55 protein-coding genes (2 of these 55 only partly in view) are annotated in these 55,357 nt (G+C 73.5%); 28 read left to right on the plus strand and 27 right to left on the minus strand.

Annotated elements, in window-relative coordinates; translation table 11 throughout:
* Positions 1-355: the 3' portion of a hypothetical protein gene (locus tag ACIP5K_RS30525; protein WP_401414733.1), read on the plus strand. 1,319 nt of this gene lie to the left of the window's left edge; 355 of the gene's 1,674 nt are visible here — the last part of the coding sequence; its start codon lies off the left edge, out of view; it ends in the stop codon at positions 353-355.
* On the opposite strand, the gene ACIP5K_RS30530 is transcribed toward ACIP5K_RS30525, so the two are convergent.
* The gene (locus tag ACIP5K_RS30530; RefSeq protein WP_401414735.1) at positions 339-2,111 is read right to left on the minus strand and encodes an APC family permease; all 1,773 of its coding nucleotides are present in this window, start codon (positions 2,109-2,111) and stop codon (positions 339-341) included. The genes ACIP5K_RS30525 and ACIP5K_RS30530 overlap by 17 nt on opposite strands.
* A gap of 151 nt (positions 2,112-2,262) precedes the next feature.
* Between ACIP5K_RS30530 and ACIP5K_RS30535 the strand changes: the two genes are divergently transcribed.
* The 9 genes from ACIP5K_RS30535 to ACIP5K_RS30575 all read left to right on the plus strand — a co-directional run bounded on the left by ACIP5K_RS30535 (position 2,263) and on the right by ACIP5K_RS30575 (position 12,340).
* Positions 2,263-5,154 (plus strand): Na+/H+ antiporter subunit A, encoded by a 2,892-nt coding sequence (locus tag ACIP5K_RS30535; RefSeq protein ID WP_401414736.1) that lies wholly within the window; start codon positions 2,263-2,265, stop codon positions 5,152-5,154.
* Positions 5,151-5,696 carry a Na(+)/H(+) antiporter subunit C gene (locus ACIP5K_RS30540; RefSeq protein WP_401414738.1) on the plus strand — a complete coding sequence of 182 codons (546 nt, stop codon included), beginning with the start codon at positions 5,151-5,153 and terminating at the stop codon, positions 5,694-5,696. The genes ACIP5K_RS30535 and ACIP5K_RS30540 overlap by 4 nt, the downstream gene beginning before the upstream one ends.
* Positions 5,693-7,279 (plus strand): Na+/H+ antiporter subunit D, encoded by a 1,587-nt coding sequence (locus tag ACIP5K_RS30545; RefSeq protein ID WP_401414739.1) that lies wholly within the window; start codon positions 5,693-5,695, stop codon positions 7,277-7,279. Before ACIP5K_RS30540 ends, ACIP5K_RS30545 begins: the two co-directional genes overlap by 4 nt.
* Positions 7,276-7,857: a Na+/H+ antiporter subunit E gene (locus tag ACIP5K_RS30550; protein WP_401414741.1), complete on the plus strand. Its 582-nt coding sequence runs from the start codon at positions 7,276-7,278 to the stop codon at positions 7,855-7,857. Before ACIP5K_RS30545 ends, ACIP5K_RS30550 begins: the two co-directional genes overlap by 4 nt.
* Positions 7,854-8,147 carry a monovalent cation/H+ antiporter complex subunit F gene (locus ACIP5K_RS30555; RefSeq protein ID WP_401414743.1) on the plus strand — a complete coding sequence of 98 codons (294 nt, stop codon included), beginning with the start codon at positions 7,854-7,856 and terminating at the stop codon, positions 8,145-8,147. Before ACIP5K_RS30550 ends, ACIP5K_RS30555 begins: the two co-directional genes overlap by 4 nt.
* Positions 8,144-8,506: a monovalent cation/H(+) antiporter subunit G gene (gene mnhG, locus ACIP5K_RS30560; protein ID WP_401414744.1), complete on the plus strand. Its 363-nt coding sequence runs from the start codon at positions 8,144-8,146 to the stop codon at positions 8,504-8,506. Before ACIP5K_RS30555 ends, mnhG begins: the two co-directional genes overlap by 4 nt.
* Before the next feature lie 133 nt (positions 8,507-8,639).
* Positions 8,640-10,235, plus strand: a complete 1,596-nt coding sequence (locus tag ACIP5K_RS30565; RefSeq protein WP_401414746.1) for an AMP-binding protein — start codon at positions 8,640-8,642, stop codon at positions 10,233-10,235.
* A gap of 17 nt (positions 10,236-10,252) precedes the next feature.
* Positions 10,253-11,254, plus strand: coding sequence for a Gfo/Idh/MocA family protein (locus tag ACIP5K_RS30570; RefSeq protein WP_401414748.1), 1,002 nt, complete (start codon positions 10,253-10,255; stop codon positions 11,252-11,254).
* A gap of 111 nt (positions 11,255-11,365) precedes the next feature.
* Entirely contained in the window at positions 11,366-12,340 is a 975-nt protein-coding gene (locus ACIP5K_RS30575; RefSeq protein ID WP_401414749.1) for a hypothetical protein, read from the plus strand.
* Between the two features lie 10 nt (positions 12,341-12,350).
* On the opposite strand, the gene ACIP5K_RS30580 is transcribed toward ACIP5K_RS30575, so the two are convergent.
* The 5 genes from ACIP5K_RS30580 to ACIP5K_RS30600 form a co-directional block, all read right to left on the minus strand.
* Positions 12,351-13,730: an aminopeptidase C gene (locus ACIP5K_RS30580; RefSeq protein ID WP_401414750.1), complete on the minus strand. Its 1,380-nt coding sequence runs from the start codon at positions 13,728-13,730 to the stop codon at positions 12,351-12,353.
* Between the two features lie 197 nt (positions 13,731-13,927).
* On the minus strand, positions 13,928-14,815 hold the full coding sequence (locus tag ACIP5K_RS30585) for a geranyl diphosphate 2-C-methyltransferase (protein WP_401414751.1): 888 nt from the start codon (positions 14,813-14,815) through the stop codon (positions 13,928-13,930).
* Between the two features lie 16 nt (positions 14,816-14,831).
* Complete coding sequence (locus ACIP5K_RS30590) at positions 14,832-16,091, minus strand: family 2 encapsulin nanocompartment cargo protein terpene cyclase (protein ID WP_401414752.1); 1,260 nt, start codon at positions 16,089-16,091, stop codon at positions 14,832-14,834.
* A 59-nt stretch (positions 16,092-16,150) separates the two neighbouring features.
* Complete coding sequence (locus tag ACIP5K_RS30595; protein WP_401414754.1) at positions 16,151-17,563, minus strand: family 2B encapsulin nanocompartment shell protein; 1,413 nt, start codon at positions 17,561-17,563, stop codon at positions 16,151-16,153.
* A 238-nt stretch (positions 17,564-17,801) separates the two neighbouring features.
* Positions 17,802-18,911 carry an alkene reductase gene (locus ACIP5K_RS30600; RefSeq protein ID WP_401414756.1) on the minus strand — a complete coding sequence of 370 codons (1,110 nt, stop codon included), beginning with the start codon at positions 18,909-18,911 and terminating at the stop codon, positions 17,802-17,804.
* 61 nt (positions 18,912-18,972) lie between these two features.
* On the opposite strand from ACIP5K_RS30600, the gene ACIP5K_RS30605 reads away from it, so the two are divergent.
* A complete protein-coding gene (locus ACIP5K_RS30605) occupies positions 18,973-19,335 on the plus strand; it encodes a MerR family transcriptional regulator (protein WP_401414758.1) in 363 nt (120 codons plus the stop codon).
* A gap of 63 nt (positions 19,336-19,398) precedes the next feature.
* Here ACIP5K_RS30605 and ACIP5K_RS30610 read toward each other — a convergent pair whose 3' ends face one another.
* Positions 19,399-20,310: an arginase family protein gene (locus tag ACIP5K_RS30610; RefSeq protein WP_401414759.1), complete on the minus strand. Its 912-nt coding sequence runs from the start codon at positions 20,308-20,310 to the stop codon at positions 19,399-19,401.
* Positions 20,311-20,557: 247 nt separating this feature from the next.
* Between ACIP5K_RS30610 and ACIP5K_RS30615 the strand changes: the two genes are divergently transcribed.
* Together ACIP5K_RS30615 and ACIP5K_RS30620 are read left to right on the plus strand one after the other, a co-directional pair.
* Entirely contained in the window at positions 20,558-21,763 is a 1,206-nt protein-coding gene (locus tag ACIP5K_RS30615; RefSeq protein ID WP_401414761.1) for a CaiB/BaiF CoA transferase family protein, read from the plus strand.
* Between the two features lie 269 nt (positions 21,764-22,032).
* Complete coding sequence (locus ACIP5K_RS30620; protein ID WP_401414762.1) at positions 22,033-22,410, plus strand: signal peptidase I; 378 nt, start codon at positions 22,033-22,035, stop codon at positions 22,408-22,410.
* A 19-nt stretch (positions 22,411-22,429) separates the two neighbouring features.
* On the opposite strand, the gene ACIP5K_RS30625 is transcribed toward ACIP5K_RS30620, so the two are convergent.
* Positions 22,430-23,266, minus strand: a complete 837-nt coding sequence (locus tag ACIP5K_RS30625; protein WP_401414764.1) for an undecaprenyl-diphosphate phosphatase — start codon at positions 23,264-23,266, stop codon at positions 22,430-22,432.
* A 211-nt stretch (positions 23,267-23,477) separates the two neighbouring features.
* Between ACIP5K_RS30625 and ACIP5K_RS30630 the strand changes: the two genes are divergently transcribed.
* Entirely contained in the window at positions 23,478-24,332 is an 855-nt protein-coding gene (locus ACIP5K_RS30630; RefSeq protein WP_401414766.1) for an NmrA/HSCARG family protein, read from the plus strand.
* Positions 24,333-24,349: 17 nt separating this feature from the next.
* On the opposite strand, the gene ACIP5K_RS30635 is transcribed toward ACIP5K_RS30630, so the two are convergent.
* Entirely contained in the window at positions 24,350-24,970 is a 621-nt protein-coding gene (locus ACIP5K_RS30635) for a helix-turn-helix domain-containing protein (RefSeq protein ID WP_401414767.1), read from the minus strand.
* A 198-nt stretch (positions 24,971-25,168) separates the two neighbouring features.
* On the opposite strand from ACIP5K_RS30635, the gene ACIP5K_RS30640 reads away from it, so the two are divergent.
* The 3 genes from ACIP5K_RS30640 (at position 25,169) to ACIP5K_RS30650 (ending at position 27,143) form a co-directional block, all read left to right on the plus strand.
* The gene (locus tag ACIP5K_RS30640; RefSeq protein WP_401414769.1) at positions 25,169-26,167 is read left to right on the plus strand and encodes an alpha/beta fold hydrolase; all 999 of its coding nucleotides are present in this window, start codon (positions 25,169-25,171) and stop codon (positions 26,165-26,167) included.
* 81 nt (positions 26,168-26,248) lie between these two features.
* Positions 26,249-26,617 carry an STAS domain-containing protein gene (locus ACIP5K_RS30645; RefSeq protein ID WP_401414771.1) on the plus strand — a complete coding sequence of 123 codons (369 nt, stop codon included), beginning with the start codon at positions 26,249-26,251 and terminating at the stop codon, positions 26,615-26,617.
* 157 nt (positions 26,618-26,774) lie between these two features.
* Positions 26,775-27,143, plus strand: coding sequence for an ATP-binding protein (locus tag ACIP5K_RS30650; protein ID WP_401414773.1), 369 nt, complete (start codon positions 26,775-26,777; stop codon positions 27,141-27,143).
* A 2-nt stretch (positions 27,144-27,145) separates the two neighbouring features.
* On the opposite strand, the gene ACIP5K_RS30655 is transcribed toward ACIP5K_RS30650, so the two are convergent.
* The 8 genes from ACIP5K_RS30655 to ACIP5K_RS30690 form a co-directional block, all read right to left on the minus strand.
* Entirely contained in the window at positions 27,146-28,726 is a 1,581-nt protein-coding gene (locus tag ACIP5K_RS30655) for a SpoIIE family protein phosphatase (protein WP_401414775.1), read from the minus strand.
* Positions 28,723-30,522 (minus strand): ATP-binding protein, encoded by a 1,800-nt coding sequence (locus ACIP5K_RS30660; protein ID WP_401414777.1) that lies wholly within the window; start codon positions 30,520-30,522, stop codon positions 28,723-28,725. The genes ACIP5K_RS30655 and ACIP5K_RS30660 overlap by 4 nt, the downstream gene beginning before the upstream one ends.
* Positions 30,523-30,533: 11 nt before the next feature.
* Entirely contained in the window at positions 30,534-31,613 is a 1,080-nt protein-coding gene (locus ACIP5K_RS30665; protein WP_401414778.1) for an ATP-binding SpoIIE family protein phosphatase, read from the minus strand.
* On the minus strand, positions 31,601-32,020 hold the full coding sequence (locus tag ACIP5K_RS30670; protein ID WP_401414779.1) for an ATP-binding protein: 420 nt from the start codon (positions 32,018-32,020) through the stop codon (positions 31,601-31,603). The genes ACIP5K_RS30665 and ACIP5K_RS30670 overlap by 13 nt, the downstream gene beginning before the upstream one ends.
* Complete coding sequence (locus ACIP5K_RS30675) at positions 32,017-32,394, minus strand: STAS domain-containing protein (protein ID WP_401414780.1); 378 nt, start codon at positions 32,392-32,394, stop codon at positions 32,017-32,019. Before ACIP5K_RS30675 ends, ACIP5K_RS30670 begins: the two co-directional genes overlap by 4 nt.
* Positions 32,391-33,239 carry an STAS domain-containing protein gene (locus tag ACIP5K_RS30680; RefSeq protein WP_401414781.1) on the minus strand — a complete coding sequence of 283 codons (849 nt, stop codon included), beginning with the start codon at positions 33,237-33,239 and terminating at the stop codon, positions 32,391-32,393. Before ACIP5K_RS30680 ends, ACIP5K_RS30675 begins: the two co-directional genes overlap by 4 nt.
* A gap of 159 nt (positions 33,240-33,398) precedes the next feature.
* The gene (locus tag ACIP5K_RS30685) at positions 33,399-33,836 is read right to left on the minus strand and encodes an SRPBCC family protein (protein WP_401414783.1); all 438 of its coding nucleotides are present in this window, start codon (positions 33,834-33,836) and stop codon (positions 33,399-33,401) included.
* A gap of 189 nt (positions 33,837-34,025) precedes the next feature.
* On the minus strand, positions 34,026-36,575 hold the full coding sequence (locus ACIP5K_RS30690) for a discoidin domain-containing protein (RefSeq protein WP_401414785.1): 2,550 nt from the start codon (positions 36,573-36,575) through the stop codon (positions 34,026-34,028).
* A gap of 509 nt (positions 36,576-37,084) precedes the next feature.
* On the opposite strand from ACIP5K_RS30690, the gene gvpO reads away from it, so the two are divergent.
* The 10 genes from gvpO (at position 37,085) to ACIP5K_RS30740 (ending at position 42,743) form a co-directional block, all read left to right on the plus strand.
* Positions 37,085-37,465: a gas vesicle protein GvpO gene (gvpO, locus tag ACIP5K_RS30695; protein WP_401414786.1), complete on the plus strand. Its 381-nt coding sequence runs from the start codon at positions 37,085-37,087 to the stop codon at positions 37,463-37,465.
* Between the two features lie 109 nt (positions 37,466-37,574).
* Complete coding sequence (locus ACIP5K_RS30700; protein WP_401414787.1) at positions 37,575-38,006, plus strand: gas vesicle structural protein GvpA; 432 nt, start codon at positions 37,575-37,577, stop codon at positions 38,004-38,006.
* Positions 38,003-38,746, plus strand: coding sequence for a GvpL/GvpF family gas vesicle protein (locus tag ACIP5K_RS30705; protein WP_401414789.1), 744 nt, complete (start codon positions 38,003-38,005; stop codon positions 38,744-38,746). Before ACIP5K_RS30700 ends, ACIP5K_RS30705 begins: the two co-directional genes overlap by 4 nt.
* 10 nt (positions 38,747-38,756) lie before the next feature.
* Positions 38,757-39,002, plus strand: a complete 246-nt coding sequence (locus tag ACIP5K_RS30710; protein ID WP_401414791.1) for a gas vesicle protein GvpG — start codon at positions 38,757-38,759, stop codon at positions 39,000-39,002.
* A gap of 55 nt (positions 39,003-39,057) precedes the next feature.
* Positions 39,058-39,807: a DNA primase gene (locus ACIP5K_RS30715; RefSeq protein WP_401414792.1), complete on the plus strand. Its 750-nt coding sequence runs from the start codon at positions 39,058-39,060 to the stop codon at positions 39,805-39,807.
* Entirely contained in the window at positions 39,800-41,014 is a 1,215-nt protein-coding gene (locus tag ACIP5K_RS30720; RefSeq protein WP_401414794.1) for an SRPBCC family protein, read from the plus strand. Before ACIP5K_RS30715 ends, ACIP5K_RS30720 begins: the two co-directional genes overlap by 8 nt.
* A complete protein-coding gene (locus ACIP5K_RS30725) occupies positions 41,014-41,376 on the plus strand; it encodes a gas vesicle protein (protein ID WP_401414795.1) in 363 nt (120 codons plus the stop codon). The genes ACIP5K_RS30720 and ACIP5K_RS30725 overlap by 1 nt, the downstream gene beginning before the upstream one ends.
* On the plus strand, positions 41,369-42,220 hold the full coding sequence (locus ACIP5K_RS30730) for a GvpL/GvpF family gas vesicle protein (RefSeq protein ID WP_401414797.1): 852 nt from the start codon (positions 41,369-41,371) through the stop codon (positions 42,218-42,220). The genes ACIP5K_RS30725 and ACIP5K_RS30730 overlap by 8 nt, the downstream gene beginning before the upstream one ends.
* Positions 42,217-42,405, plus strand: a complete 189-nt coding sequence (locus tag ACIP5K_RS30735; RefSeq protein WP_401414798.1) for a gas vesicle protein — start codon at positions 42,217-42,219, stop codon at positions 42,403-42,405. The genes ACIP5K_RS30730 and ACIP5K_RS30735 overlap by 4 nt, the downstream gene beginning before the upstream one ends.
* A gap of 77 nt (positions 42,406-42,482) precedes the next feature.
* Positions 42,483-42,743: a gas vesicle protein K gene (locus tag ACIP5K_RS30740; protein WP_401414847.1), complete on the plus strand. Its 261-nt coding sequence runs from the start codon at positions 42,483-42,485 to the stop codon at positions 42,741-42,743.
* 71 nt (positions 42,744-42,814) lie between these two features.
* Here ACIP5K_RS30740 and ACIP5K_RS30745 read toward each other — a convergent pair whose 3' ends face one another.
* From ACIP5K_RS30745 to ACIP5K_RS30790, 10 genes are all read right to left on the minus strand, one after another.
* On the minus strand, positions 42,815-43,924 hold the full coding sequence (locus ACIP5K_RS30745) for an adenylate/guanylate cyclase domain-containing protein (RefSeq protein ID WP_401414799.1): 1,110 nt from the start codon (positions 43,922-43,924) through the stop codon (positions 42,815-42,817).
* Positions 43,921-44,370, minus strand: coding sequence for a universal stress protein (locus ACIP5K_RS30750; protein WP_401414801.1), 450 nt, complete (start codon positions 44,368-44,370; stop codon positions 43,921-43,923). Before ACIP5K_RS30750 ends, ACIP5K_RS30745 begins: the two co-directional genes overlap by 4 nt.
* Positions 44,371-44,508: 138 nt before the next feature.
* Positions 44,509-44,793 carry a DUF4190 domain-containing protein gene (locus ACIP5K_RS30755; RefSeq protein ID WP_401414802.1) on the minus strand — a complete coding sequence of 95 codons (285 nt, stop codon included), beginning with the start codon at positions 44,791-44,793 and terminating at the stop codon, positions 44,509-44,511.
* Between the two features lie 126 nt (positions 44,794-44,919).
* A complete protein-coding gene (locus ACIP5K_RS30760) occupies positions 44,920-45,573 on the minus strand; it encodes a DUF5825 family protein (protein ID WP_401414804.1) in 654 nt (217 codons plus the stop codon).
* Positions 45,574-45,604: 31 nt separating this feature from the next.
* Positions 45,605-47,557: a RiPP maturation radical SAM C-methyltransferase gene (locus tag ACIP5K_RS30765; protein WP_401414806.1), complete on the minus strand. Its 1,953-nt coding sequence runs from the start codon at positions 47,555-47,557 to the stop codon at positions 45,605-45,607.
* Positions 47,558-47,624: 67 nt separating this feature from the next.
* Positions 47,625-47,753 carry a hypothetical protein gene (locus tag ACIP5K_RS30770; protein WP_258395068.1) on the minus strand — a complete coding sequence of 43 codons (129 nt, stop codon included), beginning with the start codon at positions 47,751-47,753 and terminating at the stop codon, positions 47,625-47,627.
* Positions 47,754-47,769: 16 nt separating this feature from the next.
* Positions 47,770-49,575: an alpha/beta fold hydrolase gene (locus ACIP5K_RS30775; RefSeq protein WP_401414808.1), complete on the minus strand. Its 1,806-nt coding sequence runs from the start codon at positions 49,573-49,575 to the stop codon at positions 47,770-47,772.
* Positions 49,572-50,867 (minus strand): MFS transporter, encoded by a 1,296-nt coding sequence (locus ACIP5K_RS30780; protein WP_401414810.1) that lies wholly within the window; start codon positions 50,865-50,867, stop codon positions 49,572-49,574. Before ACIP5K_RS30780 ends, ACIP5K_RS30775 begins: the two co-directional genes overlap by 4 nt.
* A gap of 514 nt (positions 50,868-51,381) precedes the next feature.
* On the minus strand, positions 51,382-53,253 hold the full coding sequence (locus ACIP5K_RS30785; protein WP_401414848.1) for a glycoside hydrolase family 5 protein: 1,872 nt from the start codon (positions 53,251-53,253) through the stop codon (positions 51,382-51,384).
* Positions 53,254-53,375: 122 nt separating this feature from the next.
* Positions 53,376-54,956 carry an esterase gene (locus ACIP5K_RS30790; protein ID WP_401414812.1) on the minus strand — a complete coding sequence of 527 codons (1,581 nt, stop codon included), beginning with the start codon at positions 54,954-54,956 and terminating at the stop codon, positions 53,376-53,378.
* A gap of 270 nt (positions 54,957-55,226) precedes the next feature.
* On the opposite strand from ACIP5K_RS30790, the gene ACIP5K_RS30795 reads away from it, so the two are divergent.
* Positions 55,227-55,357, plus strand: partial view of a CsbD family protein gene (locus tag ACIP5K_RS30795; protein ID WP_401414849.1) — the 5' portion only. Its footprint extends 55 nt past the window's final position; 131 of the gene's 186 nt are visible here — the first part of the coding sequence; it begins with the start codon at positions 55,227-55,229; its stop codon lies off the right edge, out of view.

Below are 55,357 nucleotides of genomic sequence, written 5' to 3' on the forward strand. Positions count from 1 at the left end.
GCACGCCGGGGCGGTGGCGAGGGCGTGCCGGGAGCTGTCCGACCCGTCGACGTCCCGGCGGGCGGACGCGCTGCTGGTCGCGGACGTCGCGCGGCGGCTGCACGCGGTGGAGCTGGAGAACGTCGCCTGGACCCTGCTCGAACGGTTCCTGGAGAACGAGCAGCGGGTGCAGGCGTCCGACGTGCTCTGCGTGGTGCGGGGCGTGCTGGCGATCCCGCTGCCCGAGGCGGAGCTGCTGCTGCGTGCGACGGTGGGCCGCTGGTCGGACGTGCGGCACCGGGACGAGGCGGTCGACACGCTGCGGGCGGCCGGGCTGGGCGAGCAGGCCGACTGGATCGTCAAATCCCTGCGTTGACCCGCGGGCGCGCCGCGTGTCCCTGGTGCGGCAGGGTGGGCCTGACCTGGGACATGTAGCGGCGGGCGGACCGGACGAGGAGCGGGAAGACCAGGACGGCGGCGAGCACGCAGACGGTGCGGGTCGCCGGCACCGCGCTCTCGCCGGCCAGTTCGCGCAGCCCCGTGCAGCCGACGAGGAGGCAGAGGTAGCCGACGAGCAGCAGCAGCGGCCGCACCGCCGGGTCGCCGCTCTCGGTGAACCGGGAGAGGTGGTCGCTGGCGTCGTAGTGCCGCAGCACCCGTCCGATGTACGGCAGGTCGCGCACCGCGAGCCAGGGCAGGGCGAGCAGCAGTGCCGCCCCGACGCCGACGCCCGCCATGCCGCGCCAGACGTCGGCCCAGCCCGCTTCGTGGATCACCAGTGCGATCGCCACGAACGCCGCGTAGGACAGGCACCAGCGGACGGCCTTGCGCAGCCAGGTGGCGTCGGTGCCGGGCAGGGCCACGAGGACGACGCCGGGCATGGCGTAGACCACCATGATGGGCACGCTGTTGAGGGCGACGAGCTGTTCCCAGTTGCCGCGGACGAGGGCGAGCGTGGTCAGGCCGATGACGAGGTTGACGACGAGGATCATCCAGTAGGCGTCGATCTCGGCGCCGCGGAACTTGAACGAGGCGCGGCGGGCCGTCTGGAGTCCGCGGTGGGTGAGGTGGGCGCGGCTGAGGGCGGCGACCTCGCGGGTCAGGGCGTGCGTGAAGACGATGCCGGAGCCCATCGGGGACAGGACGGCGTTGAGCCGGATCAGCCAGGCGAGCCAGGTCATCGACGCGGCGGTGGCGAACTGGGCGTACGGCGACTGGAGCATGTCGGCGGCGAGCGATCCGCAGTTCTGCGCGAACACGTACTGGAGGGCGGTGTACAGGGCGACGGCGCCGACGAGGGTGCCGTAGACGGCCCAGCGCAGCCGGGCGGCCTCCCCCATGCCCCGGCGCTTGATGTTGCCCGCGAAGTCCAGGGGCGCCTGGAAGCCTATGTAGGCGTAGATGATGCCGCCGCCGAGGACCACGTACAGGGCGGAGAAGTGGTCGGCCTGGCCGCGCAGCTGGGCGGCGCCGCCCGCCTGGCCGCTCAGGTACCAGGCGTCGCCCGGGGCGCAGGAGCCGGCGGCGTCGGTCGCGGCGAGGGTGAGGCAGACGACGATGAGCAGCGGGACGAGCACCTTGACGACGGTGATGAACAGGTTCAGCCGTATCAGCCGCCGGGCGGGCAGCAGGTTGAAGCCGACGACGACCATCATGAGCGCGACCGCGCACAGGGCGCCGGTGAACGACAGGTCGTAGGCCCGGTCCATGGCGGGGGGAAGGCCGGCGGCGCCGGTGTGGCCGCTGCGCAGCAGGGACGGGTACCAGTGGGCGAGTCCGCGGACCATGGCGGCGGCCTCGCTGGCCGGGTTGACCGCGTAGACGATCCACAGGGCGGCCGCGACGACGGTCGCGACGAGCGGTCCCGCGGCCTGGAGCGGGAGGAAGATCAGGCCGCCGGTCTTGGGCGCGGCGATGCCCAGCTCGACCATGACGGCGGCGATCAGCAGCATGACGGCGCCGCCGATCACCCATGCCCACACGGCGTCCCGGCCCGCCGCCCAGTGGGCCTGTCCGGCCGCGAGAAGCCATCCGGAGCCGACGACGCCGCCGGCGGCGAGGCCCACCAGGTCGAGGACGGAGAGGCGCCGTGCCTCGTCCACGTCCTCCGCCGAACCACCTCGGGCACGCATGTGACTCAACTCCCTCCCCCGTAACTGGAGTTGTAGCAGGCCAGGCTATCTCCGCCGGAGTGCCGGGGGCAGCCGAACGGAGCAACGATCCGAGCACGCCGCCCGGCGCGTCTCACCCGCTATGCGCCATAAGTACAGATATGCATGGTTCATGACCTTGTTGGTCCTCGCACACTTCGCCGTGGCGCTCTGCGCCGCACCGCTGGTCCGCCGGGCGGGCCCGCGCGCCTTCTTCGCGCTCGCCCTGCCCCCGCTCGCCGCGCTCTGCTGGGCGCTGTCCCGGTGGAGCGACGTGGCGGCGGGCCGCCCGAGCACCGAGACCTGGACCTGGATCGAGGCCTACGACGTCGAGGCCGCCTTCCGGCTCGACGCGCTGTCCCTGGTGATGGTGCTGCTCGCGGCCGGGATCGGCGCGCTGGTGCTGGTGTACTGCGCCGGGTACTTCCGCCCCGGCACCCCCCGGCTGGGCCGGTTCGGCGGCAATCTGCTCGCGTTCGCGGGCGCGATGCTGGGGCTGGTCCTGGCCGACGACCTGATGGTCCTCTACCTGTTCTGGGAGTTGACGACCGTCCTGTCGTTCCTGCTCATCGGGTACGACAGCGAGAGGCGCGGCAGCCGGCGCTCGGCGCTCCAGGCGCTGAGCGTCACCGCGGCGGGCGGACTCGCGATGTTCGTCGGGTTCCTGATGCTGGGTCAGCTCACCGGGACCTACCGCATCTCGCGGATCGTGGAGGACCCGCCCGCGCAGAGCACCACGCTCGCGGTGGCGGTGCTGCTGATCCTCAGCGGGGCGCTGGCCAAGTCGGCGGTGTGGCCGCTGAGCCTGTGGCTGCCGAACGCGATGGCCGCCCCCACGCCGGTGAGCGCCTATCTGCACGCGGCGGCGATGGTCAAGGCGGGCGTCTACCTGGTGGCCCGGCTCGCCCCGGGCCTCTCGGAGGTCCCGGAGTGGCGGCCGGTGCTGCTGACGCTCGGCACGGCGACGATGCTGCTGGGCGGCTGGCGGGCGCTGCGCCTGAACGACCTGAAGATCGTGCTCGCCTACGGCACCGTCAGCCAGCTGGGGTTCCTCATGGTGCTCGCGGGCGCCGGGTCCTACGACACGGCGCTGGCCGCCGTCGCGATGATCCTCGGGCACGCGCTGTTCAAGGCGCCGCTGTTCCTCGTGACGGGGATCGTCGACCACGCGGCGGGCACCCGCGACCTGCGGCGCCTGTCCGGCGTGGGGCGGTCGCTGCCGTGGGTGTGCGCCGTCGCCGTCGTGGCCGGGGCGTCGATGGCGGCGCTGCCGCCGCTGCTCGGGTTCGCCGCGAAGGAGGCCGCGTTCGACGCGCTGGCCCACGGCGGCGCCGGTGAACGCTGCTCGCTCGCCCTGATCGTCGTCGGCTCCGCGCTCACCACCGCGTACACGCTGCGCTTCCTGTGGGGCGCCTTCGCGCGCAAGCCCGGGGTGGCCGACGTCCCGGTGCACCGGGTCGGCGCCGGGCTGCTCGCGCCGCCCGCGGTGCTCGCGCTGGCCGGTCTCGCCCTCGGCCCCGGCATCGGCCTGCTGTCCGGCCTCCTGGAGGAGTACGCGCGCGCCTACCCGGTGCCCGAGCACCCCTACCACCTCGCGCTGTGGCACGGCTTCGGGCCCGCGCTCGGCCTGTCGGCGCTCGCCTGGGCGGGCGGCGCCGCGCTGTTCCTGGCGCGGGAGCCGGTCGTCCGGCTCGGGCGGCGGCTCGCCTGGCCCAAGGCCGACGAGGTGTTCGGCCGGATCGTGCTCGGCCTGGAGCGCGGCTCGCTCCAGGTGACCGGTTCGGTGCAGAAGGGATCGCTGCCCGCGTACGTGGCCACCGTCCTCGCCGTCGTGCTCGCCGGGCTCGTCGCGGTCCTCGCCACCGACCGGCCGTGGAGCGGCACCCCGGCGCCCCGCCTGTGGGACTCCCCGTGGCAGGCCGGTGTCGGCGCGCTGACCTGCGCCTGCGCCCTGATGTGCCTGCTGGTGCAGCGCCGGATGAAGGCCGCCGTCCTCGCGGGGCTGACCGGGTACGGCACGGCCGCGCTGTACATCGTGCAGGGCGCCCCCGACCTCGCGCTCACCCAGTTCGGCGTGGAGACCGTGTCGACCGTGGTGCTCGTGCTCGTGCTGCGCCGTCTCCCGGTCTTCTTCGGCGACACCCAGCGCGTGCGCCGCCGCCTCACGGGCGTGCCGCTCGCCCTGGGCAGCGGCGCCGTGGTGGCCTGCGCCGTGTGGCTCGCGGCGGGCGCGCGCACCGACGCGCCCGCCGGGGCCGCGATGACCGAGGAGACCGCGCACCACGGTCTGAAGGACGTCGTCGCGACGATCCTCGTGGACTACCGGGCCTGGGACACGATGGGCGAGTCCGCCGTCCTCGCGGTCGCCGTGCTCGGTGTGACCAGCCTGCTCTACGTGCACCGCAGGCAGGGCCGGTCCGCCGCGGCCCCGGCGCGGCTGCCGGGCGGGGTGACGGCGTGGTCGCTGGCCTCCTCCCGGCTGCGAGTGCCGGCCAAGTACCGCCAGGGGGCGCCGGAGCGCAGCTGGCTGGTGGCCGGGGACACGCTCGCGCCCGAGCACCGCTCGGTCGTCTTCGAGGTGGTCGCCCGGCTCGTCTTCCACCCGATCCTGACGCTGTCCGTGTACCTGCTGCTGTGCGCGGAGAACCTGCCGGGCGGCGGCTTCGTCGGCGGTCTGGTCGCCGGGGTCGCGCTGACCATCCGCTACCTCGCGGGCGGCCGGCACGAACTGGCCGCCGCCGCCCCGGTGCACCCGGGCTTCTTCACCGGCCTCGGCCTCGCCCTGTCGACGGCGGTCGCCCTGGTGGGCCTCGCCGACGGGACGGTGCTGCACGCCTGGACCTGGCACGGGCACCTGCCGCTGATCGGCGACTGGCACGCGGGCACCGCGGTCCTGTTCGACCTGGGCGTGTACCTGCTGGTGCTGGGTGTGGTGCTGGACGTGGTCCGCGCGCTCGGATCCAAGATCGACCAGCAGACCGAGTACCGGGCGGGCCTCGCGCTCGCCGGTGAGGAGCGCCGGTGAGCATCAGTGCGACCCTGCTGGTCTGCGGCATCGTGCTGACCGCCGCCGGCGGCATGCTGATCCTGACCCGCTCGCTGACGCGGGTGCTCATCGGCATCATCGTGTGCGGCAACGGCGTCAACCTGTTCGTCCTCGCCTCGGCCGGGCGGGCCGGGCTGCCCCCGCTGCTGTACCCGGGTGTCCCGCACGCCCGGGTCACCGACCCGCTGCCGCAGGCCATCGTGCTCACCGCCGTCGTGATCACGCTCGCCACCACGGCGTTCGTGCTCGCGATGGCGTACCGCAGCAGCCAGTTGACCGGTTCGGACTTCGTGCCGGACGACATCGCCGACCGGCGCGTGGTGCTGCGCGCCCAGATCGCCGCCGAACGCGACGAGCTGCGGGAGCAGCACCGCGACGAGGGCCCGCGGGCCTGGCGCGCGGAGCGCCGCGAGCAGCGCCGCCGGATCCGCGCGGACCGCGCCTTCCAGGCGCGGGCCCGGGATTCCTGCGGCGACCTGTGGGACGACGTGCTCGGCACCGATCCGGAGGAGACCCGGTGAACGCTCTCGTTCCGCTGCCCGTCGTCATGCCGCTCACGGTGTGCGGCCTGAGCCTGTTCATCGGGCCCCGGCTGCGCTGGCTGCACCGCGTGATCACCGTCGGGGTGCTCGCCGCCGTCGTCGGCGTCGACCTGGTGCTGCTCGTGGCGTCCGACCGCACGGGCCCGCTCGTGGTCCACCTCGGCGACTTCGGGCCGCCGCTGGGCGTCACCCTGGTCGCCGACCGGCTGGCCGCGCTGATGCTGACGGTGTCCGGCGCCGTCACCCTCATCGTGCTGGTGTACGCGATGGGCCAGGACATGGCCGACCGGGAGGACAACGCGCCGCTGGCCGTCTTCCACCCGGCCTACCTGGTGCTGGTCTCCGGGGTGTCCCTGACCTTCCTCGCGGGCGACCTCGTGAACCTCTACGTCGGCTTCGAGATCATGCTGATGGCGAGCTTCGTGCTGCTGACGCTGGGCGCCACCGAACCGCGGGTGCGGGCCGGTTCGACGTACGTCGTCGTCTCGCTGGTCTCCTCCCTGGTGTTCCTCGCGGGGGTCGCCGTGACGTACGCGGCGGCGGGCACGGTGAACTTCGCGCAGCTCGCCGTGCGGATGCCCGAACTCCCGCTCGGCGTGCGGACCATGGCGGAGGTGCTGCTGCTCACCGTGTTCGGCGTGAAGGCCGCCGCGTTCCCCGTCGCCGCCTGGCTGCCGGACTCGTACCCGACGGCGCCGGCACCGGTGACGGCGGTCTTCGCGGGCCTGCTCACCAAGGTCGGCGTGTACTCGATGATCCGCGCGGAGACGCTGCTGTTCCCGGGGAACCGGCTCTCGGCGGTCCTGATGGCGGTGGCGTTCGCGTCGATGGTCATCGGCATCCTCGGCGCGGTGGCCCAGACCGACCTCAAACGGCTGCTGTCCTTCACGCTGGTCAGCCACATCGGCTTCATGCTGTACGGGCTCGCGCTCGGCAGCCGGGGCGGCATCGGCGGCGCCATCGTGTACACGGCGCACCACATCACCGTGCAGACGACGCTGTTCCTGGCGGCCGGGCTGCTGGAGAAGCGGTACGGCACCACGGAGCTGACCCGGCTCGGCGGCACCGCCAGGACGGCGCCGCTGCTGGCCGCCCTGTGGTTCGTGCCCGCGATGAACCTCGCCGGGATCCCGCCGCTGTCCGGCTTCATCGGGAAGCTGGGCCTGATGCGGGCCGGTGCGCGGGACGGCGGCGACTGGGCGTACCTGCTGCTCGCCGGGGCGGCCGTGACGAGCCTGCTGACGCTGTACGTGATGGTGAAGGTCTGGAACCTGGCGTTCTGGCGCGCGCCCGCGGTGACCGAACTCCCCGCGGAGGGCGAGGTGCTGGAGGAGAGCGACGATCCGGACTCGGCGCCCGAGGAGGGCTCGGGGCCGGTGACGACGACGGTCGTGCGCGCCACCGCCCGCATCCCGCGCGTGATGACGGCGGCGACCGCCGCCGCCGTCGCGCTCGGTCTCAGCTACACCGTGCTGGCCACCCCGCTCACCGGCCTGGCCGACCGCTCGGCCGCCGAACTCCTCGCCCGTACCCCCTACGTCAAGGCGGTGCTCGAACCGTGAAATCCCCCGCCCTCGCCGCGCGCGGACGCCGACTCGACTGGCCGCTGATCGCCTGGCTGACCGTCATCTGGATGCTGCTGTGGTCGGGGCTGTCCTGGGGCAACCTGATCGGCGGTGTCGTCGTCGCGGTCGTGCTGTGCCTGGCGTTCCCGCTGCCGGCCGTCGATCTCGCGCTGCGGCTGCGCCCGCGCGGCATCCTGCGGCTCGCCGGATACCTGCTCTACGACATGGTGGCGTCCAGCGTCGTCGTGACCCGGCTCGCCCTGTCGGGGCGGCGCCGGCCAGCCGCCGTGCTGCGGGTGCCGCTGCGCTGCCGTACGGACCTGATGATCGCGGCGACCGCCGTCGCCGTCTCCAGCGTGCCCGGCGGCGCGCTCGTCGAGGTGAACGCCGCGACGGCCACCCTGTACCTGCACGTCAGCGACGCCGACGACCCGGCGACGGCGCCCCGCGCGCGCCGGGACGTCTGGCGTCTGGAGGCCCTCGTCGTCCGGGCCTTCGGCACCCGCGAGGAGATCGTGCGGATCGCGGCGGACCCGCACCCGTCCGCCCCCACCGGAGAGGAGAGCGGCTCGTGACCCTGGCCGACGACATCCTGCTCAACGCCGCCCTGACCCTGATCGTCGTCGCGGGCGTGCTGCTGCTCGTCCGCATCTGGCGCGGCCCTTCCATGCTGGACCGGGCGGTCGCCGTCGACGTGGCGGCGGTGCTGATCATCGCCGGCATCGGGGTGGACGCGGCGATGACCCGGACCCGCTACTACCTGTCGATCATGCTGGTGCTGGCCTTCCTCGGCTTCACCAGTTCCGTCGGCATCGCCCGGTTCATCGCCTCGCGCGACCGCGCGGGGACCAAGGAGCGCCCGTGAACGCCTGGCAGCAGACGGCCGATCTGGCCGGGTCCGCCCTGCTCTTCCTCGGTGCCGCGGTCTGCCTGGCCGGCGTCATCGGAATGCTCCGGCTGCCCGACGTCCTCACCCGCAGCGCCACCGCGACCAACCCGCAGACCTTCGGCATGCTGCTGCTCCTGGCCGGCCTGGCGCTGCGGCTGCGCTCCGGGGTCGACCTGGGCACCCTCGCGCTGGTCGCGTTCTTCCAGCTCCTGACGAGCGCGGTGGCCGCCCATCTGGTCGCCCGGGCGGCGTACCGCACGGGCCAGACCGGCGACTGCGCCCTCCTCTACGACGAGTTGAGCGCTCCGGAGGCGGACCGGCCGCCGCGCACCTGAGCGCCCGGCCGGCCGCACGGCGGTGTGCGGCCCCGGCCGGGATCCGTGCGTCCGCGCCCTTCTGCGCGCGGGGTGGCGACCGGCACAATGCGGCAGCGGCCGCCCGGTCGCCACGCCCCCGAGGAGGCGCCCCATGCCGACCGCCACGGCTCCCGCCTGGACCTTCCGGCACCACTGGATGTCCCAGGCGGCCACGCACGCGATGATGCGCCCCGACCGGCCCGCGCTGCGCCACCTCGGGCGGACCACGACCTGGGCCGAGCTGTCGGGACGGTCGCTGCGGCTGGCCGCCGCGCTCGCCGGCCGGGGCGTCGGCGAAGGCGACCGGGTCGTCCTGCTCACCCTGAACCACCCGTGGTTCGTGGAGAGCGTGTTCGCGGCGAACAGCCTCGGCGCCCCGGCCGTGCCCCTCAGCTTCCGGCTCGCCCCGCCGGAGCTCGACGAGATCCTCGCCGACTGCACGCCCACCGCGGTGATCGTCGACGCGCGCCTGCTGCCGCTGCTCGACGCCGCGCCGAACGCCGCCTCGGTCGGCACGGTCGTCGTCATCGGCGACCCTCCGGACGGCGCGCGGGCCCGGGGCCTGCTCGCGTACGAGGAGTTCCTCGCGGCCCACGAGCCGATGGAGCTGCCCGACATCAGCGAGGACGCGACAGCGCTGATCATGTACACCTCGGGCACCACCGGCCGGCCGAAGGGCGTGCTGCTGTCCCATCGCAACATGCAGGTCCAGGCGCTCACCTGCATCCGGGCGATGGAGATCTTCGACGACTCCGACATCGGCTTCCTGACGGCCCCCTTCTTCCACATCGCGGGCCTGGGCTCGATGGTGGCGAACTTCGTGGTGGGCAGCACCGTCGTCATCCACCCGCTGGGGGCCTTCGACCCGCGGGAGGTGCTGGACGCCTACGAACGCGAAGGCGCCACCGTCGTGTTCAACGTGCCGCAGCAGTGGGACCTGCTCTGCGCCCAGCCGGACATCGACAAGCGGGACCTGAAGCTGCGGATCATCAGCTGGGGCGCCGCGCCCGCGAGCGACGCGACGCTGCGCGCCATGGCCGAGACGTTCCCCGACGCGCTGAACGTGGCCGTGTTCGGACAGACCGAGACCTCGCCGATCACCTGTGTGCTGCGCGGCGAGGACGCGCTGCGCAAGCTCGGCTCGGTGGGCCGCCCGATCCCGAGCATCCAATACCGCATCGTCGACGCGGACATGAACGACGTACCGGCCGGGGAGATCGGCGAGATCGTCTACCGCGGCCCCTCCGTGAGCCGGGGCTACTGGAACAGGCCGCGGGAGACGGCGGAGGCCTTCGCCGGCGGCTGGTTCCACTCCGGCGACCTCGTCACCCAGGACGACGAGGGGTTCGTCCGGGTCGTTGACCGCAAGAAGGACATGATCATCAGCGGCGGGGAGAACATCTACTGCGCCGAGCTGGAGAACGCCGTCGCCGCGCACCCGGCCGTCCGCGAGGTCGCGGTCATCGGCCGGCCCGACGCGCGCTGGGGCCAGGTGCCGGTCGCCTACGTGACGCTCGTCCCCGGCGCCGGGCTGACGCCGGCCGCCCTGACGGACTTCCTCGGCACGCGACTCGCCTCCTTCAAACGGCCCAAGGACCTCGTCGTCGTCGGTGAACTGCCCCGCAACGCGGGCGGCAAGGTGGTCAAGCCGCTGCTGCGGGCGCAGGACGCGGCCCGCCGGGGAACAGCGGGTGCCGAGGCGCAGTGAGCGGAGGAGTGGGCGCCGTGCCCCTGGGAGTGGCGGTCATCGGGACCGGGAAGATGGGCGCCGACCACGTGCGCCGCATCGAGACGGCGGTCGGCGGCGCGCGCGTCGCGGCCGTCGCCGACCTGGACGTGGAGCGCGCCCGCCGGGTCGCGGCGGGCCTCGACGGCTGCACCGTGCACGCCGACGCGGCCGCCGCGCTGGCGGCGCCCGGCGTGGACGCCGTGCTCATCGCCTCCTCCGGCCCCGCGCACGAGGAGGCGCTGGTGCGGGCGCTCGCGCTCGACCTGCCGGTGCTGTGCGAGAAGCCGCTGACGCCGGACGCGGCGAGCGCGTACCGGATCGTCGAGGCGGAGCGGCGGCTCGGCCACCGCCGCATCCAGGTCGGCTTCATGCGCCGCTTCGATGCGGAGTACCAGCAGTTGAAGGCGGTGCTGGACGCCGGCGGGCTCGGCCGCCCGCTGATGCTGCACCAGCGGCACCGCAACACCGCCACCCCCGGGCACTTCACCGAGCAGATGATGATCACCGACTCGGCGGCGCACGAGATGGACGTCACCCGCTGGCTCACCGGGCACGAGATCGCCGCCGTCCAGGTGGTGAAGCCCGCTCCCCCGCCCTCGTCCCCGGGCGGCGTGCCCGACCCGCAGCTGATGATCCTGGAGACGACGGGCGGGGTGGTCTCCGACGTGGAGCTGTACCGCAACGCGGGCTTCGGCGACCAGGTCCGGTGCGAGGCGGTCTGCGAGCACGGCACGGCACGGATCGGCGACGGCCACGCCATGGTCGTGCAGGCGGCGGGCCGGTGGGGCGGCGCCCTCGACCAGGACTACCTCACGCGTTTCCGGGCCGCCTACGACCGTGAGGTGCGGGCCTGGGTGGCGGCGACGCGGGCGGGCCGGGTCGTCGGGCCGTCCTCCTGGGACGGGTACGCGGCGGCCGCCGCCTGTGAGGCGGGCGTGACGGCCCAGCGGACCGGGCTGCGCACGCCGGTGGACCTCGCCGCCGACCCGCCGTTCTGACCGGCCCGCCCGGACCGAGGGGCCCGGGCGCGCCGCGGGGCAGAACCGCGGCCGCCCGTCCCCGCGTCCTCACCTGCGACCACCAGCCGCAGGACGCAGGAGAAGATCGGCTTGACGACGCGCACCGCCCCGGACGACCTGCCCCCGCCCCCTCGCGCCGACCGGCCCCGGCCCGGCGTCGTCCGCACGGCGGCCGGTGTCCTGTGGCGGCACCGGGCGCCGCTGGCGGCCGCCACGGGCCGTGTCGTCGCGCTGGCCGGTCTGGTCTGGCTGTTTCTGACGGCGACGCTGTTCGCGCTCTCCTGGCCGGTGTTCACCCGCATGCACGACCAGGTCCTGTTCTACCGGCACAACGAGGACCCGTACCTGCACGACACCAGCGGCCTGCGGCTCGTCGTCGCCTGGACGCTCCCGCTCTTCCTGCTGCTGCTCGGCATCGGCAGCGCGGCCGTGCAGCAGGCGTGCTCCCGGGCCGTGGCGGCCGGGACGCGCGACCCCGCTCGCCCGCCCGCCCGGCTGCGACCGATGCTGACGGTGTACCTGCTGCGCGGGCTCCTCGTGTGGACGCCGCCGGTGCTCGCCCTGGTCGTGGCGTACCGGCTGACCGGCCACCAGCTCGACACCCCGCTGCCGCTGGCCCGCGACTCGTGGGCGTACGCCGTCGTCTCGGACCTGCCGGTGGCGGCCTTCGCGGTGGCCGCCGTGCTGCGGCTCGCGCTGGCCCTCGCCCCGGCGGGCGTCGCCGACGGACTCGGCGCGCGGGCGGCGCTGCGCCGGTCCTGGGCGCAGACGACGACCCTCGGCGGGGGCGTGCGGGTGCTCGCCCTCGCCGTGCCGCTGGCCGTCGTCACCGCCGTCGTACTCCGGCTCGCCACGCAGGTCGCCCTGCCGCTGCGGCCCGCCGTGCGGGGCCTGGTCGAAGGGGCCACGGGGAACTTCTTCGCCGGGTACTACGCGGGCATCCTCTCCCCCGTGATCGTCGGCATCCTGTGCGCGGCGGCCCTGACCCTGCCCGTCACCTGCACCTCCCTCGCGGTCCTGCGGCACCGGCTGCCCGCGCGCGGCGCGGCGGACGGGTCGCCGTAGGGGCCGCCCGTCACCGGGCGAGGGCGCCCATCGGGTCCCAGGCCGGGAGCACGATCGGCGGCCGGTCCAGGGCCTCGGCCAGTTCCGGCGGCAGCGCGGAACGGCGCACGGCGACCTCGAAGACGTGCTCGCCGAACCAGGAGTCGTTCATCGTCCAGAAGCCCTTGTCGGCGCGCTCGCCGCCCCAGCTGTTCTCGACCCGCCAGCGGCGCGGCGCGCCGTCGACCACGTCGACGCCGGTGAACAGCATCGCGTGCGTCATCTGCGTCTCGTGGTGGAGGAGCCGCTCCGCCTTGTCCATCGTCAACGGCGCGTCGTAGACCCCCTCGTAGTCGTACAGGGCCGCGTCCCACAGTCCGAGGTCCGCGCGCATCATGCGACCGACGTCGCAGCCGAACCAGACGGGCTCGCCGCCCACCACGGCGTCCATGGTGAGCCGCTTGAGGAGGTCCATCTCCACGTTGAGATAGACCACGGGCGGTGCCTCGACGATGTTGCCGAGGTGCTCCACGGTGAAGGTGCGGCCCGCGGGGCTCGACTCGCGCGGGTCGTGGACCAGGCACACGTACGCGTCGAGGGGTATGCGTACGTACGCGTCCGCGAACTCGGCCGGGGTCAGCCAGCCCGCGCGGTGGAACTCCCGGTCCTTGTCCCGCCACTGCCACAGGAACCGCCGCGGGGGCGTGCCGAGGTGGATGCTGAGCACGCGGTGCACGGCGGCGAGGATCTCGGCCTTGTGCTCGCGCTGCGCCGGGGCGCCGTCGGCGGCGAGCCGGCGCAGGTCCCGGGCGCCGCGCCGCAGGAGGGTCTTCAGGGCCCGGTTCATGGGGCCGGTGGCCGAGGAGCTCTGCGTCTCGGGCATGGCGCTCTTCGGTACGAGGCCGTGCTTGGCGACCAGCGCCACGAACATGTTCCACTGCCCGCCGTCGCTGATGGGGTCGGCCAGCAGGTGCGCCACCGTCCGGTCGTCGACGTCGGCGCCGGAGGTCTCGATCATGGACTCCAGGAAGTAGTTCGCCCGCTCGAACTTGTCCCACCAGAGGACGTAGTTCTGGGAGAACTCGAAGTCCTTGACGCCGAGTTCGCGGGCGGCGCCGACCCGCAGCAGGTTGAGCCCCGCGAACATCCAGCAGCGCCCGCTCTTCTTCTGGTTGGTGACCTTCCAGTCGTCCAGGTGGTGGGAGACCGAGTGGTCGGCGGCGGTCACGATCCGCCGGTCCAGGGCGATGTCGTCCACGGAGGTCTGGGTGACGGCGTTCTGCATCAGCCGGTTCGCCGGCCGGGCGGCGAACTCCTTCTCGAGCATTTCGGTCCGGGCCGGGGTGAGGCGGCGGTCATCGGTGGGGCCGCGGTCGTCGGCCGGAGAGGGGTGCGAGTTTCCGAGCGTCACGGGGATCCGCTTCCAGTTCTCTCGTCGGCCCGTGGTCGCGCGGGCCTGGGGCAGGCAGGACGGGAACGCGGTTTCACCGTTCCACGGCGTTTCCACCCCAGTCAACGGCGTCCGGGCACCCTGTCCCGCGGGCCGCCGGCCCCGGACGGGGAAGAGGGCCCGACCGGCTGGATCGGGCCCTCTTCGGTGGGGGTGGGTCAGACGCGGTCGGCGGCGATCAGCACATACTGGAAGGAGCCGTCCTCGTAGGACTTGATGAACGCCTCCTCGATGCCGGTCACCAGCGACGAGGTGGCGCGCAGCTTCCAGTAGGGCAGGGTGTCGGGGGTGAGGTCGATGACGGCCTGCGGCACCAGGCGGTTGTCGGCCATCGCGCGCAGGTACTCGCGGCGGGAGTGGATGTTGCACTCGAAGTGGGCGTTGATCTGGGAGACCCACTTGGAGGGCTGGCCGTAGCGCGGGTTCCAGCAGCCGGTGATGGTGACGTAGCGGCCGCCGACCTCCAGGACGCGGGAGTGCTCCGCGAAGAGGTCGTGCAGGTCGACGTACATGCTCGACTCGTTGTTCCAGGACGCCGCGATCCGTCCGGTCTCGAACGGGGTGGCGAGCATGTTGCACACGCGGGCCCGCACCCGGTCCTGGATGCCGAGTTCGGCGGCGCGGCCGTTGGCGAACTCGGCCTGCTTGGCGGAGAGGGTGACGCCCTCGACGGAGCAGCCGAAGCGCTGGTTCGCCATCACCATCGACCCGCCGCGTCCGCAGCCGGCGTCCATCAGGGTGTCGTCGGCGCCGATGTCGCCGAGGTGCTTCAGGAGGAGGTCCGCCTGCGCGGACTCCAGCCGGTGGAGTTCGGCGACGAGCTTCTGCTCGCTCGCCGCGTCGCCGTCGCCGCCGAGTGCGGACTCGTCGACGTCTCCGATGCCGTAGTGGTGGTGGTAGAGACCGTCGACGTCACCGAGCCGCAGGTTCACGGGACGGGCCTCGCCGTCCCAGTAGCGGGCGATGTCCCCCTGGTAGGGCGTGGCCGGGTGGGGGACCTTGAGGGTGCGGCCGGCGGAGGGGACGGTGAGTTCGGTGCTGAGCACTAAAGGGTCCTATCTCTTACCAGAAGTCGGGCAGGCTGTAGCGGTAGGTGTTGTTCTGGTGCCAGTGGTGGTTTCCGTCGACCCACGCGGCGACGCCGCGCAGGAAGCGCTGGACGGCCGGCAGGGGCAGTTCGGCGGCCAGGTCGGCGGCCGCGCTCTCGAAGTCGCGCATGAGGTCGTTGTGGACCTCGACCGACTTCAGGTAGGCGTCCCGGTCGGAGAGGCCCTCCCGTTCCGCGATGACCACCGGAAGGTTCAAGTGCGTTCCGGGGGCGTCGAGTTCCTTCGTGTACGAGTAGAGGTCGTTGACGATGGTCGTCGCGTTCCCGGCAAGCGCGATGACCTTCTGCATGTCGGGCCGTGCGTGCAGGTCCGCCGGCAGTTCGTAGCCGCCGACGGTGTCGGTGATGGTGGGGCAGGGCCGGAAGTTGTTGAACTGGCGCATCGCCAGGTACTCCCAGACCTCCGGCACCCGTTCCTCCTGGGCCCAGGCGGCCTCGGCGAGATAGCCCAGGTGCAGCCGGGCCATGTCGTGCCGGTAGCGGTCGGCCTGGGAGGCGCTGCCCTGCCGGACGAAGTACTCCATGGCGGAGCGGTACGCGCGTCGCGGGGCGTCCGCGTGCAGGGACGCGGCCCAGTCGGGCTGGTACTCCGCCGTCGTGTGGAGCGGGTCGAGCGCGGTGTGGGCGAGGAGCAGGCGCTCGCCGAGTCCGACGGGCGAGCCGCCGTGGTCCTCGCAGTAGCAGTCGTCCACCGCGTTCTCGGCCACCATCAGCCGGGTGGCGATCATCAGGTGGTCGACGGTGGGGGCGTCGGGATGGCAGCCGACCATGTAACTGCCCACGGAGAAGCCGTCGAACTCCTCGGCCCAGTCGTCGGGATAGAGGGAGACCTCGTCCAGCGCCCAGTCCTTGATCCTGCGGCTGACCTCCGCGACGCGCACGGGGTCGGGCTCGGGGATCGGGTGGTGGTAGAGGCCGGGGATCGGCGTGCCCGTCCCGGCGGGCGGCGCCGCCGGGGGCGCCGCCTCGGGGAGGGTGAGCCGCAGGCCCGTGGTGCCGATGCCGCTCGGGCCGCTCAGCAGGCGCGCCAGACCGGTGTCCGGCGGGACGGCCGGGGTAGCTGCCGCCGGGGCGGGGACGGCCGGGGGCGGCGCGGCGAAGGCGGCGCTGATGTCGCGCGCGCGGGCGGCGGCATCGGCCAGGACCTGCCCGCCGTAGCGGGAGGCCTCGGGCGGCACGCCCGCGCGCGGCGGGCTCGGCTCAGGCGGTGGCATCCATGACTCCTTGAGGGCTCCTTGTGTTGCGGGGCACCGGGCGGCGCGGCGCTGTGCCGCTACCTGGGCCAGCGGGAGATCTGCACGTTCTCCAGGACACCGACGGCGTCCGGCACGAGGATCGCGGCCGAGTAGTAGGTACTGACGAGGTACGACGTGATGGCCTTCTCGTCGACGCCCATGAACCGGACCGAGAGTCCCGGCTCGTACTCGTCGGGCAGGCCGGTCTGCCGCAGCCCGATGACGCCCTGCTCCTCCAGGCCGGTCCGCATGATGAGGATGGAGCTGGTGCGTTCCTTGGTGATGGGGATCTTGTCGCAGGGCAGGAGGGGGACCCCGCGCCAGGCCATGACGCGGTGCCCTTCGAGGTCCATGTCCTCCGGGTAGAGGCCGCGCGCGTTGAACTCGCGGCCGATCGCCGCGATGGTGCGGGGGTGGGCGAGGTAGAACTTCGATCCGCGGCGGCGGCAGAGCAGCGAGTCCAGGTCGTCGGGGGTCGGCGGGCCGGCGTGCGTCTGGATGCGCTGCTTGAAGTCGGCGTTGTGCAGCAGCCCGAACTCGGGGTTGTTGATGAGTTCGTGTTCCTGGCGTTCGCGCAGCGCCTCGATGGTGAGCCGGAGCTGCTCCTCCGTCTGGTTCATCGGCACGTTGTAGAGGTCGGCGACCCTGGTGTTGACGCGCAGGATGGTCTGGGCGACCGACAGTTCGTACTCGCGGGGCCGGGCCTCGTAGTCGACGAACGCGCCGGGCAGCTCGTGCTCCCCGTGGTGGCCCGCCGACATCGCGATCTCGGCCTCGCCGCGGTGGTTCTGGCGCTGCCGCGACCGGGACCGGAAGGCCTCGACGTGGTCCCGCAGGTCCGGCGCGCCGGCCAGGACGGAGGCGAAGTCGGCGCGGGAGAGGGTGAGCAGGGTGCCGGACGTCTCGGCGACGGCGGTCTGCTCCCACCGGGCGTCCTCGTCGAGCAGCGCCTCGTCCCCGAACCGGTCGCCGTCGGCGAGGACGTCGAGGGTGACGTCGTCGCCGAACTCGCCGGCGGCGAGCTGGCTCACGCGTCCGTGGGCGATGAGGTGGAGCCGGTCCGCGGGCGTTCCGCGCTCGACGAGGGTCTCGCCGTCCCGGAAGTCGCGCTGGACGCAGCGCTCGGCTAGGGCGGTCAGCACCTCCACGTCGTCGAAGCCGCGCAGCAGCGGCAGTTCGCCGAGTTCGCGCGGGATGACGCGGACGCGGGATCCGTCCTGGACGAAGTCGACGCTGCCGTCACCGACGGTGTAGGTCAGGCGGCGGTTCACCCGGTAGGCGCCGCCCGTGGTCTCCACCCAGGGCAGCATCCGCAGCAGCCAGCGGGAGCTGATCTCCTGCATCTGCGGGGCCGACTTGGTGGTGGTGGAGAGGTTGCGGGCGGCCGCCGTGCCCAGACTGGATTGCCGTGGCGGCTCCCGCCGGGCCTCGGGGATCGAGTCAACAGTCAACGGGTGTCTCTCCGGTTTCAGAGGTGGGGACTTCGGAGCTGGCAGGAAATGGTCGGGCAAATGCCCTTGTGGGCAACGGAGTTAGGACCGGTTGATCCGGATTGCAGGTGAACGTTAAGGGCCCGCGACGGCGGGGATCCAGGAGAACCGGGGGACATTAACTCGATCCGATGATCGCGGCCGCCGGATGTTTGCGCGCCGGACGGGGCGGTCTCGGGGTGCCGCCGACCCGGCGCGGTCAGCCGTACGGGAGCAGGCGCGGGTAGTCGGTGTAGCCGGTGGCGCCTCCGGTGTACATCGCGTACCGGTCGCGTACGGCGTTGACCGGCGCGCCCGTGCGCAGCCGGTGCACGAGGTCGGGGTTGGCGAGGAAGGGCCGGCCGAGCGCGATGAGGTCGGCGCCGGCCGCGAGGAGCCGTTCGCCGGCCGCGCGGCCGCCGTCGGCGGGGATCCGGTCGGCGGGCAGCACCGGGTTGGCGATCAGGGTGCCGGTCCAGCGTGCGCGCAGCCGGGCGAACAGCGGCTGTCCGGGGTCGGCGAACGCGAGGTGCAGATAGGCGAGGTCCTGGCCCGCGACGGCCTCCAGCAGGGCGGGGTACAGCTCGTCGGCGTCCGTGTCGGCGACGCCGTTGACGGCGCGTCCCGGCGAGATGCGCAGCCCGGTGCGGTGCGCGCCGATCGCGGTGGCGACGGCGTCGACGACCTCGGTGGTGAAGCGGATGCGGTGCGCGACCGGGCCGCCGTAGGCGTCGGTGCGCCGGTTGGTGCCGGTGGCGAGGAACTGGTGGAGCAGGTAGCCGTTGGCGCTGTGCACCTCCACCCCGGCGAAGCCCGCGTCGACGGCGCGGCGGGCGGCGGCCGCGAAGTCGGCGACGGTCCGCCGGATGTCGTCGGCCGTCATCTCGCGCGGGACGACGGCGTCCTGGCGGCCGGAGGGCGTGTGCAGGGGCTCGGGCAGCGGGATCGGCGAGGGGGCGATCGGGGTGTGGCCGCTGGTGTCGGGGTGGCCGACGCGTCCGCCGTGCTGAATCTGGAGGAACATCGGTCCGCCGCCCGCGGCCCGGACCGCCCGGGTGACCCGGCGCCAGCCCTCGGTGTGGGCGTCGGTGTGCAGGGCGGTGATGTGGGGGTAGGTCTGGCCGACCGCGTTCGGGGTGGACGCCTCGGCGATGATCGCCCCGGCGGTGGCGCGCTGGGCGTAGTACTCGGCCATCAGGGCGGTGGGGGTGCCGTCGGCGTCGGCGCGGTTGCGGGTCATGGGCGCGATGACCAGGCGGTTGGCGAGGTCGTGGCCGGCGAGCCGGGCGGGGGCCAGGAGCGGGGAGACGGGCGTCGTTTCGGAAGTCATGCCGGTACCGTAGAAGTTGACATCAATGTGAGAATCAAGCCGGCGGGGTGTGAGGTGCGTCATGCGGATCGGTGAGCTGGCCCGGCGGACGGGCGTCAGCGAGCGCTCGTTGCGCTACTACGAGCAGGAGGGCCTGCTGTCGGCCCGGCGCACCCCGGGCGGGCACCGGGAGTTCGACGACGGGGCGGTGGACCGGGTGCGGCGGGTCCAGGAGTTGTACGCCGCGGGGCTGTGCAGCGCGAAGATCGTGAAGCTGCTGCCGTGCATGCGGGACAGCGACGGCGGCCCGGCGGAGACCGCCGACACGTTCCTCGTGGCCGAGCTGACGGTGGAGCGGGACCGCATCGACCGGATGATCGCGGACCTTCAGCGCTCGCGCTCCCTGCTGGACACGGTCATCGACAACGCCGGCGCCTCCCGGTGAGCGGACGGCCCGGCGCGCCGGCCCGCGCCCGCTGACGCGCCGGCCGCCGACGGGCCCCCGGCGTCACGCCGGGCGGGAACCGAGGGCCCGCACCAGGGCGCCGACCAGCGCGTCGACCAGTGTCCCGTCGGGGTCCCGGTGGGGGTTGACCTCGGTGACCACCAGGGTCGCCAGCGGCGGCGCGGAGCCGAACTCGGCGAGGCAGTCGAAGGCGACGCCGACCGGCAGCCCTTCGTTGTAGTGCGGGAAGTCGGCGAGCGGGAAGTCCACGGAGTCGATCACGTCGACGTCGAAGTGCAGCACGAACCGCTCGTGGTGGGCGGCGAGTTCGCGCCAGAACGCGCGCGCCTCGGCGACCGGGTCGGTGCCCGGCGCGGTCAGCTCGGTGCAGGACCTGGCCCGCAGCCCGTACGCGGCGAGGCGCTCGCGCCCCGCCGGTCCCAGCTCCGCCGGCTCGTAGCCGAACGCCGCGACGGCGGAGACCGGCATCAGCGGGGTGCGCGGCCCCACGTCCCGCAGCTCCGGCGCGCCGTCGCCGAGCAGGTGGGACAGCACCATCGTGTCGAGGATCCCGGACCGGCTGGTCCCGGGCACCGACAGGTCCAGGTCGCCGTCGAAGTAGAGGAGCCCGGTGCCGGGCCGGCGGGCGACGTGGGCGGCGAGCACGCCGAGCGTGATCGTGCAGTCGCCGCCGATCACCAGCGGGACCGCGCCGGAGTCGAGGAGCGCGCCGACCCGGTCGGCCACGGCGCGGGCCACCTCGACGACCCGTGGGAGGTTCTGCCGGTCGCGGCGCAGGGGGTCGGTCCTGAACGGCACCACGGGCAGGTCCCCGTGGTCGGTGACCTTCACCCCGGCGGCCCGCAGCCGGTCCACGAGACCGGCGGAGCGCAGGGCCGCGGGGGCCTTCTCCTGTCCCGGGCCGTGCGTCCCCGCGCAGGACGGCACTCCCAGCAGCGCGAATTCCTCGGTCATGGTGCGGCCCTCCTCGACTCGTCCCGGGCGTGCCCGGCGGGCGGGTCCGCCTCGGCGCCGTCGCCCGCCCGGGCCGATGGTAGTGGCCGGGCCCCTCGTGCGCCGGGCCCAAGGGCCGTGCGCGGGCGGCGGGTTCGGCTCCGGCGGCGCCGGGCGCCGGGTGCCGCGGCCGGGGGCTCATGATGGCAGCTCCGGTACGGGGTGCTGCCCGGCCCGGCCGCCGCCCCGCCGACCTGGAGGTCCTCGCATGACCGAACCGACCGACCGCGCCGCCGCGCCGCCCCTCGCGGGCATCACCGTCGTCAGCCTCGAACAGGCGGTGGCGGCGCCGTTCGCCACGCGGCAACTGGCCGATCTCGGGGCGCGCGTGATCAAGATCGAGCGTCCGGACGGCGGGGACTTCGCCCGGCGCTACGACACGACGGTCGACGGTGAGTCCAGCTATTTCGTGTGGCTCAACCGGTCCAAGGAGTCCCTGACGCTGGACGTGAAGTCGGCCGCGGGCCGCGCCGTCCTGGACGAACTCCTCGCGGACGCCGACGTCTTCGTGCAGAACCTCGGCCCCGGCGCGGCCGCCCGGCTGGGCCTCGACCCGGGGAGCCTGGCCGAGCGGCACCCGTCGCTGATCGCCTGCACGATCTCGGGCTGGGGCACCACGGGCCCCTGGGCCGACCGCAAGGCGTACGACCTGCTGGTGCAGTGCCAGACCGGCCTGGTCTCGCTGACCGGCACCCCGGAGGGCACGGCCAGGACCGGGGTGTCGGTCGCCGACATCGCCGCGGGCATGTACGCCTACACCGGGATCCTGACCGCACTGTTAACCCGGGCGACGACGGGTGTGGCGCGCGCCGTGGAGGTGTCCCTCTTCGAGGCGCTCGCGGAGTGGATGAGCCAGCCCGCGTACTACACGCGGCACGGGGGGACACAGCCGCCGCGCATCGGTACGCGGCACGCCACCATCGCCCCGTACGGCGCCTACCCCGCGGCCGACGGCAAGGAGGTGCTCTTCTCCATCCAGAACGAGCGAGAGTGGGTCGCGCTGTGCGCACACTTCCTGGAGCGGCCGGAGTTGGCCGACGATCCCCGGTTCGCCACGGGCCCGGACCGGGTGGCCCACCGCGAGGAGCTCGACGCGATCGTCGCCGCGCGGTTCGGGCGCTGCGACAGCGCCGAGGTGGCGCGGGCCCTGGACGCGGCGGGCATCGCCAACGCGGGGGTGAACGACGTCGCCGCGTTCCTGGCCCATCCGGTGCTCGCGGAGCGGGGGCGCTGGGTGGACGTCGCCGCCCCGGGCGGCACCGTACGGGCCCTGCGGCCGCCCGCCGACCTGGCCGGCCTCGACGCCCGGATGGATCCGGTGCCCGCGCTGGGCGCGCACACCGGCGCCATCCTGGCCGCCCAGGGCCGCACCCCCGCCGAGATCGCCCGCCTCCGGGCCGACGGCGTCGTCTGACTCCCGGCGGCGGGTCCGGCGGGCGGGGGCCGGTCCGACCCGGGCCGCCCGGCCCCTCCCCCGCCGGGCGGTCGCGCCGCGCGCTGTCCGCGGAGCGAGTCCGTCGGCCGCTGAGCGCGGTCACGCCCGGCGCGGGCCCGGTGCCCGGCCCCGCGGCCGTCGAGAATCGGCCGTGGAGCCACTGTGCCGGGACCCCGCGCGGTGGCTCCGCCCCGCCCGCGCCGCGCCGGGGGCGGGCGCGCCCGGGCCGGCTGCTAGCGTCCGGGCTCGTGAGCGACAACGTATACGTGGGCAACGCGGGCACGGACGCGGCACTGGACCGGGGCTGGCTCCTGGGGCATTTCAAGGACGCCGGGGATCCGCGGCACAGCGAGGACGTGGAGATCAAGTGGGGCGTCCACCCGCGCGGTGACGAGCGGCAGCGCTGGGTGCGGGGCGAGGAGCGCACGGCTCTCCTCGTCCTCGTCAGCGGCCGCTTCCGGGTCGAACTGCCGGGCCGCAGCGTCCTGTTGGAGCGGCAGGGCGACTACGTCGTGTGGGGGCACGGCGTCGACCACTCCTGGTGCGCCGAGGAGGAGTCGGTGGTGCTGACCGTCCGCTGGCCGTCCGTGCCCGGGTACGCGGTGCCGGCCGCGGACCCGGCGTGACCGGCCGCCCTCCGCCCGCTCAGGCGTCGAGCACGCCCGCGCCGAGCAGCGCGAACACCAGCGCCCCGATGACGATCCGGTAGACGACGAACGCGTTGAAAGTGTGCCGGGCGACGAACCTGAGGAGCCAGGCGATGGAGGCGTAGGCGACGACGAACGACACCAGGGTGCCGATGACCAGCGGGGCGGCGCCGACGCCGCCGCCCACGGCGTCCTTGAGTTCGTACAGGCCGGCGCCGGTCAGGGCCGGGAGTCCGAGGAAGAAGGAGAGCCGGGTGGCGGCGACCCGGTCCAGGTCGAGGAGCAGCGCCGTCGACATGGTCGCCCCGGAGCGGGAGAAGCCGGGGAAGAGCAGGGCCAGGATCTGCGAGCAGCCGACGAGCATCGCGTCCTTGAAGGTGGTGTCGGCCTCGCCGCGCCGGTGCCGTCCGCGCCGGTCCGCGGCCCACATCACCCCGCTGCCGACGATCAGCGAGCCCGCCACGACCCACAGCGACGCCAGCGGCCCTTCGATGAGGGGCTTCGCGGCCAGTCCGACGACGACGATGGGGACGGTGGCGTAGATGACCCACCAGGTGAACCTGTAGTCGTGGCCGGTGCGCTGGTCGCGGTCGGCGAGGCCGCGTCCCCAGGCGGTGACGAAGCGCACGATGTCGCGGAAGAAGTAGACGAGGACGGCGGCGATGGCGCCGACCTGGATGACCGCGGTGAAGGCGACGACCGCCTTGTCGTCCACGGGGATGTCCATCAGCCCCTCGGCGATCTTCAGATGGCCGGTGGAGGACACGGGGAGGAACTCGGTCACCCCCTCGACCACGCCGAGCACCACGGCCTGCCCGATTCCGATGGTGCTCAAGGCTGACGTCCTTCGGGGGAGATGACCGGCGGGGTGTGCGGCGCTGACGACCGCTCCTGTAGATACTCGCGCACCGGGCGGGGCCGCCGGGTGTGAATCGGGCAAGAAACCCGGGCGTCGCCCGGCCCCGGTCGGGCGAGTTCCGGTGGCCGCCCGGGGGCGGGTGGCCGAGGGTGGGGCCGACGGGCGCCGCGACCACGGGAGGACCGGCATGACGATCGCCGTACTGGGAGCCACCGGCGGACAGGGCGGTGCCGTGCTGGCCGCGCTGCGGGAGGCGGGCCGGCCGGTGCGCGCGGTGGTCCGTGATCCGTCGTCGGCCCGGGCGCGGGGTCTCGCCGCCGCCGGGGCCGAGCTGGTGACGGCCGACCTCACCGACGTCGCCGCCCTCACGGCGGCCTTCACGGGGGTGGCCGGGGCGTTCGCGGTCACCACGCCCTTCGAGGACGGCCTGGACGCGGAGGTGCGGCAGGGCACCGCCGTCGTGGAGGCCGCCTCCCGCGCGGATCTGCCCCATCTGGTCCTGGCGTCGGTCGCCGCCGCGGACCGGAACACCGGCATCCCGCACTTCGAGTCGAAGGCCCGCATCGAGGAGGTGCTCGCCGACTCGGACGTGCCCGCGACGGTCGTCGCCCCCACCTACTTCTACGACAACGCGCTCGGGGAACTCCAGGAGGTGGCGCAGGGCGAGATGAAGCTGGCGCTGCCGCCCGACACGCCGTTGCAGCAGGTGGCCCGCCGTGACCTCGGCCGGGTCGTCGCCGCCGTGCTGGCCGACCCCACGCGCTGGCTGGGCGCCCGCGTGGAAGTCGCCGGGGACGATCCGACCCCGGCGCAGATGGCCCGGGCGATCGGCACCGCGGCCGGCGGGACGGTCGTCTACCGGCAGGTTCCGCTGGAGGCGGTGCGCCGGTCCAGCCCCGACATGGGGGCCATGTACGACTACCTCACGCGGGTGGGCTACGCCGTCGACCTCCCGGCGCTGCACGCCGCTTTTCCGCGCGTGCCCTGGACGTCGTTCGCCTCCTGGGCGGCGGAGCAGTCCTGGCCCACGCCGGGGGCCTGAGCGGCGCGCCCCGGCCGTCAGGGCGGCCGGTGGCTCTCGCGGGCGGGCGGCGCGGGCGTGCGGGGGCGGAGGCGCTCGCCCTGCGGGCCGAACATGATCAGGTACTCGACCGGTCCCCCGGGCCCGGCGTTCGCCACCGCGTGCGGGGTGCGGGTGTCGAACTCCGCGACGTCCCCGGCGGCGAGGACGAGGACCTGGTCGCCGAGCGCGAGCCGCAGCCGCCCGTACAGGACGCACAGCCACTCGTGGCCCTCGTGGGAGACCTGCCGGGGCGGCACGGCCGGCCGCTCGTCGACGGCGGGCAGCACGTGCTTGTGGGCGTGCAGCCCGCCGACGTAACGGGTGAGCGGCAGGACCGCCTTGTCACCCCTGTCTCCCTTGTCGTCGGCGGGGGCAGGCGGGCGCGGCGCGGGGGCGGTGCCCGCCAGTTCGTCCAGGGAGACGTCGTACGCCTTCGCCAGCCGCAGCAGCGTCTCCAGGGTGGGCGGGCGGCGGCCGGTCTCGATCCGCGACAGGGTGCTCGGCGCGAGGCCGGTCGCGCAGCCGACGGCGGCGAGCGTGGCGCCGTGCCGCTCGCGCGCGGCGCGCAGCCGGGGGCCCAGCGCCGCCAGTGTGCCGTGCACGTCGTCGACCGTCATTGTCTCCGCGTCCCCTCGCCGTGCCCCGCACGCTCTCGTACCGTCCTGCCTGCGAGTTTGCCAGATCGTCAACAGCGATCGCGTCGGGCGGGTGCGGCGGCGCATGATCGACGGGTGGCCGCGGCGCGCGGGAGCGAGGTGCGCGGACCGCGCGAGTGAACCGATGCCGTACGCCGTCCCGCACCCCGAGGAGACCCCATGCAGCCCGAGACGTCCGCCCGCCCGCGCCACCGCGTCGTCGAGGCCCCGGCCGGGCGCCTGCACCTGGTCGAGCAGGGCAGCGGTCCGCTCGTCCTGCTCCTGCACGGCTTCCCCGAGTCCTGGTACTCCTGGCGCCACCAGCTTCCGGCCCTCGCGGCGGCCGGTCACCGTGCGGTGGCCGTCGACGTGCGCGGGTACGGCCGGTCCTCCCGGCCCGCGGAGCCCGCCGCCTACCGCCTGCTCGACCTGGTGGCGGACAACGTGGCCGTCGTCCGCGCCCTGGGCGAGGAGAGCGCGGTGGTCGTCGGCCACGACTGGGGCGCCACCATCGCCGCGACCTCGGGCCTGCTGCACCCCGAGGTGTTCCGCGCGGTCGGCCTGCTGAGCGTGCCCTACGCGCCGCCCGGCGGCCCCCGCCCCAGCGAGGTGTTCGGCGGGATCGGCGGCCCGGAGGAGGAGTTCTACGTCTCCTACTTCCAGGAGCCCGGCCGCGCCGAGGCGGAGATCGAGCCCGACGTCCGGGGCTGGCTCGCCGGCTTCTACGCGGCCCTGTCCGCCGACACCATGCCCGCGCCGGGCGCGCCCGACCCGCACTTCGTGACCCGCGGCGGCGGCGCCACCCTGCGCGACCGCTTCCCCGCGGCCACGCTCCCGTCCTGGCTGGGCGAGGACGACCTCGACGTCTACGCCGGGGAGTTCGAGCGCACCGGGCTGACCGGCGCCCTCAACCGCTACCGCGCCATGGACCGCGACTGGGAGGACCTCGCCGCGTACCGCGGGGCCCCGCTCACCCAGCCCTCCCTGTTCGCGGGCGGTACCCTCGACGCGTCCACGACCTGGCTGTCGGACGCCGTCGACGCCTTCCCCCGCACCCTTCCCGGCCTGTCGGGCCCGCACCTGCTGGACGGCTGCGGCCACTGGATCCAGCAGGAGCGCCCCGCCGAGGTGAACCGGCTGCTGACCGACTGGCTCGCGACCCTGCGTCCCGGTGGCTGACCCCCGCGCGCACCGGCGGACCGCAAGATCCGTCACGGGTCCCGGTTGGTCACCGCAGCAGGGTGTGCAAAGGTACGGGCCATGACATCAGGCAGCAGCGACACCCGCGTTGAGCAGCACGGAAGCATCGTCACGGTGGTCATATCCGGCGAAGCCGATCTGGGCGACCTCAGACAGATCACGGAAGCCCTCGACCAGGCCCTGCACGATCCGGACACCCGGGGCACGGTGATCGACCTGTCGGGTCTCACCTTCGCCGACAGCGTGCTGCTCAACCAGCTCCTCAAGGCGCACGCCCGGCACGCCGCCGCGGACCGGCCGCTGCGCGTGGCCGGTCCCCTGCACTCCGGCGTCAGCCGGCTGCTGGAGATCACGGCGGCCGACGAGATCCTCGCCGTCGCGGCCGACGTCGAGACCGCCGTGCGCGAACTCGACGCGATCAGTCGGTGACGCGCACGGCGGGACCCCGCCGCGACTTCGTCCGTGTGCCGCTCCGGAAGGCGGGCACGCGAACCGGACGTGCCGCACACATCACAGGACGAGACCCGACAGGCACGGCAGAGGGGACGTTGGGATGGTGAGCCCGCCCGCCCACGGGGCCACGGGGATGACCTGTGCCGAAGCGCGCAGCCGTGTCAGAGCAGCACTCCAGCCGCTGTGCGAGACGCTTCCGCCCCGGCAGGCCACGCTGCTGGTGCAGGACGCCTGTCTGGTCACCAGCGAGCTGGTCACCAACGCGCTGCTCCACGGGGCCGGCGTCCGGGACTTCGACGTGGGGGTGCGCGGCACGGCCCTGACCATCCGGGTCGGCGACCACAGCACCGACCCGCCGACCCCGCGCGCCCCGGCCCCCGCGGTGCCCGGCGGCAACGGCTGGATCATCATTCGGCGGCTCGCCGCCGAGATCACGATCGAGCCGGACGCGGCCGGCAAGACCATCAGCGTCGTCCTGGACGCCGCCCGCATGGCGGCCTGAGGTCAGCCGGCCCGGTGCGGGCCCACGGCGACGACCATGAGCGCGATGTCGTCACGGCCGTCCGGAGGCAGTTCCTTGAGCAGATGTCCGCACATGTCCTCGGGTGCGCGGGGCCCCTTCGCGGCGACGGCGGCGAGCCGGGCCAGCGAGGTGTCGATGTCCTCGTCGCGCCGCTCCACGAGGCCGTCCGTGGCCATCACCAGGACGTCGCCCTCGGCGACGGTGACGCGCGCGGCGGGCGGCTGCGGCAGGCCGAGTCCGAGCAGCGGGCCGTGGTCCCTGACATAGCCCGCCTCGGCGTCCCGGCCCAGCAGCAGGGGCGGCAGATGCCCGGCGTTGGCGATGTGCAGGACGCCCGTCGTCTCCTCCAGGAGCATGATGCACAGCGTGAGGGTGACCCCGCGGGCCACCGTCCTCAGGAGCGTGTCCAGCCGTTCGAGGATCGCCTGCGGCGGGTGCCCTTCGAGGGCGTACGCGCGCAGCCCGTGCCGGATCTGCCCCATGACCATGGCCGCCTCCAGCGAGTGCCCCGCGACGTCGCCCACGGCGGTGATGACGCCCGCGGGGGTGGTCAGGGCCTCGTAGAAGTCGCCGCCGATCTCGGCGTGCTCGCTGGCGGGCAGGTAGCGGACGGCGAACCGGGCGCGCGGGGTGCGGGGCAGTTCCTCGGGCAGGAACGAGCGCTGGAGGGTCAGCGCGAGGTTGTGCTCCTCGCTGTAGGTGCGCAGGGTCTCCAGGGCCAGTGCGGCGGTGTGCGTGACCTGGGCGAGGATCTCCTCGTCCTGCTCCTCGGCGTCCGGCGTGGCGTGTCCCGCCGCGGCGGGGACGGCGATGCAGGTGGCGGGGCGCCCCTTCTTGGTGCGGGCGGCGGCCAGCAGGTAGCGCCGTCCGTCGTCGGCCGACGTGTACGGCATGACGTGCACGCCGCTGCCGTCCAGCGCGGCCGCGACCCGGTCGAAGGCGTGCACGTCCAGGGGCGCGACGTCCGGGTGCCCGCGGGTGTGCGGGGTGCCGTCGGGGGCGGTGAGCCGGACGGCGGCCGGGCGGGTGAGGACCGCGGCCGCCCCGGCGGCGGCCGCGTCGGCGAGGCGCTGCGCGTCGGGGGCGCTGTACAGGGAGAGCGTGGCCCGGTGCAGCTGGTGCAGGCGCTCGGCGAGGGTCTCGGCGCGGCGGCGGGCGCGGGTGTAGCGCAGGGTCGCGGAGAGCGTGGCGATCAGCTCGTCGGGGGCGATGGGTTCCGTCAGGTAGGCGTCGGCGCCCCGGTTCAGGCCCTGGGTGCGGTCGGTGACGGAGACGGCGGTGGCGGAGATGTGCAGCACCGGGACGCCCGCCGTGCGCGCGTCCGCCTTGACCCGCTCGCACACCTCGAACCCGGTCATGTCCGGCAGCTGGATGTCGATGATGGCCGCGTCCGGGACCCGGGGGCCGTGCTGGAGCAGGTCGAGCGCCTGGGTGCCGTCCTCCGCCTCCAGGACCTCGTGCCCGGCCCGGCGCAGGGTGGTGCCCAGCACGTAGCGGGTGATGGCGTTGTCGTCGACGACCAGGACGAGGGCGGGGCCCCCGTCGGATGCGGAGTGCGTCATGGCCGGCGGCCGTCCTTCTCGGCGGCGCGGGCGGCGTCGGGTCCGCCGTGGCCCGGGCCCTGCCCGGGGAACAGCGCGGCGGCCAGGGTCGCCGCGGTGGCGCGGGACTTGGGCAGCAGCCCGCGGCCGTGCAGCCGGGCGCCCTCCACGTCGTCCGGGGCGGCGGAGGTGAGCAGGGCGACGGGCAGCCCCCGGGTGTCGGGGTCGGCCTCCAGGGCGGCCAGCAGCGCGTAGCCGTCCGGGGACGGCATCATCAGGTCCAGGAGGACGGCGTCGGGGCGCACCCGCCGGATCGTCTCCAGGGCGTGCGCGCTGTCGGTCACCTCCGTGTGGTGCCGGGCCAGTTCGCGCAGGGCGGGGCGCAGCGTGGCCAGGAAGTCCGGGTCGTCGTCCACCACCACGAGCGTGTCGAGGGGCAGCGGCGGGTGCGGGGCGCCGGCCTCCCCGGCCTCCTCGGCGGGCGGCCGCGCGGGCAGTTCCACCGTGACGCACGTGCCGTGGCCGGGGCTGCTCGTCAGGGTGAGGCGGCCGCCGAGGATGCCGGTCAGCCGCCGGGCGTAGGGCAGGCCGAGGCCGGTGCCCGCCCGTCCGCGCTGGTGCACGCCGCGCACCTGGTAGAACTCCTCGAAGACGCGCTCCAGTTGGTCCTCGGGGATGCCCACGCCGGTGTCGCGGACGGTCCACAGGAACCAGTCCTCGCCCGCGCGCGTCTCGGTGCCGACCTCCAGGCTCACCTCGCCGTGCTCGGTGAACTTGAGGGCGTTGGACAGCACGTTGCGCAGGACGCGGGTCAGGATGACCTCGTCGGTGACGAGGACCGGCGCCAGCCGGGGGTCGGCGATGTGCAGCCGGACGCCCGCGCGGGCCATGCCCTGCATCGTGCCCCGCAGCAGGTGGAGCAGGGTGCGCAGGTCGACCGGGGCCCAGTGCGGGTCGAGCCGGCCCGACTCGGCCTTGGCGACGTCCAGCAGTTCCTCGACGAGTGCGAGCACGGTCGTGCCGGACGCCGAGATCATGGTGGCCTGCTGGCGCTGCTCGGGGGTCAGTTCCTGCGCGTCGTCGGCGAGCAGCAGCCGGGCCAGGGCGATCACCGAGTTGATGGGCGAGCGCAGTTCGTGGCTGACGTTGGCCCAGAAGCGGGTCTTGGTCTCCGAGGCGAGCCGCAGCTGGCGGGACTTGTCCTCCAGCTCGGCGTACAGGGCGACCACGCCGCTGTTGGTCTCCTCCAGTTCGCGGGCCAGCTCGGAGTACATGGCCACGACGCCGCTGTTGGTGTCCTCCAGTTCGGCGTTGAGCCGCGTCAGCTCCTCCTGCTGGGCGCGCGACTCCTCCAGGGCGGCCAGCAGGTTGCGGTTCTGCAGGCGCAGCACCTCGCCCAGGTCGACGCCGTCGAGGGTGCGCAGCGCGGCCCGGCAGGCGGCGGCCGTCCCGTCCGGGCCGAGGGCGGTCAGCGGGGCGCGCTGGGCGAGGAGCACGCCCCGGCCGTCCGGGGCGAGGGCCGCCGCGTCCAGCAGCCGCTCGGCGGCCTCGGCGATGTTCGGGGCGAGCGTCCTGGGCGCGGTCCAGGTGAGCCGGGCCTCGACCCGGGCCTCGCCGTCGGCGACCACCAGGTCGAGGCGGCCGCGCAGCCCGGGGGTGCGCAGCAGGTCCTGGCCGGCCTCGCTGAGCACGGTCACCATCCGCACCAGGGCCTGCCCGTGCACGCCGGCGGCCCGGCACACGGCTTGCAGGCACCGGCGCAGCATCAGTACGGCCTGCTGGCCGTCCAGGGCGGTGGCGTACAGCTCGTACGTCACCGGAGCCTCGTTCACCGGGGCGCCGCCGGGACCACGACGATGCCGGCGTCGTCGCGGCGCAGTCCGGCCTGGTTGAGGATCTGTCCCGCGATCACCGAGGGGTGCCGGGTGAGCAGTCCGGGAAAGTCGGCCGGCGACCAGCGCTGGCTGAGGCCGTCGGAGTGCATCACCAGGGCGCTGCCGGGCGGCATCTCGGCCGAGTAGGTGCGCGCCGTGGGCATCTGCACGCCGACGATCCCGGGGTGGGACAGCAGGGCCGAGCGCCGGGAGTGGTCCACGACGAAGGCGCTGATGTTGCCGATCCCGCACAGGCTCACCTGTCCGGCGCGCAGGTCGACCTGGGCGACGGCGAGCGCGGCGCCGCGGGTGCCGCGCAGGCCCTCGTGCAGGCGGGCGACCACGTCGCGCGGCAGGTCCGCGCGGGTCTCGCGGAAGATCTGCCGGGCGCGTTCGCCGACGAGGGCGGCCAGCGGGCCGTGGCCGAGCCCGTCGCACATCAGGACGGTGAGCGTGCCGGGGCCTTCGCCGTCGGCCGGGGTGACGGCGCGCACGGCCCAGGTGTCGCCGCAGACCGTCTCGCCGCTGATGGGGCGGGTCAGGCCGGAGGAGACGGGGCGGGCGTCGGTCCAGGCGCCGGCGGGCCGCATCCCCGGCCGGGGCCGCTCCGCGCGGAACCGGGCGAGCAGCGCCGTCCCGCGGCCGGGCAGGGAGTGGACGTCGAAGGTGTCGGCGAGCCGCTCGATCGCGCCCAGGCCGATCCCGAGGGTGCCGGCGCTGGAGTGCCCGTCGCGGACGGCACCGACCACGTCGGCGATGCCGGGCCCGGTGTCGAGGCAGAGGATCTCGACCTCGACGCCGCCGTCGATCCGGCTGGGGCGCAGCGCGATGGCACCGTCGTCGGCGTGCCGCACGAGGTTGGTCGCGATCTCGGTCACGGCCAGCGACACATCGGCGACGCGTCCCTCGGCGAACCCGACGCGGCGGGCCAGGGCCGTCGCCTCGTGGCGGGCCGAGGCGGCGAGTGCGTCACCCGCCCGCAGCCACGTCAGGTCCTCGGGCTCGGTCACCGAGACACCGCTCAGCGGTTCCACTTGATCACTCTCACGGTCGTGCCCTGTCGTCCGGTCTCCAGATCGAACTCGTCCACGAGCCGCCGGGCGCCGCTGAGTCCGAGTCCCATGCCGCCGCCGGAGGTCCAGCCGTCGGTCATGGCGAGGTCCACGTCGTCGATGCCGGGGCCCTCGTCCTGGAACTCGACCCAGACGCCCCTGCGGCCGTCCTGGGCGGTGATCCGGCCCCGGATGACTCCCCCGCGTCCGTAGAGGATCATGTTGCGCCCCAGCTCGCTCGCGGCGGTGACCAGCTTCGTCTGGTGCACGAGGGACAGTCCCGCCTGCTGGGCCATGGTGCGCACCATCTGCCGGGCGGTGACCACGTCCGCGTTGCGGACCACCGTGACCGACTCGACCGGGGCGCCGTCGGCCCCGTGCGCGTTCACTTCCTGTCGCCGAGCTCGGGACGTGCGCCGCGCAGCAGCGCGAGACCCTGTTCGAGGTTGAGGGCCGTACGGACACCGTCGAGCGACAGGCCGAGCTCCACCAGGGTGATGGCGACGGCCGGGCGCATCCCGCACACGATGGTCGTGGCGCCCAGGATCCGGGAGATCGAGGCGATGGTCGCCAGCATGCGGCCGACGAACGAGTCGACGATCTCCACGGCGGAGATGTCGATGATCACGCCGCGGGCGCTGGTGGCGACGATCCGCTCGGACAGGTCCTCCTGGAGGTCGAGGACGGTCTGGTCCTCCAGGTCCGTCTGGATCGAGACCAGCAGGACGTCGCCGATCTTCATGACGGGTACACGCTCGGTCACAGCGAGCCCTCCGCCCACATCCGGCGCTGGCGGTCGGCGTCGGCCAGGGCGAAGCGCAGCGCGTCGGCCAGCGTCGCCTTGGTCGGGATGTCGCCGAACTCGACGCCGAGCGCCACCAGGGTCTGCGCGATCTGCGGGCGGACCCCGGAGATGGTGCAGGTGGCGCCCATCATGCGGGCGGCGACGACCGTCTTCAGCAGGTGCTGTGCCACCTGGGTGTCCACGGTGGGCACCCCGGTGATGTCGATGATGGCCTGCGTGGAGTTCGAGTCCACGAGCGCCTGGAGCAGCTTCTCCATGACGACCTGGGTGCGCGCGGAGTCGAGCGTGCCGACCAGCGGTACGCCGACGACGCCCTCCCACAGCTTCACCACGGGGGTCGACAGCTCCAGGAGCTGCTCGGCCTGCGAGGAGATGATCTCCTCGCGGGTCCTGGCGTGCTCCTCGACCGTGAACAGGCCGAGGTCGTCGAGGAGCCGCGCGAGGCCGAGGTAGGACCCGACGGCGGCGTCGTCGCCGGTGAGCGCGGGTTCGAGCACCGCCTTCAGCGCGAAGACGCCGACGGCCGTCTCGGTGGGCGTGAAGCCCTGCCGGGCGCGGTTGCGCGACAGCTCGACGAGGAGGCTGCGCACCTCGCCGAAGGCGTCTCCCCGGCCGGCCAGCCCGCCGACGCCGATCGCCCGGGTGAGGGCGTCGTAGAGGTCGCCGAGCTCGCGCTGGAGCTCGGCGTCGCTCAGCCGCCCGCGCAGCGTTCCGACGACCGAGCGCACCCACTTCGCCTGGAATTCGTCGCGCTGCTGCGTCAGGAGGTCGTACAGGCGCTGCCCGCCGATGTCACTGGTCACGTCGGCCTTTCGGGGTGGACGATCATATGGTCAATGCCGGCTGAGGATACGCCATGTGGACAGAGGTCCACCCACTGCTCCTGATAAAGGGATATCGGCGAAGCGGCGCCGGCGGGCGGGGCGCCTGCGCGCGGGAGTGCGGTCCGGGCCGCGCCCGGCTCAGCCGGCGGTGCGCTCCCGGGCCACCGTCTCGGCCAGCTTCTGGAACTCGCCGAGGTCGTAGTTGGCGAGCGTGGAGTCGAGGTTGGTCAGCGCCCCGATGCGCTCCACGAAGCCCTGGGGGTCGTACTCGATCTGGAGGGTCACCCGGCTGCTGGTCTCGCCGAGCCGGTGGAAGGTGACGACGCCCGCGTGCTCCACGCCCTCGACGGTGCGCCACGCGATGCGGTCCTCGGGAATCACCTCGGTCAGTTCGGCGACGAAGTTCTTGTCGGCGCCCGGCAGCTCCAGCTGCCAGGCGAACCTGCGCTCGTCCAGCCGCTCGACGATCCGTACGTGGCTCAGGAAAGCGGGCCAGCGCGACACGTCGCTCCACAGCTCCCAGGCCACGGCGACGGGCGCCTCGAGGTCGACGGTCTCCAACAGCGACGCGGACATGTGCGCCTCCCTTTCCGGTTCCGCCGGCCGGCCCCGGTGGTCCGGGCCCGTGCGGCATGAGGCTTCGGTACCCCCTCGCGGCGAGGGCACGCGGACCGGTCCGCGGATCGCACGGTGCCCGTGGGGAGCGGCCCCGGGCGGGGCCGCTCCCCACGGGCACATCAGTGCGCCGTGATCACTGTCACAGGGTTACGGGAAGGAAGTGATCTTGGAGGGGACGGTGCTGGTGCCCGAGGTCGGGGCGCCGGTGTTGTTGACGACGTGGGCGTACTGGCCCTTGCCGCCGAGCGAGATGACCTGGATGTCGTGCAGCTTGATGCCGGGCTTCACCGGGACCTGGAAGCCGTGCTGCTGCACGATGCTCGGGTCCGAGGTGAAGTTGCAGTAGCTGCCGAGGCCCCAGGCCTCGTGGGTGTTGACGCTGTCGGCGACCTTGTACGCCGCGTAGCCGACGATGCCGTCGTGGGTGATGGCGGCGGCGTTCGGCGCGTCGTACGCCTTCTCGTTCTGGAAGAAGATCGTCCGGCCGCGCTCGCCGTTCCAGAGCACGTCGTACTTGTTGAAGTGCTCCACGAACAGGCCGGTGGCGAGGACGTCGTCGCCGTTCACGACGAGTCCGTAGTCGGCGCGGTTGGTCTCCCAGCCGACGCCGTCGCCGTGGTCGGCCCGCCAGATCCAGGTGTGGTCGACGATGACGTCGTCGCTGTTGACGACCACGGAGTTGGTGGCGAGGCCGGGGCCCGCGCCGCCGATCCGGATGAACACGTCCTGCATGGAGGTCGGGTTCGCGGCGTGGTCGGCGCTCGCGGTCGCGCCGCCGATCTGGAGCAGCGTGTCGGACTTCTTGGAACCGGCGTCGATCAGGAAGCCGGCGAGCTTCACGCCGTCCACGTCGGCGACGTGCATGGCGTCGACGCCGTTGTCGGGGACGATCGTGGCGAGGCCGAGACCGAGGACGACCGTGTTGGCGCGGTTGACGTTGATGGTCTGGTCGAGGTGGTAGACGCCCGGGGTGAACAGCAGGTTGAGGCCCTGGGAGAGCGCCTGGTTGATGGTGGCCGCGGTCGCGCCGGGCTTGACGACGTAGAACTGGCTCAGCGGGAGCGAGGTGCCCGCGTTGGCGGGCCAGGACACGCCGCGCGCGTTGGTGCGCTTGGCCGGCACGAACACCTTGTAGTCGTTGCCGTCCAGGTAGAGGAACGGCTTCTCGCGGGAGACCGGGGTGGTGTCGAGCGTGGTGTACGGGCCGGTGTCGAAGTCGGTCGCCGGGGCGCCCTGCACTCCGGAGAAGGTCATGTTCCACACGCCGTTGGTCCAGCCGCCGACCGAGCTGTCGCGGGTGTACCACTGCTGCTGCGAGTACGGGCCGACCGTGCCGTCGACCTTGGAGTCGGCGATGTAGCCGCCCGAGGCCCAGCCGTAGCCGTTCGGCGCGAGGTTGAGGCCGCCCGTGACGTGCATGCGGCGGAACGGCGCGGCCTGGGCGACGGCCCAGCGGTCGGTGCCGTTGACCGGGTTGAGGGAGAGGTTCTCGGCGGAGCGCCAGAAGTTCTGCGTGGCGTTGCCGTTGAACCAGCCGGCGTCGACCGTGACGTCACCGTTGATCTTCGTGTCGTCGGGGTTCAGGCCGAGTCCGGAGATCGAGGTGTAGAAGCCGAGTTGGGCGTTGATGTTGTTGTAGGTGCCCGGCTTCAGCAGGAACTGGTAGCGCTGCGAGCCGAACTGGTTCGACTCCTGCTGGGCGAAGACCTGGTCGAACTTGCCCTGGAGGTTGGCCGTGCTCGGGTCGACGACGATGACGTTCGGGCCGAGGTCGCCGCCGCCCTCGACGGGCGGGGTGGTGCCGCCGGAGCCGGTGTGCACCCCGACCTCCCACAGCGAGTAGCCGTAGCCGGTGGCGCGGGTGGTCCCGTAGACCCGCAGGTAGCGGCCGGTGCCGCTGACGTCGTAGGAGGTCGTGCCGCCGGTGGCGTTGGTCACGTCCTTCAGGGTCGTCCAGTTCTGGCCGTCGGCGGACGCCTGGATCTTGAAGGCCTTGGCGTACGCGGCCTCCCAGTTCAGGTCGACCTTGCAGATGCTCTGCGACGAGCCGAGGTCGACCTGGACCCACTGCGGGTCGGCCGCGGCGGACGACCAGCGGGTGGCGGTGTCGCCGTCGAAGGCGTTCGAGGCCGGGGTGCCGCCGTTCTCCGTGGAGGACGCGGTGGCGGGGCGGCCCTTGGCGGCGTTCGCGGTGGCGCAGTCGCCGGCGGGCGGGGTGGTGCCGGAGCTGCCGAACACCTGGAACTCCCAGAGGGAGTAGCCGTAGGGGGTGGCGCGGGAGACGCCGGTCATGCGGACGTAGCGGCCCTGGCCGGAGACGTCGAGGGTGTCGGTGCCGCCGTCGGAGCCGGTGACCGACTTCAGGTCGCTCCAGGTGGTCCCGTTGTCGGAGACCTGGATCTTGTAGTCCTTCGCGTAGGCCGCCTCCCAGTTCAGGACGACCTTGGTGAGCGTCGCCGACGCCCCGAGGTCGACCTGGAGCCACTGGGCGTCGCTGGCCGCGGACGACCAGCGGGTGGCGGTGTCCCCGTCGACGGCGTACGCCGCGGGCGTGCCGCCGTTCTCGGTGGAGGAGGCCGTGACGGTCCGGCCCTGGGAGAGCGGCGTGTCGGCGGCCGCCGCCGATGACGCCTGGGCGGGGAGGGTCAGCAGCGCCGCCGCCGTGGCGAGCGCGATCCCCAAGGATCTGTATCTCATGCGTGTCACTCCGTGCGGGGGTGAGGGTGAAACGGCCCGTAGCAGCCTTCACCAAGTGAGCGCACGTCTGGGTGGACGGGCGCGGTGGAGCGCACTCCTACCGTGTCCGGAAGAGTTCAACGGCCAGAGGAAACTACTTAGTTCGCGGTTTGATTTAAGGGTCGAGCCAAGCGTTCGGCAAGACCTCGGGAGCGTCTTCTTTTCATGAGTCGAACGGGCCGATCATCGAACGCCCGGTGAAGAGGGCGGCCGCGCTCCGCCCACCTGCCCCGACGGTCGGCGCGCGGGGTGCCCGGCGGCCGGATGCCGTCAGGGAATGTATGCGGATCGCTTCCGCGAACCGCGCGCCGTTCCGGAGCCGTCGCGGGCCCGTGGTGGCGGGGCCGAAGGCGGGTCCCGGGGCGTCCGCCGGGGCCGGTGACCGGGGCGGGTTCGCATTCGGGGCGGCTCACGCAGGTTTGCGGACGGATTCACGGGCACTGGAGCCGTGAGGCACATGGAAGGTTCACATGACCGACACAGATTCCGAGCGCCCTCGCAAAGCGCAGGGTGACAAGAGCTCAGGCACCACCCGCAAGAGCGACAGCAGCCAGGACCGCGCACCGGCCCGGCCCCGTCGCCCGAAGCGGCTCCGTCCCGCGGAAGCGATTCGCGAAGGCCGCGAACAGCTGGCGGAGCTCACCGGCAAGGAAGTGGACGGTGTGTCCTCCTTCACTGCCACGGACGACGGCGGCTGGCGGCTGGAGGCCGAGGTTCTGGAACTGTCCCGGATCCCCGACACCATGAGTCTGCTGGCCACCTACGAGGTCACGCTGGACAGCCAAGGAGTACTGACCGACTACCGCAGGGTCAGGCGTTACGAGCGCGGTCGCGCCGACGACCGCCGCTGACCCCCACCCCGCGGTGACCCGCCGGCCGCGGGCGCGGCGCGCCCCGACGCGCTCCCCGTGAGTCCGGCACGACCACCGCACGAACCTCGAACGAAGGGACGGAATCCCCATGACCGTAGCCACGACCCAAGGCGGCGGCGGAGGCGGCGGAGGCACCAGTGGCCTCTACGACGTCCTCGAACTTGTCCTGGACCGCGGGCTCGTCATCGACGCGTTCGTCCGCGTCTCGCTGGTCGGCATCGAGATCCTGAAGATCGACGTACGTGTCGTCGTCGCCAGCGTGGACACCTATCTGCGCTTCGCCGAGGCGTGCAACCGGCTCGACCTGGAGACCGGCAGCAAGAAGCCGTCGGGCCTCACGGACATCCTCGGCGACACCGTCGAGTCCGGCGCCCGGGGCAAGACCAAGGGCGCCCTCTCCGGAGCCGCGGAGACCATATCGGACGCCTTCAACCAGGCCCGTGACGAGGGCAGCGAGAGCAAGTCCACGTCCCGTTCGCGCACCCGCCGCTCCACGTCGAGCCGCAAGGAGGAAGAGTGAGCACCTACGTCTACGGAATCGCCGCCGCTGGCCACCCGAGCCTGCCCGCCGGCATGGAGGGCATCGGCAAGCCCGCGCTGCCCGTGCGCACGGTGACCGCGGGCGAGCTGGCCGCGATCGTCAGCGACGCCCCGGAGAACCTGCGCTCCAAGCGGCGTGATCTCCTCGCGCACCAGAACGTGCTGTCCGAGGCGGGCGCGGGCGGCACCGTGCTGCCCATGCGCTTCGGCAGTGTCGCCGACGACGACCAGGCGGTCGCGGCCGCGCTCGAACAGCGCGCCGAGCACTACCTGGAGCGGCTGGAGGCCCTGCACGACCGTGCGGAGTACAACGTCAAGGTCCAGCACGACGAGGAGGCCGTGCTGCACGTCGTGATGGCGGAGAACCCCGACGTGCGCGCCCTGGCCCAGAACAACCGGGCGGCGGGCGGCGGCAGCCACGAGGACAAGCTGCGGCTCGGCGAGGCCGTCGCGACCGCCGTGCAGCAGCGGGAGCGGCAGGACGCCGAGGAGGTGCGGGCCGTGCTGGAGCCGCACGCGCAGGACGTGAGCCCGGGCCCCGCGAGCGGCGGCTGGATCACCAACCTGTCCTTCCTGGTGGACCGCGGCACGTCGGAGAACCTGCTCCAGGCGGTCGAGGCGGCGCGCGCCGCGCAGCCGCACCTCGTCTTCAGCGTGCACGGGCCGCTTCCGCCCTACAGCTTCGTGGAGCCTGCGCCGACGGCCCCGGCAGTCGGCTGAGGAGGCCGTCATGGGGCTGCTGAGCGAAGTACTCCTGCTGCCGCTGGCACCGGTCCGGGGCTCCCTGTGGGTCCTGGACCAGGTGGTCGCGGACGCCGAGCGACAGTACTACGACCCGTCGGCCATCCAAGCCCAACTGTCGGCTCTGGAGAAGCAGTTGGAGTCGGGCGAGATCGACGAGGAGACGTTCGACCAGCGCGAGGACGAGCTCCTCGACCGGCTGGAGGCCAGCCGCTTCAGACAGACGGACACCTGACCTCGTGCGACGCGCGAGTCCCACGAGCACGAGAGACGAGAACGGACAGCACATCATGAATCGAGCAGCACTCGGCCTGGCGGTAGGGGCCGGATATTTCCTGGGCCGGACCAAGAAGATGAAGCTCGCCTTCGCGGTCGGCACCATGGTCGCCGGCAAGAAGCTTCAGGTGAGCCCTACCGCGGTGCTGGACCTGGTCCGCACGCAGCTGAACAACAATCCGCAGTTCAAGGAGATAGGCGGCCAGCTCCGCCAGGACTTCCGCGGGGTCGGCAAGGCCGCCACGGGTGCCATCCTCGAACGGCAGATGGAGAATCTGGCCGGGCGGCTCCAGAGCAGCACGGCCGGGGTGCGGGACCGTCTCGAAGGTGTCACCCCCGACACCGATGACGTCTCGGACGCGGCGGACAAGGCCACCGGTGGCCTGAGCGGAAAGGTCACCGGCCGCTCGTCGAAGAGCGCGTCGAAGGGCTCGAAGGGCTCGCAGGGTTCGTCGAAGAAGGCGTCGCAGGACGCCGAGGACGCCGACGACACTGAGGACGTCGAGGACGCTGCGGACGCCGAGGACGCCGAGGACGCCGAGGACACCGCGAACGCCGAGGACACCGAGGACACCGACGACGACGGCCAGGAGGCCGAGCGGCGGGCCCCGCGCAAGCGGGCGCCCGCGAAGAAGTCGGCCTCGGGGTCGGGCGAGCGCAAGTCCGCACCGCGGCAGCGCTCGCGGAGCACGGCGAAGAAGACGGCGAGCGGCGCGCGGCGGGCCCCGCGCGGCGGCGCGAAGGGAGAGCGCGGCAATGGCTGAGGCACCTGCGGGCAACCCGCTGAAGGAACTGGCCAGAAGCGAGGCCGCGGACCGGCTGAAGGCCGAGGCGCAGGACTTCCTCGCCGCCCAGGCGACCCGTCTGCTGACGGGTGCCGGGAAGAAGCTGGGCCAGACCACGTCGAAGCTGAACGACATCGCCGAGGGCAACAGCCCCGGCTTCGCCAAGCTGGCCCTGGACGGCGGCCGCAAGCTCGCCGAGGGCAAGGGGCCGATGCGCACGGCCGTCGAGGTCGGCGCCGGCCACCTGAAGGACAACGTGGTCGAGGGTGTCAAGGGCATCTTCGGCAAGGGCGGCAAGGGCAAGTCCAAGTCGGGCGGCGGCAAGAAGCCGACGGTGATCCTGGAGAGCATCGACGTCGGCGTCGATGTCCGTACCGCGTACGACCAGTGGACGCAGTACCAGGAGTTCTCGACGTTCACCCGGGGCGTGAAGAACGCGAACCGGGCGGACGACGTGACGTCCGACTGGCAGATGAAGATCTTCTGGTCGTCGCGCAGCTGGAAGGCGCACACGACCGAGCAGGTTCCCGACCAGCGCATCTGCTGGACGACGGAGGGCGCCAAGGGCACCACGAAGGGTGTCGTCACCTTCCACGAGCTGGGTGAGAACCTCACCCGGGTCCTGCTGATCATCGAGTACTACCCCAAGGGCCTGTTCGAGAAGACCGGCAACATCTGGCGTGCGCAGGGCCGCCGTGCCCGTCTCGACCTCAAGCACTTCGTCCGCTTCATCACGATCAAGGGCGAGGCGACGGACGGCTGGCGCGGGGAGATCCGCGACGGCGAGGTCGTGCGCACGCACGAGGACGCCGTGGCCGAGGAGGAGCGGGAGCAGGAGGAGCAGTCCGATTCCTCCGAGGACCCCGAGAACGTCGAGGATCCCGAGAACGCCGAGGACGCCGAGGACGCCGAGGACCTGGACGACGCGGAGGAGTCCGACGAGGACTACGCCGCCGAGGACGGGGCAGAGGACGAGTACCTCGACGAGGACGAACCGGTCGCCGAGGACGACGACGTCGAGTACGAGGACGAGTACGACGAGGATGCCGAGGACGCCGACGAAGACGGCGCGGAGCCCGTGTACGAGGACGAGTACGACGAGGAGGAGTCCGACGAGGACGCACCCGACGAGGACACCGCTGACGAGCGTCGGCAACGGGCCGGCGCGGGAGCACGGAGCCACTGATGGGACCCGCTAGAAGTTTTCCCGATTCCCCCCTCGGCGGGGGGAACTCGGGGGCCAACCTCGCCGACATCCTGGAACGTGTCCTGGACAAGGGCATCGTGATCGCCGGTGACATCAAGATCAACCTGCTGGACATCGAACTCCTCACGATCAAGCTCCGCCTGATCGTGGCCTCGGTCGACAAGGCGAGGGAGATGGGGATCGACTGGTGGGAGCACGACCCGGCCCTGTCGTCGGGTGCCCGCAGCAAGGAACTCGCCAGGGAGAACGCGGAGTTGAAGGAGCGGCTGGCCGCTCTGGAGGCCGGTCGTGCTCCCGAGGCCCTCGACGCGGTCGGCGAGAAGGAGACCCACCATGACTGAGCTGCGGTACGTGTACGCCGTCTGCGGCCCCCTCGACGCCCCGCTGCCCGCGCAGCTGACGGGTGTCGCGGGGGCCGTCCCCCGGCTGGTCGGGCACGCGGGGCTGACGGCGGTCGTGAGCCATGTGCCGGCCGACCAGTTCTCCGAGAAGGCGCTGCGCCGGAATCTGGAGAATCTGGACTGGCTCTCCGACACCGCCCGCGCCCACCAGACGGTGATCGCGGCGCTGGGGTCGGTGACCAGCCCGCTGCCGCTGCGTCTGGCCACGGTGTTCCACGACGACAGCGGTGTGCGCGCCATGCTGGAGGACGGGGCCGCGGGCTTCCGGGAGACCCTGGACCGGCTGCGCGACCGCGTCGAGTGGGGCGTGAAGGTGTACGTGGAGGAGCAGCGGGCGCAGGACGACGCGTCCGGCGAGCAGCGCGAGGCACGGCGCGAGCGGCCGTCCGCGCAGTCCCTGGCCTCCGGGTCCGGCCGCGACTACCTGCGGCGGCGGCGCTCCGAGCGGGCCGGGCGGGACGAGGCGTGGCGGCAGGCCGAGGGGTTCGCGCAGGACCTGCACGACCAGCTGTCGCGGCACGCCGAGGAGACCCGGATCCACCCTCCGCAGAACGCGGAGCTGTCCCGGGCCAGCGGCCGCAACGTCCTCAACGCCGCCTATCTGGTGGACCGTGCGACGTCGGAGGCGTTCGTGGAGCGGGTCGACTCGACGAAGGACGAGCGGCCGGGTCTGCGGGTCGAGCTGACCGGTCCCTGGGCCGCCTACTCGTTCTGCGCGCCGCCCGAGGAGCGGACCGACGCCTCCGGGCCGGCGGCCGGGACCGCGGGGGGTGGGGCGTCGTGACCGTCATAGAGCGGCGGGAGATCGCCCTCGTCGACCTGCTGGACCGGCTGCTCGCGGGCGGTGTCGTCCTCGCCGGGGACATCACGCTGCGCATCGCCGACGTGGACCTCGTCCGGATCGATCTGAACGCTCTGATCAGTTCGATCAACGAGAACGTCCCCTCGCCCTGGGAGGACATGCTGTGAGCACCCACGACGCCCCGGACCACACCGCCGACGCGGCGTGCGCGGCCTGTGGCGCGGCGCCTGCGAAGCGGGGCCGCATCCAGATCGAGCCCGACACGGTGGAACGCGATCTGATGAAGCTCGTCCTCACCATCATCGAGTTGCTGCGCCAGCTCATGGAGCGCCAGGCCATCCGCCGTTTCGACATCGGCGACCTCACCGAGGACCAGGAGGAGCGCGTCGGCCTCACCCTGATGCTCCTGGAGGACCGCATGGCCGAGCTCCGCGAGCGCTACGACCTCTCCCCCGAGGACCTCAACATCGACCTCGGCCCGCTGGGTCCGCTCCTGCCGCGCTGAAGCGGCGCGGGCGGGGCCCGGCGCGGTCCTGCGTCCGCCCGCGCCCCGCGCGCTCCGGAGCGGCGGCCGGGTCAGCGCCCGCGGCCGGGTGCGGCGGCGCGGAGCAGGACCGGGCGGAGCCGGCTGTAGCCGCGTACCGACACCGGGCGGAGCACCTTCAGCTCGTACCCGTCCCGTCCGGCCAGCTCACCGGCGAGGGCGGTGTTCACGAGCACCGTGTCGGGGCGGGCCACGGCCGTCAGGCGGGCCGCTATGTTGACGGCGGCGCCGTAGACGTCCCCGAAGCGGCCGATGACGGGGCCGTGGGCCAGCCCGGTGCGCAGGTGCGGAAGGTGTTTCTCCCCTTCCGCGCGGGAGGTGAGCTCCAGGGCGATGTCCGCCGCGGTGGCCGCCGACTCGCACACGAAGAGGACCTCGTCGCCGATGGTCTTCACCACGCGCCCCCGGCCCTCGGCGACCACGTCCCCGGTCAGGCTCTCGAAGCGGTCGAGCACCTTGACGAGTTCGGTGCTGTCGAGGCCGCGCGTCATCCGCGTGTAGCCGACCATGTCGGTGAACCCCACGGCGAGGTCCCGCACGTGCAGCCCCTCCCCCGCCGGGACCGCCCCGTCGGACGCCGCGGCGTCCGCGTGTCCGTGTCCGTGTCCGTGTCCGTGTCCGCGGGCCGGTTCTCCTTGGGCGGCGGCGATCACCTGTCCGGTGTAGGCCGCGAAGTGCCGTCTCCACACGTGCTGTTGGAGCAGCTCCATCTCGGCGAGCAGGACCGTGGCGCTGTCGGCCAGCTCCGTCCGCGTCAGCGGCGTCGCCCGGTCCCGGTTCAGCCAGGCCCACAGGGTGTGGACCTGCCATTCGGCGAGCCGGGAGAGGTGGTGGCCCAGCGCGCGGGCCATCATCGCCTCGCTCTCCTCGGTGATGATCCCGGCCGCGATCAGCCGCTCCCCCGCGCGCAGCGCGTCGACGTCGCCGTCGGTGAAGGCCGGGACGTCGTCGTCGACCAGCGGGAAGCCGAGGGCCCGCCAGATCCGCGCGGTCCGCTCGGGTCCCACCCCGGTCCGCTCGCCGATGTCGCGCCGGGTCCAGTGCCGGCCGCCGCCGAGCAGTGCCTCCTCGATGGTCCGGCGCAGCGCCTCGGCGCCGTCCGGGGTGACCGGCTCCCCGGTCACCGCCTCGTCCGCGCTCATGTGGTGTGCACGATCAGCACGTCGAGGCCGGCCTTGCGGGCGATGTCCGCCGGTACGGAGCCGAGGAGGCGTCCGGCGAGCGAGCGCAGGCCGCGGTTGCCGACCACCAGCAGGTCGACCGCGTTGTCCTGGGCGGTGCGTACGAGGACGGGGACGGGCTCGCCCTCCACGGCGAGGGATCTCACTTTCGTCGCGCCGCTCGCGTGGGCGCGCTCCCGCGCGGTGCGCAGGGTGTCCTCGGCGGGGGCCGAGCCGACCACCTGGTAGCCGTCCGGTCCCAACTGGTCCTGGGCGCGGGCGAGTTCCGTGCCATGCAGGGGCAGGTAGGCGCAGACGACGAGGAGTTCCGCCGCGCAGACGGCGGCGAGCCTGGCCGCCCCCTCGACCGCCGCGTAGGACGACTCCGAGCCGTCCGTCCCGACCATGACCGTGCGATAGGCGACCACGACAAGCTCCTTACTCCAAAGTAAACTTACTTCGGAGTAAAGTAGAACGCGCGCGCCCGGGCGGGCAAGAGCGCGGAAGGGGCTCCGCGCGGACGAATTCCGCGCGGAGCCCCTTCCGTTCGGGCCGCTGACGCCGTGTCAGCCGCCGACGTACCAGCTGAACCCGCCGTTGGAGGCGGCCACGATCATCAGCACGACGAAGAGCAGGACGTCGAAGATGCCCAGGATGAGGGCCGCCTTCGCCATGCCCCCGCCGCCCTTGGCGCCCGCCTGGCGCATGGCGACGGCGCCGAAGATGATGGCCAGCGGCCCGAGCACGATGTTCAGGAAGAAGATGCCGACGATGCCGCACACCAGACCGGCGATGGCGAGGCCGTTGCTGCGCGTACCCGTTGCGGCCGAACGGTTGCTGAAGTCTGTCATCGCTCTCTCCCACTCCTGGCTGCGAACTTCCGTGGGATTCCGACTGCCCCCATTCCCGGCGCACAGACAACTGCCTTTACTCGCGTTTTAGTTGAGAGATCGCCTTCCGGTTCCAGAGGGCGCTTTTCAGATGGCGATGGACTGCTGGAGCCAGCGGCTGACCCGGTACGGCACCCACCACGCCAGCGGCCCGACGTCGAGCACGAGCTGCTCGGAGCGGAACTCGTCGAGGACGGCGGCGGGCACGGCGGTGCGCTCGGCGCCGTAGTCCAGCTGGGCGATCGCCGTGTCGTAGCCGGGCTCGTCGGCGGTGAAGCGGCGCAGTTCCCCCCAGCGGCGGTCCCGTATCTGGATGAAGCCCGGGCCCTGGCGCCACAGGCACTTGCACAGGTAGTGGCCGCGCCGCCAGCCGCGCAGGGATTCCTCGGCGTCGTCGGGCCCGTGCAGGGCGGTGGGCGGCTGGAGATGGCTGAGCCGCCGCCAGGTGTCCCCCGCCCCGGGATCGAGGCGCATCTCCCACTCGACCATCACGGCACGGGCCGTCAGGTCGCGGACCAGGGACAGGCCGTACAGGGCGGCGGCCGGGTCGGCGCCGTCCGAAAGGTCGACGGGGGCGGCCAGGCGCACCCGGCGCGCGCCGAGCTCCCACAGGCGCTCGGCCTGGCCGCGGGCCGGTCCGGGCAGCGGGACCTCGCCCAGGGACATGCCCGGCAGGGCGCACGCGGCGGGGTCGTAGTCGCGCCAGGCGAGGACGGTGGGCGTGGTGAGGGTGGTGGTCATGTGCGGATTCCTCCGGTCGCGTCCGGGCGGGTCAGGCCGGTTCGGGGACGGCGGCGCCGTCGCGGGCGTCGAGGGCGTCCCGCGGCCCGTCCGGCTCGGCCACGACGGCGTGGGCGTGCCGCATGAAGTCCAGGCGGAGCAGGTCCTCGTTGACGGCCGCCGGGGCGATATGGACGTACTGGCCGCCGTCGGTGAAGACGATGCCGAGGGCGAGCCAGGAGTCGAGCAGGGCCTGCACCCGGGCCTCGTCGCAGGCGGCGTCGGGCAGCCGGCCGGCGACCTTGCGGGTGAGCGCCTGGACGGCGTGGGGCTGGTCGAGGTAGCGGAAGACGGCCAGCTCGAAGGGGTCGGTCAGCTGCATCGCCCGCCAGTCGAAGGCGCGCCGGCGGCTGACCAGGACGATGCGGTCGCCGTGGTCGTCGTGGGTGAGGCGGGCGTCGGTGTGGTGCTTCTTCCACGCGGCGAGCGCCGCGTTGAGGGCGCCGACGGTGGGCTCGCCGATGCCGCGGGCCGGCGCCTCGAAGACGTACGCCATGCCGTAGAGCTCTTCCTCGGGCAGGTCGTAGGTGAAGCGGTAGTGGGCCTCGGGGCGCAGCCCGGTGAAGCCCAGTTCGGGCCGCTCGAAGTAGGGGCTGAAGCGCTCGATGGCGATGCGGGCCGACAGGTCGACCGGCGGGTCGAGGTGTTCGAGGGCGGGGAGCTGGGCGATGACCGGGTCGTAGTCCTCGGCGCTCTCCCCGGGGAACCCGTGCAGGTAGTTCCAGGCGACGGAGAGGCCGGTCTCGGCGCCGTCGCGGAGCATCCGGACGTTCTGGCAGCCGCTGACGCCCTTGTCCATCAGGTCCAGGACGCGGCTGTTGAGGCTCTCGATGCCGGGCTGGACGTAGATGAGCCCGGCGTCCGCGAGGGTGCGCAGCTGGCTGCGCTTCATGTTGGCCTTGATCTCGATGTGCAGGCGCAGGTCGTAGCCGCTGTCGATGATGCGCGGCAGCACGGTGGTGAGGTAGCGCATGTCGAGGATGTTGTCGACGACGTACATGTCCAGGACCCGGTGCCGGCGGGCCAGTTCCATGATCTCGTCGTAGAAGGTGTCGGGGCTCTTGGAGCGGAACTCCATGAAGGAGCCGTTGAGCCCGCAGAACGTGCAGTGGTGCTTCTCGCCCCACCAGCAGCCGCGGGCGCCCTCGACGACGAGTTTCGGCTCGACCCAGTTGCGGGCGACCGAGGCGGCGAGGCGTTCGAAATAGCCGCTGTAGTCGGGGGGCAGGATCGCGGCGGGCGGCAGCGGGCGGGTGGCCATGGGGTTGGCGACGCTGCGGCCCTCGGCGTCGCGGTGGCACAGGCCGGTGATGGCGCCCAGGTCGGCGCCCTCGGTGAGCGCGGTGAGCAGCTCGGGGAAGGCGGCCTCGCCCTCGCCGCGCACGACGTGGTCGACGAAGGGGAAGTTGCGGTGCACGGTGGCGCCCTGCTCGCCGTCGCAGTTGGCGCCGCCCATGACGGTGACGATGTGCGGGGCGAGTTCCTTGACGCGGCGGGCGGCGGCGAGCGCGGCGGTGTTCTGCTGGAACGTCGAGGTGAACCCGACGACGTCCGGTGCGCTCTCGACGATGCGGCGGGCGATCATCTCGACGAACTCCGGTGCGATGCGGTGGAGTTCGTGGGTCATCTTCATGCGGGGGGACTTGAGCTTCCCGGTCATCGTGCGGGTGAACTCGTCCGCGCGCCAGTCCGGGTCGGCGTACAGGGCGGAGGAGAAGACCCAGTCCCCGCAGCCCATGAAGTACGACGACAGGGCGTAGTACTCGTAGTCGTCACCGGTGAACTCGGTGCGTTCGGTGATCCAGTCGGTGAACATGAGGTTGGCGTGCAGGACCTCGGCGCTCGCGCCGGGCACCCGCTCGTCGACGCTCCTCTTGAGAATGCCCAGTGCCAGCGACGGCAGGTCGATCGGTGACCAGGGCATGTTGACCAGCAGTACGCGCATGGGCGGTTCCTCCAGACGGTGGTAAGGGCCGGCCGGCCCCGGGGCTGCGGGGCCGGCCGGTGGAGGACTAGTCCTCGACGGTGTCGTCGCCGTCCTCGGCGTTGCGGAACGGGACGGTGACCGTGATGCCGACGCTCGGCTTGCGGTTCGTCTCGTCCTCGGCCAGCGGGTCGTTGTGGATGACGTCCTTGTGCATGGGCTTCTCCTTCGTGTCAGTGATCTACGGTGTGGTGCGCTGACCCCGCTCCGGGTGCGGCGGGGCGTCTGGGTGGGGTGGTGCGGGTGGTGCCGCGCAGCCGCTGGTCGAGGAAGTGCACCGAGCGACGCAGTACGTGGACGTGGTCGGCGCCGTCGTAGCCGTCGTGTCCGGTGTCGAGCCACAGGGCCTCGTGGTCGGCGCCGGTCGCGGCGAGGGCGGCGAGGTAGGAACGGATCTGCTGCGGGGGGCACTTGGCGTCGTGGGTGGCGGCGACGACCAGGAGCGGGTCGCGGACCCGGTTCGCGTAGCGGATCGGCGAGCTGTGGGCGTAGGCGTGCGGCACCTGCGCGGGCGTGCCGCCGAACAGCCGCTCGTCCAGGGCGCGCACGGCGGGCGTGGCGGCGGCGTGCGCGGCGGCGTAGTCGGCGACGGGCTTGACGGCGATCCCGGCCCGCCACAGTCCCGGCCGGGTGCCGAGGGCGAGCAGGACGAGATAGCCGCCCCAGGAGGTGCCCCACAGGCCGGTGGCGTCGGGGCGGATCAGGCGGCGCCGGGTGAGGTCGGCGTGCACGGCGGCGAGGTCGCCGACCTGGGTGTGTCCGACGCCGTCGCGGTAGGCGCGCTGCCAGCGGGCGCCGTAGCCGGTGGAGCCGCGGTAGTTGACCCGGGCGACGGCGAAGCCGGAGGCGACGAGGGAGTGCACGGTGCCGTCGTAGGCGTCGCGGTCGTGGTCGGCGGGGCCGCCGTGGACGAGGAACACGGCGGGGTGCGGGCCGGGCCGCCCCTCGGGGAGGCTGAGCAGGGTGTGCACCGGCCCGTCGGGGCCGGGGGTGTGCACGTCGCGCCGGACCGCGGGGACGCGCCCCTCGATCGTGCCGAGCGGCGGCAGCGGGGTACCGGCCGTGGAGACCATGCGCGGCGGACGGGTGGTGTCGGTCCACAGCGTGTGCAGGTCGCCGCCGGGGCGGGGGGCGGCGTCGAGGAGGGCCCCGGCCGGGGTGGGGACGCGGTCGAGGGTGCGCCGGGTGAGGTCGGCGCGGTGCAGCAGGGACCGGCCGTGGCGGTCCTGGCGGATCAGGACGGCGGCGCCGTCGGGGTACCAGCGCGCGGTGAACTGGGTGTCCAGGGCGCTCCACTCGTGGGTGACGACCCCGGCGGCGGCCGTCCAGGTGGCGAGGGCGTAGCGGTCCTCGTGCTCGCGGGCCAGGAGCAGGGTGGCCGGGGTGTCGGTGGCGGGGGCGAAGCCGAGGCTCCACAGCCTGCCGTGCGGACCGTCGCCGCGCAGGACGGCGGCCTCCGCGCCGTCGGGTGTGAGCAGGGTGACGGCGCGGGACGAGCCGGCGGCCCCGGCGAGGGCCAGCAGGTCGCCCCGGGGCGCGAGTCCGGCGAGGGACACGGGCCCGGCGACGCCGGTCACCTCGCGCGAGGGGCCGCCGCGCGTCCCGATGTGCACCGCGGTGCGCTCGGCCAGGCCGATGCCGACGGCCACGGTGCCCGCCGGGGTGACGGCGAGGCCGCGGGCGGTGCCATCGGGCGCACCGGTCAGGCCGGGTGCTTCGGGGCCGCCGTCGAAGGGCCGGAACCGCCAGTGGCCGCGGCCGTGGGCGTCCTCGGCGAACCACCACACGTGGGCGTCGGCGTCGATGGCGCCGTGCAGCGTGCCGTGGGGCCGGTCGGTGACCTGCCGGGCGCTGCGGGTGGCGGCGTCCCAGGTGAAGACCTCGCAGCGGCCCTCGGCGTCGGCGGTGAACACCATGCGGCGCGCGTCGGTGGGGCACACCTCCGGCAGTTGGGCGCGGTAGACCTGGAAGCGGCTCATGCGGCGGCCCCGACGAGGGCGGCGCGCCGGGTGGTGTGCACGGCGAGCAGGGTGAGCACGGCGGCGCAGCCCAGGGCGGGCGCGGCCGCCGCCGCGTGCTCGGTCAGCAGGCCGGCGAGGGCGGGGGCGAGGGCCGCGGCGGCGCCGGACGCGGTCGCGAGCACCGCGCCCGCCCTGGCCTGGAGTTCGGGCCGGGTGGCGAGCAGGGCGCGGGACTGGAGCACGATCGCCGGCAGCGGTACGAGGAGGCTGAGCGCCCCGAGCAGCAGCCCGTAGGTCCAGGGGCCGTCGGCGAGGGCGAGGGCGGCGGTGAGCGGGACCAGCAGCCAGGTGGCCGCGACGAGGACGCGGGCGGCGCCGAGGCGGGCGGCGGCCCGGGGCGCGGCGAGGGATCCGGTGAGTCCCGCGGCGCCGGTGACGGCGAGCACGAGACCGACCGGGAGCGCACCGCTGCCGAAACGTTCCAGCGCGAAGAGGACGCAGTAATACAGCGTGACGGCGACGCCGTTGACCAGGGTGATCCAGACGAGGACCAGCCGCAGCAGGGGGTGTCCGCGCACCAGGCGCAGCCCGGCGGCGGCCTCGCGCAGCAGCCCCTGGCCGTCCGTCGCCGCGGCGGCCTTCAGGTCCGTGCGCATGGCGCGGACGCACAGGGCGGCGACGGCGTAGGACAGGGCGTCGGCCAGGAAGGGCAGGGCGCGCAGGAGCTGGTAGGCGGCGCCGCCGAGCGCGGGCCCGACCACGACGGCGCCCTGGTCGGCGGCGGCGAGGCGGGCCACGGCGCGGGGCTGGCCGTCGGGCGGGCACAGCAGGACGACGGTGCCGCGCGACGCGGCGTCGTGACAGGCGGTGGCGAAACGTTCCACCAGGACGGCCGCGAGCAGGTGCGCCAGGGTGAGCCGGCCCAGGACCAGGGCGAGGGCGACGGAGCCCATGGCGAGCGCGGCGACGAGCGCGGACCAGACCATGATGGTCTTGCGGGCGCCGCGGTCGGCGGGCACCGCGGCGAGCGGACCGAGGAGCAGCCCGGCCCCGGCGGAGAGTCCGGCGACGAGCCCGGCGGTCTGCGGGGAGTGCCCGAGGCTCAGCAGGAGCAGCGGGAGGACGACGCCCGACGCCTGGGTGCCGAGCGCGTCGGCGGCGTTGGCCCACCAGAAGAGGCGGAAGTCCCGGTCGGCCGCCCTGCTCGGCGGACGGGTGGAACCGGAGGCGGAGCGACGGCCCCTGAACAGCCGGGGCCGCGGTAACTCACCGCGCCGGTCCGGCGCTCCCGCCTGGGTGAACGACTCCACGCACGTTCCTCACAAGACGAAGTGGCTGTGCAGGATGTGTAGAAAGCGAAACGAGCGGGATCGTAGCCAGCGATCCGAACGGCCTACAAGGCTGCCCGGCCGCTGGCCGGAAAACGTGGGGGCGCACGCGACGGGGCGCATTTAACGGAGCGGCTAAAAGACCGGTCAAATTTGTTTGTGAGAAAAGGTGTCACCGAGATCTGAGTGACAGGTATGACGAGAGAGGTGCCGGATCGCGGCGGCTTCCCGACAGGCCGCGGAGGCCGGGGGGAACGGGCGGGGCGCCGGTTCCGCACCCGTCCGGCCGGGCCCAGCGGGACACCGGCGGCCAGGATGGCCAGTTCCCTTCGCTGCGGCGGGCGGTGCCCGGCGCACGCGCGGGCGGCGCCCGCCCCGCGGAGTCGTCCCCGACTGGCCCGAATGGTGCGATCGATGTGGTTCGCGGGCTCCCTCGGCGACGGCAGCGGCGGCGCCACGGGGCTACGAGGCCATGGGGGCTACGAGGCCATGGGGGCTACGGGGCTGTGGGGGTGGCCGGGTCCGGGAGTTTCCGGCAGTAGAGCGCGTCGGCGGTGCCCCCGCGGCCGAGGGCCGTGGAGAAGGCGAGGCCCGCGGCGTACTCGTCGGCGTCGCACTGCGCCTTGAAGAAGCCCTCGGCGTAGTCGCCGCCCTCGCCCGACGCCGGGCGCGTGTCACCGCGGTCGTCCCACAGCGTGCGGCCGGCGCCGGCCAGGGGGATGCGCGCGGTTGAGCACAGGGCGGCGGAGACCCGGTTGCCGCGCACGCTGTAGCCGCTCATGAACTGCCCTGCCGGGCACTGGTACTTGGTGTAGCCGCGGGCCCAGTCGGCGGTGACGTGGGCCTCGGAGGCGACCGCGCCGGGCGCCGGGGCGGCGGCCGGGTCCGCGAGCCCCGCGTCGGTGCACAGACCGCCCTGCCCGCCCCGGCTGACACCGATCAGCCGCTGGTCGTCGGGGCACGACAGCTTGCGGGCACCGTTGTCCCAGTCGGCGGCCGCCCGCAGGGAGCGGTTGGCGTCCGCGTGGGTGGCCTTCAGCATCGACCAGGTGCGCACCTGCTCGACGGTGCCCTGTCTGCCGTCCGCGGCGGTCAGCTCGCGCCACGGTCCGGCGCGCCAGTCGTCGGCGTCCGAGACGACGCGCGCGCCCCCGGCGGTGTCGTAGCGGACCAGTCCCCAGCGGTTTCCCCGGTCGTCGTCCTGGAATCCGACGGCGGGCCAGTAGGCGAAGTCGAGGTCGTGGTCGACGAGGAAGTCGACGGTGCGGGCGAACCACGCGCGCTCCGCGGCGTCCGCGTCCTTCGCGACGCCGAACTCGCTGATCCACACGGGGGCGGTGAAGTGACGGTCCGGGGTGTCGGCGACGTAGGAGGCGGTGTCGCGCATGACGGCGAAGAGGTCGGCGCGGCTCAGGTCCCGGTAGCGGGCGTCGCTGGTCTCCCCGATGCCGCTCGCGCCGCTGTGCCGGGGGCCGGTGTAGCCGTAGAAGTGGGCGGCGTAGACGAGCTTGTGGGAGCGCACCAGTGTGGTCGAGAGGGTGGCGACGGGCTTGAGCAGGGGGCGGTCGTGCCAGAGCCCGTCGACGGGCAGGCCCGCCCAGTTGATGCCCTCGACCATGATGAGCAGGTTCGGGTTGGCGTCCGTGAGGATCCGGTCGCCGGCCTGCTGGGCGGCGGCGGCCCAGTCGTGGGCGTCGCCGAGCCCCCAGTTGGGGTCGTCGAGCACGTCGCGGCGCACCTCGTTGCGCAGATCGGCGCCGACGACACGGGGGTTGGTGCGGTAGCGGGCGGCCATGAAGGCCCAGTCGTCCAGCCATTTCCGGGTGCTCTGGCCGCTGTTCCACCGTTCGTTGCCGTCCACTCCGCAGCACCAACGGGTCGTGGTGGTGTGGTTGTTGAGGACGACGGCGAACCCGGCGTCCGTGAGCGCCTCGACCGCGCGGTCGAACACCTCAAGGGGACGCAGTCCGTCGAGCCGCGGGTTCGCGGTCAGCCCGGTGACCGGCCGGGTGTCGCCGATCATCTCGTCGGAGAAGGGCAGGCGGACGCTGTTCAGGCCGAGCCTTCGGAAGTCGTCGAGGATGCGGCTCATCGGCACCCGGTCCAGGCCGAGCGGCGCGCGGTGCCCGTCCTCCCCCGCGTGCTGGTGCGCCGGGTCGTCGGCGGAGCCCGAGCCGTCCCAGGTCCCGCTGGCGCCGTGCCAGTTGCCCGACTTCAGCTTGAAGCGCGTGCCGTCGGCGTCCACGATGTACCGGCCGCGCGTGCTCAGCGGCGCCTTCCAGGCCGCGAGCGCGGCCGGCGCGGACGCCTCGGGTGCGGCGCGGGGTGCGGGGGCGGCGGCTGCCGGGACCGGCACGAGCAGGGCCATGAGCAGGGCGAGGACCGTACAGGAGCGCAGGCGCACGACGTCACCCGTCTGCCGATGACATGGGCTTCGACCGTAGGACAGCCCGGCCCGATTTTGAAGTGCACCGGACAAGACAGGCCGCCCTAGGGCCGGTCCGCCCCGAACCCGGCGCCGAGCCCCGTCCCGGCCAGGCTGTGCTCGGGGAGGCCGAGCGCGGCGGGGCCGAAGGAGACCGTCCCGGCGGTCCGCGGGCCCGTGCGGCCGCCCGGCAGGATCCACACCGCGCCCGATCTGCGGGCCGTGCCGCTCTCCCCCGGCGCGCCGATCGCGAGGTCCGCGCGGTGGTCGCCGTCCAGGTCGCCGAGCCAGAGCGCGGAGCCGAATCCGTCGTACGGTTCGGCGGCGCCGGGGACGCCGTCGAGGCCCTGCCGGTAGGCGAGGACCCGGGGACGCGCGGGCTCCCCCGCCCCCTGCGGGCCGCCCCCGACCAGCCCGGCGCGGCCGCCCATGAGCAGGTACACGGCCCCGCTGTCCACGGCGTCGCCGACATCGGTGCCGGGCGCGCCCGCGACGAGGTCGGCGCACCCGTCGCCGTCGACGTCACCGGCGGCGAGCGCGGCGCCGAGCCGGTCGCCCGTGTCGGGCGCGCCGGTCGTCCCCCGGTGGCCGTCGTCACCGCTCGCGCCGGCGACGCCGAGGTCCTCGTGGAGGACGGCCTGGACCCGCGCGAAGGACCCGTTCGCGCTGCCGTACGCCACCTCGATCCGGCCCGCGTCGTAGTACTCCCGCAGCCCGGTGCTGTCGTTCTCGCGGATCGCGCGCGCCGCGTAGTCCCCGTGGCCGTCGCAGTCGAAGTCGGCGATCACCCCGGGCCCGGCGCTCGGCACGTCGCGCACCGAGCCCCGCTTCCCCCGGTCCTCGCGTCCGTCGGGCCCCGTCACGAACCGCCGCGGCGCGTACCACCGCCAGTCCCCCGGCTCGGGGCTGTGCGTGAGGACGACGTCGTCGCGGCCGTCGCCGGTGAGATCGCCCACGACGAGATCGACGTAGATCCCCGCGTCCAGGGCGGCGCCCCGGTAGTCGCTGTACACGGCGCGGGAGGCGGGGCGCCCGCCGCGTCCGAACGGGCCGAACAGGACGCTCACGGCCCTGTCCCGGACGAGCACGTCCGCCTGCCCGTCGCCGTCGAAGTCGCCGACCCCGGCGTTCATGAAACCCAGGCGCGCGCCCGAGGCGAGCCCCCGCGCCGAGCCCCACAGCACGAGGTCGCGGCCGAAGCCGCGGGTGAGCAGGTCGGTGTACCCGTCGCCGTCGAGGTCCGCGGCGACCGGCTCGCGGGAGAAGTGGTCGCCGGTCGCGGCCAGTCGGCCGAGCGGCCCGGGCGTGGTGCGGCTGATGGTCTGGTGGCGGCCGAGCCCGGGTCCCGCCGGGGTGCCGTACACGACGGCGAGGGCCCCGGCACCGTGCTTGCCGGGCAGGTCGGCTCCGGGGACGGGCAGGACGAGATCGGTCCGCCCGTTGCCGTCGAAGTCCGTGGGGGCGGGGCCCGACCGGCCGCTCTCCGCGCCGCCCGGCCGTGCGGGGACCGCCCGCCGGGCGTCGTCGCCCCGGTGGTCGTACGCGGCCCAGAGGCCCGCCCCGAGCAGTGCGCAGACCAGGACTCCCGCCACCCGGCCCAGGACACGGCGGCGCGGTCGGCGTGCGCGCAGGAGCGACAGCAGCATGGCGCGGCCTCCCGGGCCTCGGGTACGTGACACAGGATGGACCGGCCGGAGGGCGCGGTGGTTGCCCCGCGACCGGCAGCCGTTATCCGGGAGTTATCCCGGCGGTGCGGCCGGCTCCGGCGGACGCGGTGAGCAGCAGGTCCTCGCCCGGCGTGCGCCCCGCGGGTGAACATGCGGAACAGCGGATTCCCACTCCGTACGTTTACCGGACCGCTGAGTGGCCAGTCGGAGGTCAGCACACTTCAGTCCATGGAACGGATGGTGAACGGCATGACCGCGAGTGAGAAGGCCAAGGCCAAGGCGGAGCAGGCTGCGGGCTCCGCCATGGAGGCCACGGGACGCGCCGTGGGCAACGAGCGCCTGACCGCCAAGGGCCGCGCGGCCAAGACGATGGGCGCCGC

It is taken from the genome of Streptomyces sp. NPDC088785, assembly GCF_044750685.1.
GTDB lineage: Bacteria > Actinomycetota > Actinomycetes > Streptomycetales > Streptomycetaceae > Streptomyces.

Excerpts from the sequence above, each read along its gene's own strand:
- ACIP5K_RS30700 (WP_401414787.1), top strand. The coding sequence starts at position 37,575 with ATGACCGTAGCCACGACCCAAGGCGGCGGCGGAGGCGGCGGAGGCACC.
- ACIP5K_RS30635 (WP_401414767.1), bottom strand. The coding sequence starts at position 24,970 with ATGACGGTCGACGACGTGCACGGCACACTGGCGGCGCTGGGCCCCCGG.
- ACIP5K_RS30565 (WP_401414746.1), top strand. The coding sequence starts at position 8,640 with ATGCCGACCGCCACGGCTCCCGCCTGGACCTTCCGGCACCACTGGATG.
- ACIP5K_RS30715 (WP_401414792.1), top strand. The coding sequence starts at position 39,058 with ATGAATCGAGCAGCACTCGGCCTGGCGGTAGGGGCCGGATATTTCCTG.
- ACIP5K_RS30535 (WP_401414736.1), top strand. The coding sequence starts at position 2,263 with ATGACCTTGTTGGTCCTCGCACACTTCGCCGTGGCGCTCTGCGCCGCA.
- ACIP5K_RS30615 (WP_401414761.1), top strand. The coding sequence starts at position 20,558 with ATGACCGAACCGACCGACCGCGCCGCCGCGCCGCCCCTCGCGGGCATC.
- ACIP5K_RS30745 (WP_401414799.1), bottom strand. The coding sequence starts at position 43,924 with ATGAGCGCGGACGAGGCGGTGACCGGGGAGCCGGTCACCCCGGACGGC.
- ACIP5K_RS30605 (WP_401414758.1), top strand. The coding sequence starts at position 18,973 with ATGCGGATCGGTGAGCTGGCCCGGCGGACGGGCGTCAGCGAGCGCTCG.
- ACIP5K_RS30630 (WP_401414766.1), top strand. The coding sequence starts at position 23,478 with ATGACGATCGCCGTACTGGGAGCCACCGGCGGACAGGGCGGTGCCGTG.
- ACIP5K_RS30650 (WP_401414773.1), top strand. The coding sequence starts at position 26,775 with ATGACCTGTGCCGAAGCGCGCAGCCGTGTCAGAGCAGCACTCCAGCCG.
- ACIP5K_RS30770 (WP_258395068.1), bottom strand. The coding sequence starts at position 47,753 with ATGCACAAGGACGTCATCCACAACGACCCGCTGGCCGAGGACGAGACG.
- ACIP5K_RS30785 (WP_401414848.1), bottom strand. The coding sequence starts at position 53,253 with ATGGCCCTGCTCGTGCCGGTCCCGGCAGCCGCCGCCCCCGCACCCCGC.
- ACIP5K_RS30590 (WP_401414752.1), bottom strand. The coding sequence starts at position 16,091 with ATGCCACCGCCTGAGCCGAGCCCGCCGCGCGCGGGCGTGCCGCCCGAG.
- ACIP5K_RS30640 (WP_401414769.1), top strand. The coding sequence starts at position 25,169 with ATGCAGCCCGAGACGTCCGCCCGCCCGCGCCACCGCGTCGTCGAGGCC.
- ACIP5K_RS30530 (WP_401414735.1), bottom strand. The coding sequence starts at position 2,111 with ATGCGTGCCCGAGGTGGTTCGGCGGAGGACGTGGACGAGGCACGGCGC.
- ACIP5K_RS30775 (WP_401414808.1), bottom strand. The coding sequence starts at position 49,575 with ATGAGCCGCTTCCAGGTCTACCGCGCCCAACTGCCGGAGGTGTGCCCC.
- ACIP5K_RS30765 (WP_401414806.1), bottom strand. The coding sequence starts at position 47,557 with ATGCGCGTACTGCTGGTCAACATGCCCTGGTCACCGATCGACCTGCCG.
- ACIP5K_RS30610 (WP_401414759.1), bottom strand. The coding sequence starts at position 20,310 with ATGACCGAGGAATTCGCGCTGCTGGGAGTGCCGTCCTGCGCGGGGACG.
- ACIP5K_RS30755 (WP_401414802.1), bottom strand. The coding sequence starts at position 44,793 with ATGACAGACTTCAGCAACCGTTCGGCCGCAACGGGTACGCGCAGCAAC.
- ACIP5K_RS30655 (WP_401414775.1), bottom strand. The coding sequence starts at position 28,726 with ATGACGCACTCCGCATCCGACGGGGGCCCCGCCCTCGTCCTGGTCGTC.
- ACIP5K_RS30710 (WP_401414791.1), top strand. The coding sequence starts at position 38,757 with ATGGGGCTGCTGAGCGAAGTACTCCTGCTGCCGCTGGCACCGGTCCGG.
- gvpO (WP_401414786.1), top strand. The coding sequence starts at position 37,085 with ATGACCGACACAGATTCCGAGCGCCCTCGCAAAGCGCAGGGTGACAAG.
- ACIP5K_RS30645 (WP_401414771.1), top strand. The coding sequence starts at position 26,249 with ATGACATCAGGCAGCAGCGACACCCGCGTTGAGCAGCACGGAAGCATC.
- ACIP5K_RS30730 (WP_401414797.1), top strand. The coding sequence starts at position 41,369 with ATGACTGAGCTGCGGTACGTGTACGCCGTCTGCGGCCCCCTCGACGCC.
- ACIP5K_RS30790 (WP_401414812.1), bottom strand. The coding sequence starts at position 54,956 with ATGCTGCTGTCGCTCCTGCGCGCACGCCGACCGCGCCGCCGTGTCCTG.
- ACIP5K_RS30725 (WP_401414795.1), top strand. The coding sequence starts at position 41,014 with ATGGGACCCGCTAGAAGTTTTCCCGATTCCCCCCTCGGCGGGGGGAAC.
- ACIP5K_RS30600 (WP_401414756.1), bottom strand. The coding sequence starts at position 18,911 with ATGACTTCCGAAACGACGCCCGTCTCCCCGCTCCTGGCCCCCGCCCGG.
- ACIP5K_RS30685 (WP_401414783.1), bottom strand. The coding sequence starts at position 33,836 with ATGTCCGCGTCGCTGTTGGAGACCGTCGACCTCGAGGCGCCCGTCGCC.
- ACIP5K_RS30760 (WP_401414804.1), bottom strand. The coding sequence starts at position 45,573 with ATGACCACCACCCTCACCACGCCCACCGTCCTCGCCTGGCGCGACTAC.
- ACIP5K_RS30720 (WP_401414794.1), top strand. The coding sequence starts at position 39,800 with ATGGCTGAGGCACCTGCGGGCAACCCGCTGAAGGAACTGGCCAGAAGC.
- ACIP5K_RS30690 (WP_401414785.1), bottom strand. The coding sequence starts at position 36,575 with ATGAGATACAGATCCTTGGGGATCGCGCTCGCCACGGCGGCGGCGCTG.